54 protein-coding genes, 4 tRNA genes and 1 riboswitch (2 of these 59 running past the window's edge) are annotated in these 57671 nt (G+C 49.3%); of the genes, 36 read left to right on the forward strand and 22 right to left on the reverse strand.

Features of this window, described 5'->3' with window-relative positions; genetic code table 11:
- The 3 genes in view from ACZ48S_RS03305 to fabF are tightly spaced (at most 16 nt apart) and all read right to left on the reverse strand, a layout consistent with a single transcriptional unit that may run on beyond the window.
- On the reverse strand, positions 1 to 350 hold the 5' portion of the coding sequence (locus ACZ48S_RS03305) for a glycerol-3-phosphate acyltransferase (RefSeq protein ID WP_464214048.1). It extends 277 nt beyond the left edge of the window; only the first 350 of its 627 coding nucleotides appear in the window; its start codon is at positions 348 to 350; its stop codon lies beyond the left edge, outside the window.
- 16 nt (positions 351 to 366) lie between these two features.
- Complete coding sequence (gene recJ, locus ACZ48S_RS03310) at positions 367 to 2046, reverse strand: single-stranded-DNA-specific exonuclease RecJ (RefSeq protein ID WP_464214050.1); 1680 nt, start codon at positions 2044 to 2046, stop codon at positions 367 to 369.
- A gap of 3 nt (positions 2047 to 2049) precedes the next feature.
- Positions 2050 to 3318, reverse strand: coding sequence for a beta-ketoacyl-ACP synthase II (gene fabF / locus ACZ48S_RS03315; protein WP_464214052.1), 1269 nt, complete (start codon positions 3316 to 3318; stop codon positions 2050 to 2052).
- Positions 3319 to 4442: 1124 nt separating this feature from the next.
- Between fabF and ACZ48S_RS03320 the strand changes: the two genes are divergently transcribed.
- The 4 genes from ACZ48S_RS03320 (at position 4443) to ACZ48S_RS03335 (ending at position 8094) form a co-directional block, all read left to right on the forward strand.
- Entirely contained in the window at positions 4443 to 6620 is a 2178-nt protein-coding gene (locus ACZ48S_RS03320; protein ID WP_464214054.1) for an efflux RND transporter permease subunit, read from the forward strand.
- 54 nt (positions 6621 to 6674) lie between these two features.
- A tRNA-His gene (locus ACZ48S_RS03325) sits at positions 6675 to 6750 on the forward strand.
- 13 nt (positions 6751 to 6763) lie between these two features.
- Positions 6764 to 6839, forward strand: a tRNA-Arg gene (locus ACZ48S_RS03330).
- 133 nt (positions 6840 to 6972) lie between these two features.
- Positions 6973 to 8094: a CBS domain-containing protein gene (locus tag ACZ48S_RS03335; protein ID WP_464214056.1), complete on the forward strand. Its 1122-nt coding sequence runs from the start codon at positions 6973 to 6975 to the stop codon at positions 8092 to 8094.
- Between the two features lie 103 nt (positions 8095 to 8197).
- On the opposite strand, the gene ACZ48S_RS03340 is transcribed toward ACZ48S_RS03335, so the two are convergent.
- Positions 8198 to 9451: a DUF5667 domain-containing protein gene (locus tag ACZ48S_RS03340; RefSeq protein ID WP_464214058.1), complete on the reverse strand. Its 1254-nt coding sequence runs from the start codon at positions 9449 to 9451 to the stop codon at positions 8198 to 8200.
- Positions 9452 to 9453: 2 nt separating this feature from the next.
- Positions 9454 to 9999, reverse strand: coding sequence for an RNA polymerase sigma factor (locus ACZ48S_RS03345; RefSeq protein ID WP_464214060.1), 546 nt, complete (start codon positions 9997 to 9999; stop codon positions 9454 to 9456).
- Positions 10000 to 10512: 513 nt separating this feature from the next.
- Here ACZ48S_RS03345 and ACZ48S_RS03350 point away from each other — a divergent pair.
- From ACZ48S_RS03350 to ACZ48S_RS03370, 5 genes are all read left to right on the forward strand, one after another.
- The gene (locus ACZ48S_RS03350; RefSeq protein ID WP_464214062.1) at positions 10513 to 11946 is read left to right on the forward strand and encodes a reductive dehalogenase; all 1434 of its coding nucleotides are present in this window, start codon (positions 10513 to 10515) and stop codon (positions 11944 to 11946) included.
- The gene (locus ACZ48S_RS03355) at positions 11946 to 12197 is read left to right on the forward strand and encodes a hypothetical protein (protein ID WP_464214064.1); all 252 of its coding nucleotides are present in this window, start codon (positions 11946 to 11948) and stop codon (positions 12195 to 12197) included. The genes ACZ48S_RS03350 and ACZ48S_RS03355 overlap by 1 nt, the downstream gene beginning before the upstream one ends.
- Positions 12198 to 12328: 131 nt before the next feature.
- Entirely contained in the window at positions 12329 to 12793 is a 465-nt protein-coding gene (locus tag ACZ48S_RS03360) for a hypothetical protein (RefSeq protein WP_464214066.1), read from the forward strand.
- 167 nt (positions 12794 to 12960) lie between these two features.
- The gene (locus ACZ48S_RS03365) at positions 12961 to 16245 is read left to right on the forward strand and encodes a ligand-binding sensor domain-containing protein (protein WP_464214068.1); all 3285 of its coding nucleotides are present in this window, start codon (positions 12961 to 12963) and stop codon (positions 16243 to 16245) included.
- On the forward strand, positions 16242 to 16919 hold the full coding sequence (locus ACZ48S_RS03370) for a response regulator transcription factor (protein ID WP_464214070.1): 678 nt from the start codon (positions 16242 to 16244) through the stop codon (positions 16917 to 16919). The genes ACZ48S_RS03365 and ACZ48S_RS03370 overlap by 4 nt, the downstream gene beginning before the upstream one ends.
- Before the next feature lie 111 nt (positions 16920 to 17030).
- On the opposite strand, the gene clpB is transcribed toward ACZ48S_RS03370, so the two are convergent.
- Positions 17031 to 19604, reverse strand: coding sequence for an ATP-dependent chaperone ClpB (clpB, locus tag ACZ48S_RS03375; protein ID WP_464214072.1), 2574 nt, complete (start codon positions 19602 to 19604; stop codon positions 17031 to 17033).
- A 144-nt stretch (positions 19605 to 19748) separates the two neighbouring features.
- Between clpB and ACZ48S_RS03380 the strand changes: the two genes are divergently transcribed.
- A complete protein-coding gene (locus ACZ48S_RS03380; protein ID WP_464214074.1) occupies positions 19749 to 19940 on the forward strand; it encodes a hypothetical protein in 192 nt (63 codons plus the stop codon).
- Positions 19941 to 20012: 72 nt separating this feature from the next.
- Here the strand turns inward: ACZ48S_RS03380 and nrfD are convergent, their stop codons facing one another.
- The 5 genes from nrfD to ACZ48S_RS03405 are packed head-to-tail and all read right to left on the reverse strand — an operon-like array spanning position 20013 to position 25155.
- Positions 20013 to 21182 (reverse strand): NrfD/PsrC family molybdoenzyme membrane anchor subunit, encoded by a 1170-nt coding sequence (nrfD, locus tag ACZ48S_RS03385; RefSeq protein WP_464214076.1) that lies wholly within the window; start codon positions 21180 to 21182, stop codon positions 20013 to 20015.
- Positions 21179 to 21715 carry a hydrogenase maturation protease gene (locus ACZ48S_RS03390; protein WP_464214078.1) on the reverse strand — a complete coding sequence of 179 codons (537 nt, stop codon included), beginning with the start codon at positions 21713 to 21715 and terminating at the stop codon, positions 21179 to 21181. Before ACZ48S_RS03390 ends, nrfD begins: the two co-directional genes overlap by 4 nt.
- Complete coding sequence (locus ACZ48S_RS03395) at positions 21709 to 23280, reverse strand: nickel-dependent hydrogenase large subunit (protein WP_464214080.1); 1572 nt, start codon at positions 23278 to 23280, stop codon at positions 21709 to 21711. The genes ACZ48S_RS03390 and ACZ48S_RS03395 overlap by 7 nt, the downstream gene beginning before the upstream one ends.
- 32 nt (positions 23281 to 23312) lie before the next feature.
- The gene (locus tag ACZ48S_RS03400) at positions 23313 to 24362 is read right to left on the reverse strand and encodes a hydrogenase small subunit (RefSeq protein WP_464214082.1); all 1050 of its coding nucleotides are present in this window, start codon (positions 24360 to 24362) and stop codon (positions 23313 to 23315) included.
- Position 24363: 1 nt separating this feature from the next.
- On the reverse strand, positions 24364 to 25155 hold the full coding sequence (locus ACZ48S_RS03405) for a 4Fe-4S dicluster domain-containing protein (protein WP_464214084.1): 792 nt from the start codon (positions 25153 to 25155) through the stop codon (positions 24364 to 24366).
- A 246-nt stretch (positions 25156 to 25401) separates the two neighbouring features.
- A riboswitch (molybdenum cofactor riboswitch) is annotated at positions 25402 to 25538 on the reverse strand.
- Positions 25539 to 25743: 205 nt separating this feature from the next.
- Between ACZ48S_RS03405 and ACZ48S_RS03410 the strand changes: the two genes are divergently transcribed.
- From ACZ48S_RS03410 to ACZ48S_RS03425, 4 genes are all read left to right on the forward strand, one after another.
- Positions 25744 to 27684 carry an ABC transporter ATP-binding protein gene (locus tag ACZ48S_RS03410; RefSeq protein ID WP_464214086.1) on the forward strand — a complete coding sequence of 647 codons (1941 nt, stop codon included), beginning with the start codon at positions 25744 to 25746 and terminating at the stop codon, positions 27682 to 27684.
- Between the two features lie 97 nt (positions 27685 to 27781).
- Positions 27782 to 28564, forward strand: a complete 783-nt coding sequence (locus ACZ48S_RS03415; RefSeq protein WP_464214088.1) for a basic amino acid ABC transporter substrate-binding protein — start codon at positions 27782 to 27784, stop codon at positions 28562 to 28564.
- Positions 28565 to 28618: 54 nt separating this feature from the next.
- Positions 28619 to 29446: an amino acid ABC transporter permease gene (locus ACZ48S_RS03420; RefSeq protein WP_464214090.1), complete on the forward strand. Its 828-nt coding sequence runs from the start codon at positions 28619 to 28621 to the stop codon at positions 29444 to 29446.
- Positions 29447 to 29448: 2 nt separating this feature from the next.
- On the forward strand, positions 29449 to 30189 hold the full coding sequence (locus ACZ48S_RS03425) for an amino acid ABC transporter ATP-binding protein (RefSeq protein ID WP_464214092.1): 741 nt from the start codon (positions 29449 to 29451) through the stop codon (positions 30187 to 30189).
- 13 nt (positions 30190 to 30202) lie between these two features.
- On the opposite strand, the gene ACZ48S_RS03430 is transcribed toward ACZ48S_RS03425, so the two are convergent.
- On the reverse strand, positions 30203 to 30661 hold the full coding sequence (locus ACZ48S_RS03430) for a GNAT family N-acetyltransferase (protein WP_464214094.1): 459 nt from the start codon (positions 30659 to 30661) through the stop codon (positions 30203 to 30205).
- A 212-nt stretch (positions 30662 to 30873) separates the two neighbouring features.
- On the opposite strand from ACZ48S_RS03430, the gene ACZ48S_RS03435 reads away from it, so the two are divergent.
- Positions 30874 to 31173 carry a CxxC-x17-CxxC domain-containing protein gene (locus ACZ48S_RS03435; RefSeq protein WP_464214096.1) on the forward strand — a complete coding sequence of 100 codons (300 nt, stop codon included), beginning with the start codon at positions 30874 to 30876 and terminating at the stop codon, positions 31171 to 31173.
- A 74-nt stretch (positions 31174 to 31247) separates the two neighbouring features.
- Here ACZ48S_RS03435 and ACZ48S_RS03440 read toward each other — a convergent pair whose 3' ends face one another.
- Both ACZ48S_RS03440 and mtaB read right to left on the reverse strand, forming a co-directional pair.
- Complete coding sequence (locus ACZ48S_RS03440) at positions 31248 to 31556, reverse strand: hypothetical protein (RefSeq protein ID WP_464214098.1); 309 nt, start codon at positions 31554 to 31556, stop codon at positions 31248 to 31250.
- A gap of 106 nt (positions 31557 to 31662) precedes the next feature.
- Positions 31663 to 32862 carry a tRNA (N(6)-L-threonylcarbamoyladenosine(37)-C(2))-methylthiotransferase MtaB gene (mtaB, locus tag ACZ48S_RS03445; RefSeq protein ID WP_464214100.1) on the reverse strand — a complete coding sequence of 400 codons (1200 nt, stop codon included), beginning with the start codon at positions 32860 to 32862 and terminating at the stop codon, positions 31663 to 31665.
- A gap of 119 nt (positions 32863 to 32981) precedes the next feature.
- Here mtaB and ACZ48S_RS03450 point away from each other — a divergent pair, with 119 nt between their 5' ends.
- Positions 32982 to 33992 carry a DUF128 domain-containing protein gene (locus ACZ48S_RS03450; protein ID WP_464214103.1) on the forward strand — a complete coding sequence of 337 codons (1011 nt, stop codon included), beginning with the start codon at positions 32982 to 32984 and terminating at the stop codon, positions 33990 to 33992.
- Positions 33993 to 34055: 63 nt separating this feature from the next.
- Here the strand turns inward: ACZ48S_RS03450 and ACZ48S_RS03455 are convergent, their stop codons facing one another.
- Together ACZ48S_RS03455 and ACZ48S_RS03460 are read right to left on the reverse strand one after the other, a co-directional pair.
- Positions 34056 to 34532, reverse strand: coding sequence for a ferritin-like domain-containing protein (locus tag ACZ48S_RS03455; protein WP_464214105.1), 477 nt, complete (start codon positions 34530 to 34532; stop codon positions 34056 to 34058).
- A gap of 33 nt (positions 34533 to 34565) precedes the next feature.
- Positions 34566 to 35150, reverse strand: a complete 585-nt coding sequence (locus ACZ48S_RS03460; protein WP_464214107.1) for a superoxide dismutase — start codon at positions 35148 to 35150, stop codon at positions 34566 to 34568.
- A gap of 297 nt (positions 35151 to 35447) precedes the next feature.
- On the opposite strand from ACZ48S_RS03460, the gene ACZ48S_RS03465 reads away from it, so the two are divergent.
- Positions 35448 to 35939, forward strand: a complete 492-nt coding sequence (locus tag ACZ48S_RS03465; RefSeq protein WP_464214109.1) for a CBS domain-containing protein — start codon at positions 35448 to 35450, stop codon at positions 35937 to 35939.
- Positions 35940 to 35970: 31 nt separating this feature from the next.
- Here the strand turns inward: ACZ48S_RS03465 and ACZ48S_RS03470 are convergent, their stop codons facing one another.
- Both ACZ48S_RS03470 and iorA read right to left on the reverse strand, forming a co-directional pair.
- Positions 35971 to 36564, reverse strand: a complete 594-nt coding sequence (locus ACZ48S_RS03470; protein ID WP_464214111.1) for an indolepyruvate oxidoreductase subunit beta — start codon at positions 36562 to 36564, stop codon at positions 35971 to 35973.
- Positions 36561 to 38354, reverse strand: a complete 1794-nt coding sequence (gene iorA, locus ACZ48S_RS03475; protein WP_464214113.1) for an indolepyruvate ferredoxin oxidoreductase subunit alpha — start codon at positions 38352 to 38354, stop codon at positions 36561 to 36563. The genes ACZ48S_RS03470 and iorA overlap by 4 nt, the downstream gene beginning before the upstream one ends.
- Positions 38355 to 38518: 164 nt before the next feature.
- Between iorA and mobA the strand changes: the two genes are divergently transcribed.
- Together mobA and ACZ48S_RS03485 are read left to right on the forward strand one after the other, a co-directional pair.
- A complete protein-coding gene (gene mobA / locus ACZ48S_RS03480; RefSeq protein WP_464214115.1) occupies positions 38519 to 39163 on the forward strand; it encodes a molybdenum cofactor guanylyltransferase in 645 nt (214 codons plus the stop codon).
- Positions 39164 to 39231: 68 nt separating this feature from the next.
- A complete protein-coding gene (locus ACZ48S_RS03485; protein WP_464214117.1) occupies positions 39232 to 39960 on the forward strand; it encodes a DUF362 domain-containing protein in 729 nt (242 codons plus the stop codon).
- Between the two features lie 50 nt (positions 39961 to 40010).
- Here ACZ48S_RS03485 and ACZ48S_RS03490 read toward each other — a convergent pair whose 3' ends face one another.
- From ACZ48S_RS03490 to rnc, 3 genes are read right to left on the reverse strand one after another with little or no spacing between them, the layout of a single operon-like run.
- On the reverse strand, positions 40011 to 40298 hold the full coding sequence (locus tag ACZ48S_RS03490) for an acylphosphatase (protein ID WP_464214119.1): 288 nt from the start codon (positions 40296 to 40298) through the stop codon (positions 40011 to 40013).
- Between the two features lie 14 nt (positions 40299 to 40312).
- Positions 40313 to 40456, reverse strand: a complete 144-nt coding sequence (locus ACZ48S_RS03495; protein WP_464214121.1) for a hypothetical protein — start codon at positions 40454 to 40456, stop codon at positions 40313 to 40315.
- Positions 40457 to 40478: 22 nt separating this feature from the next.
- Positions 40479 to 41222, reverse strand: a complete 744-nt coding sequence (gene rnc / locus ACZ48S_RS03500) for a ribonuclease III (protein WP_464214123.1) — start codon at positions 41220 to 41222, stop codon at positions 40479 to 40481.
- A 340-nt stretch (positions 41223 to 41562) separates the two neighbouring features.
- On the opposite strand from rnc, the gene ACZ48S_RS03505 reads away from it, so the two are divergent.
- From ACZ48S_RS03505 to ACZ48S_RS03550, 10 genes are all read left to right on the forward strand, one after another.
- Positions 41563 to 41636, forward strand: a tRNA-Gln gene (locus ACZ48S_RS03505).
- A gap of 9 nt (positions 41637 to 41645) precedes the next feature.
- Positions 41646 to 41722, forward strand: a tRNA-Glu gene (locus tag ACZ48S_RS03510).
- Positions 41723 to 42369: 647 nt separating this feature from the next.
- On the forward strand, positions 42370 to 43878 hold the full coding sequence (locus tag ACZ48S_RS03515; RefSeq protein WP_464214125.1) for a sensor histidine kinase: 1509 nt from the start codon (positions 42370 to 42372) through the stop codon (positions 43876 to 43878).
- Positions 43878 to 44600 (forward strand): response regulator transcription factor, encoded by a 723-nt coding sequence (locus ACZ48S_RS03520; protein WP_464214127.1) that lies wholly within the window; start codon positions 43878 to 43880, stop codon positions 44598 to 44600. Before ACZ48S_RS03515 ends, ACZ48S_RS03520 begins: the two co-directional genes overlap by 1 nt.
- A gap of 309 nt (positions 44601 to 44909) precedes the next feature.
- The gene (locus ACZ48S_RS03525; RefSeq protein ID WP_464214129.1) at positions 44910 to 46364 is read left to right on the forward strand and encodes a reductive dehalogenase; all 1455 of its coding nucleotides are present in this window, start codon (positions 44910 to 44912) and stop codon (positions 46362 to 46364) included.
- Positions 46365 to 46627: 263 nt separating this feature from the next.
- Complete coding sequence (locus tag ACZ48S_RS03530) at positions 46628 to 47416, forward strand: radical SAM protein (protein WP_464214131.1); 789 nt, start codon at positions 46628 to 46630, stop codon at positions 47414 to 47416.
- A gap of 27 nt (positions 47417 to 47443) precedes the next feature.
- Positions 47444 to 48205 (forward strand): adenosylcobinamide amidohydrolase, encoded by a 762-nt coding sequence (locus ACZ48S_RS03535; protein WP_464214133.1) that lies wholly within the window; start codon positions 47444 to 47446, stop codon positions 48203 to 48205.
- 1 nt (position 48206) lies between these two features.
- On the forward strand, positions 48207 to 49136 hold the full coding sequence (gene cbiB / locus ACZ48S_RS03540; RefSeq protein ID WP_464214135.1) for an adenosylcobinamide-phosphate synthase CbiB: 930 nt from the start codon (positions 48207 to 48209) through the stop codon (positions 49134 to 49136).
- Between the two features lie 5 nt (positions 49137 to 49141).
- Positions 49142 to 49663 carry a cob(I)yrinic acid a,c-diamide adenosyltransferase gene (locus ACZ48S_RS03545; RefSeq protein WP_464214137.1) on the forward strand — a complete coding sequence of 174 codons (522 nt, stop codon included), beginning with the start codon at positions 49142 to 49144 and terminating at the stop codon, positions 49661 to 49663.
- The gene (locus ACZ48S_RS03550) at positions 49664 to 50449 is read left to right on the forward strand and encodes a carbon-nitrogen hydrolase family protein (protein WP_464214139.1); all 786 of its coding nucleotides are present in this window, start codon (positions 49664 to 49666) and stop codon (positions 50447 to 50449) included.
- 379 nt (positions 50450 to 50828) lie between these two features.
- Here the strand turns inward: ACZ48S_RS03550 and ACZ48S_RS03555 are convergent, their stop codons facing one another.
- Complete coding sequence (locus ACZ48S_RS03555; RefSeq protein WP_464214141.1) at positions 50829 to 51023, reverse strand: hypothetical protein; 195 nt, start codon at positions 51021 to 51023, stop codon at positions 50829 to 50831.
- A 381-nt stretch (positions 51024 to 51404) separates the two neighbouring features.
- Between ACZ48S_RS03555 and ACZ48S_RS03560 the strand changes: the two genes are divergently transcribed.
- The 7 genes from ACZ48S_RS03560 to ACZ48S_RS03590 all read left to right on the forward strand — a co-directional run.
- Entirely contained in the window at positions 51405 to 52316 is a 912-nt protein-coding gene (locus ACZ48S_RS03560) for a zinc ribbon domain-containing protein (protein ID WP_464214143.1), read from the forward strand.
- Positions 52317 to 52447: 131 nt separating this feature from the next.
- On the forward strand, positions 52448 to 53575 hold the full coding sequence (locus ACZ48S_RS03565) for a cytochrome c3 family protein (RefSeq protein WP_464214145.1): 1128 nt from the start codon (positions 52448 to 52450) through the stop codon (positions 53573 to 53575).
- Positions 53576 to 53577: 2 nt separating this feature from the next.
- On the forward strand, positions 53578 to 53970 hold the full coding sequence (locus ACZ48S_RS03570; RefSeq protein ID WP_464214147.1) for a hypothetical protein: 393 nt from the start codon (positions 53578 to 53580) through the stop codon (positions 53968 to 53970).
- Between the two features lie 29 nt (positions 53971 to 53999).
- The gene (locus ACZ48S_RS03575; RefSeq protein WP_464214149.1) at positions 54000 to 54401 is read left to right on the forward strand and encodes a cytochrome c maturation protein CcmE; all 402 of its coding nucleotides are present in this window, start codon (positions 54000 to 54002) and stop codon (positions 54399 to 54401) included.
- Positions 54402 to 54416: 15 nt separating this feature from the next.
- Entirely contained in the window at positions 54417 to 56363 is a 1947-nt protein-coding gene (locus ACZ48S_RS03580; RefSeq protein ID WP_464214151.1) for a heme lyase CcmF/NrfE family subunit, read from the forward strand.
- Between the two features lie 25 nt (positions 56364 to 56388).
- Entirely contained in the window at positions 56389 to 56817 is a 429-nt protein-coding gene (locus tag ACZ48S_RS03585) for a zinc ribbon domain-containing protein (protein ID WP_464214153.1), read from the forward strand.
- 9 nt (positions 56818 to 56826) lie between these two features.
- Positions 56827 to 57671, forward strand: the 5' portion of a protein-coding gene (locus tag ACZ48S_RS03590) for a hypothetical protein (protein ID WP_464214155.1). 301 nt of this gene lie beyond the right edge of the window; the window shows 845 of its 1146 coding nt (coding positions 1-845); its start codon is at positions 56827 to 56829; the stop codon falls past the right edge of the window.

The raw sequence follows: 57671 nt of genomic DNA on the forward strand, positions 1-57671 counted from the left end.
AGTACACCGATGCAGGTGGCACCGCCCTTGCCGCCTTTGAATTTGAGCCATACCGGCAGTACGTGGCCGACAACCGCAATCATACCGGCCGCCAGTTCCACCAGCTGCGGTGTTTCCAGCAGCCGGGCAATAGCCACGGCCAAAGCACCTTTGCCGATATCGACGGTCAGCACCAGCATCCCGGGCCAGAAACCCACCTGGTAGAAGGTATTCATGGTGCCCATGTTTTTGGTACCGACCTGGCGGATGTCAAAACCCTTGACCCATCTGCCCATCATATAAGCCAGGGGGACGCTGCCGACCAGATAGGCGGCCAGCAGGGCGATGATAACAGCTACCGTTTCGTTCATTTCAGCCTCTTATGTTTCAGACTGACGGCGCGAAGTCCACGATATTCAATCTCAGCGTTTCGCGGCCGTTGTAGCGATCCAGCTCCAGATTATACACTACATCAAGCGGGTCGGGCAGTATTTTTTTAATCTCCTCCGCCTGCCGGAAGGCGACCGCTTCCCAGACAGCGTCTCCCTGTGTCAGGCGCAGCTTCAGGTGGTCGCCGCCGGCTCCTATGGTTCGGTAGTCAGTCACGGTGACGCACCGGGAGACAAAAAGCGGCGGGCGGTTGCCTTCACCGAAAGGAGCCAGCTGCTGCAGCATACTGAACAGGTTTCCTCCGAGTTCCCTTAAATTAGCCTCAGCGTCAACTTTCAGTATCGGCTGCAAATCCAGTGATTCAAGTTCTTTGGCGGTGATTTCGTTAAGCATATCCGACAAACGCGGCAGGTCCGCTGGTCTTACGCTGAAACCGGCTGCCTGGGCATGGCCGCCGTAGTGACACAGCAGGTGGCCGCATTGATCGATGGCTTCGGTGATATTGAATCCCGGTATGGAGCGGCAGCTGGCGGTGGCCATATCTCCGGCGGAGCGAACCACGACGCTGGGTCGGAAGAACTCGTCGCTTAACCGTCCGGCTACCAGCCCCAGTATGCCCTGCGGGCATTCTTCGTCTTCAATAAAAAGGAGCGGTTTGAGCGGCTCCGAAAGCACTTTATCCCGGGCTTTACCCACATACAGCGCGGTCAGCCGCTGTCGCTCGGCGTTCTGGGCTTCCAGTTCAGCCGCCAGGCGGGCAGCCTCCTCTACGCCGGCGGCCATGAGCAGGTTGTAACCGGCGATGGCGTGGTCCAGACGTCCGGCAGCATTCAACCGGGGGGCTACCGTCCAAGAGATGCTTTCGGCTTCCAGCTGGCCGGGCTTGAGGCGTGAAAGGTTGATAATCTCCAGCAACCCCGGCGAAGGGTGGTCATTCAGGTGTTTCAGGCCTTCTTTGACCAGGTAGCGATTCTCGCCGGTAAGCGGCATGATGTCGGCGATGGTTCCCAGCGCGGCCAGTTCCAGGAAGTGCTCCCGGGGCAGAGGTTTGCCCATGCCCCGGAACAGGGCTTCGACCACCTTGAAAGCTACCCCGGCGCCGGACAGCTCGCTGAACGGATATCGGGAATCAGGGCGGCGGGGATTGACCACGGCGACCGCCGGCGGCAGTTCTCCGGTGGCCAGGTGATGGTCGGTAACAATAATGTCCAGTCCCAGCTTGCGGGCGGCTTTGACTTCCGCGACAGCGCTTACGCCGCAGTCCACGCTTATGACCAGCCGAACACCATCGGCGGCCATTTTTTTAAGGACTTCGCTTTTGAGGCCATAACCTTCGGTCATACGGTGCGGTATGTAGGGACTGACATCGGCTCCCAGGCATTTCAGGGCGGTGACCATCAGGGCGGTGGCGGTGATGCCGTCGGTATCGAAGTCACCGTAGACCACGACTAGCTCACTGGCCAGAACCGCCCGGTAAATGCGGGTCATGGCCGGTTCAATATCCGGCAGCAGCATGGGGTCAGCGGAAAGGCGGGCATCACCGGACAGGAAAAGCTCGGCCTCGGTCTCATCGTTGATACCGCGATTGGCCAGAATCCGGGCCATCAGGCCGGGGTAATGACGGCTGAGCGCTTCCGGAACAGCGCCGTCGGCTAGGTGCCAGCGGGCGCCGCGCACGGGCTACTCCTTTTTATACTGCCGCAATATGAGCACGGAATTATGACCGCCAAAGCCAAATGAATTGGACAGGGTGGTGCGGACATCAGCTTTTCTGGCAGTGTTGGGTACATAATCAAGGTCACAATCCGGGTCAGGCGTCGTGTAATTTATGGTCGGCGGAATTATACCATTTTTAATGGCCAGCGCACAGACAGCGGCCTCGGTAGCCCCGGCGGCGCCGATGAGATGGCCCAGCATTGACTTGGTGGAACTGACGGCGACCTTATAGGCGTAGTCGCCCAGGACGGTCTTGATGGCATTGGTTTCCATCTTGTCATTCAGCTGGGTGGAGGTGCCGTGGGCGTTGATGTAGTCAATTTCATCCGGTTTGATGCCGGCGCGGCTGATGGCCATTTTCATGGCCCGGGCAGCGCCTTCGCCGCTTTCAATTGGCTGCGTAATATGGAAGGCGTCGCCGCTGGCCCCGTAGCCGATAACCTCGGCGATAATGTCGGCATTCCGGGCCAGGGCAGTATCCAGTTCCTCCAGTATAACCACCGCCGCGCCTTCGCTCATGACGAATCCGGTGCGGCCGGCGTCAAAAGGTCGGGAAGCGTGGTGCGGGTCGTCATTGTCGGTGGACAGGGCGTTGAGGGCGTTGAAGGCGGCGAAAGCCAGCTGGTTCATACCGCACTCGGTGCCGCCGGCCAGCATGACATCGGCGCGGCCCTGTTTGACGCTCTCATAGGCGGTGCCGATGGCATCGGAGCCGGAAGAGCAGGCGGAGGTGGTGCAGAAATTAGGTCCTTTCAGCCCCAGGGCGATAGACACCTGAGCGGCGCCCATGTCGGCGATCATCATGGGGATAAGGAAAGGGGTTATTTTGTTGGGTCCTTTTTCAATGAAAATCTTGGTCTGTTCAAAAAGGGTTCCCAGGCCGCCGATGCCGGAGCCGATGATTACGCCGATTTCCTCGCCTTGTTTTTCAATATCCAGCCCGGCGTCATCGACCGCCTGGCGGGCGGCGGCCACTGCCAACTGGGCGAATCGGTCCATACGGCGGGCGTCCTTCCGGTTGATAAAATCCGTCGGCTCGAAGCCCTTGACCTCACCGCCGAAGCGGGTTTCCAGGGGCGAGGCGTCAAACAGAGTCAGGTAGTCTATGCCGTTGCGGCCGTTGATGAGTCCGTCCCAGGTGGTTTCGACGCTCAGCCCCAGCGGACTGACCATGCCCATGCCGGTGATGACTACCCGGCGGGAATTATCTGCGGGGATATTTATATTGGACATTTACACTTACCTCAAAGCAAAACTGGTTATTTATAGCACATTTTTGAATGATAGTTCAATGATGTTTTCGGGAGTTAGTAGTTCACAGTTGTCAGTATTCAGTTTTTAAGTTTACAGTTGCCAGTCGGAGAAGCGGGAATTGTTTTTGTTTCCGCACACCTGATGGTGCCTCACAGAAACGACTCCTCTTTTCCAGCTTTGAGATTTTTTCTTCCAATCGTGAGTCGTTTTGCCAATTCAAACATATTCAAATAATTCAAAGGGTTTGTTTATGGTTCTCAGTTTTCAGTTCTCAGTAGATAGCAGTTTTTAGTTTTCAGTTTATGGATTCCCGGCTTTCGCCGAGAATGACAAACTGAGGGGTACCGAGATTGCTTCGCCGTAGGCTCGCAATGACTGGTCCGCTACGCGGGAAGCACTAATATCTAAGCTCTAAATGCTAAACAAGATCTAATATCCAAACTCAAAGGACCGAAATGAAGCCAGGTGAAATCTAAAATCTCAAGCACCCAATAACAAACTATATTAAAGCTACAATGCTCAAACTCTAAACTGAAAGGAATGGGATTACTTGCTACCGTGGAAAAAGTAAAAAGATTCGTATAATCTTTTATAAAGACATTTAAATATTAGAACGCATGATAGCATAAGAACCGGATTTGCGCAAGGGGGAAAGATTACACTTTTAGCCTAAAGGAGAAGGGAAATTCAAAGGCTCAATGCCGTTTTAAGTGGTTAGTTTTTTCAGTTGAAAGTTTTGAGGGAACCGAGGTTGTTTCGGCGACACTCGCAATGACTATTGGAAGTGGATTACCTGTTATCATGGGTAATGTCAGGGAGGGACCGAGAGTGAAGGCTTTGGGAGTGCCAATGGAAATACTCTTTACGGCTTGTTCACTGGCAACGGCGCCGGCCTGGTGGTGGTTTTCCTGGGTTTCTTCCTGCTTCGGCGCAGGTACAACTGATATAATCAGAGTTCAATCCAGCCCAATGGCGACTGGCCGCATTACATAATGCGGCCAGTTTGCTGTTTTGTACCAGGTATATTACAAAAGATGATTGACACCGGCCGAAAGAAGTGGAAAGATAATTGGGACAAATCATGGTAAGAAAGCCAGTCTAATATGGAAAAAATCGCCGAATTTGTGATCAAACGCCGCAAGCTGATCATCGCCCTGGTGGTGATGACCAATATCCTGGCGCTCTTGTCTTTTTTCCGGTTCAGCCTGGATACTGATTTTCTGAACTTTTTTGCCGATGACAACGCCGAAGTAGCCGCCTATTTCCAACTCAACGAAAGATATGATACCGGCGAAGCGGTAACGGTGCTGGTAGAAGACGACCAGAGCCTGCTCAGCCAGCAAAATCTGCTGAACATTTATCAATTGCAAAGCGACATGACCGGGACGGATGACGTCAGCCAGGTGCAGAGTTTCCTGCCGCCGCAGATATCATTGGAAGGCCAGCCGGTGCCGATTACGGCGGAGTTTATCGGCCAGAACGCGGAGACGCTGGCCCGGTTCATTGACCAGCAGTACTTCATGACCGACCAGTTCCTGGCGGAAGGGCGTTCAAGCGGCATTATCGTGGTTGGCCTGGAAGTCGGCGCCGACTCCGAGCCGGTGGTGCAAGAACTGCGGGCGATTATTGCCGATTATCAGGAACTGGAACTGTCACTGGCCGGAAACCCGGTAATTGCCGAGACCATCATCGGTTACCTGGTTACCATACTGTTCATCCTGCTGCCGTTTGCCGTCGGCCTGATAATGATGGTGTTCTATTTCATCCTGCGCCACCGGCGGCTGACGCCGCTGGCCATGCTGCCGGCCGGGTTCGGCGCGCTGTGGACCTTCGGCACCATTTTCTACGGCGGCTACGAGCTTTCACTGGTTACGGTGATTACGCCGATATTCATTATCGTTATAGGTTCCGCCTACGGGCTGCATTACGTCAGCCATTTCCAGGAAGCCCTGGCCAAGCACGGAGATTCGGCCACCGCAACCCGGGAAACGCTGAAAATGGTGGGTACGCCGATTGTGCTGGCGACACTGACTACCATGGCCGGTTTTGCCTCGCTGATGTGGGGCGACGCCGCGCCGATGCGGCAGATGGGTCTCTTTGTAACCCTGGGCATCGGCTACGCCGGCCTGCTGGCTATTTTCCTGCTGCCGGCACTGCTGAGTCACATGAAAATAAAGGCCACGGCGCCGCCGGCGGAAGCGCACCGGCTGGGCACACTGGTCAGCCGCGCTTCCGGGCACCGAATGCCGATACTGGCGGTCTTTGCCGCCATAGCGGTGGCCGCCTTTGTGTATATTCCGCAGCTGGAAGTGGTTTCCAACCAGCTGATGTTTTTCAAGGAAAACTCGGAGATAAGGCAGGCTTCGGCGCAGATTGAAGAAAACTTCGGCAGCGCCCAGCCGCTTTTCGGCGAGATGGTTACCGACGCCGGCACGGAAGCGGTTTTTGACCCGGCGGAAGCCAGCCGACTGCTGGCGGTGGAACGGGAAATGGAAGAACAGCCGGGCATCAAGAGCGTTACATCGGTATTTGACTTGATAGCCGGCTTCAGCCGGATGAACACCGGCGCGGAAGGGTACCCGGCAAATCCGGCCATGGTGCAGGCTTTCCTGAATCAGCTGGGCGACGGCGCCGACAGCTGGATATCCCAGGAGGGATACCGAATGATGATCCGCCCGACGGGCATTGAAGCTGACGAGATAGAAAACATCAAGGAATGGACGGCAAATGAGCCTTCGGTGCGGGTAATCACCGGCATGCCGGTGCTGTTTGACGAGTTCAACCAGATAGTGGTCAACAGTCAGGTGCGCAGCCTGGGCCTGGCGCTGGCGCTGGTGTTTGTCATGCTCCTGATTACTTTAAGAAGCCTGAAAGCGGCCCTGGTGGGCTTACTGCCCATTGTCCTGACCATTGCCGCGGTGCTGACTTTCCTGGTTATCAGCCAGTTCCACCTCAATGTGCTGACGGCCAACCTCTCGGCCATTGTCATCGGCGTGGGAGTGGACTACTCCATCCATCTCATAACCGGCATATACTATTTCCGACGGCAGGGCCTGGAAGGGAGTGAGGCGGTGGACGCGGCTATAGGTTCGGTGTCCCGGCCGGTGCTGGCCAATGCCTACGGACTGAGCATCGGGCTTTCGGTGCTGCTGTTTTCGCCGCTTCTGATTCATATCCAGGCCTCGGCGGTAATGTGGGTGGCCATGGTTATCTCCTCTGCGGCGGCGCTGCTGATCATTCCCCAGTTCTACCGGGGCGGGAAACGTCCAAAAAGGGCATAAACCGGCCTGAATTGAAACCGGACGCCGGAAACGGCTATAATTACTGTCTGCGCGGTGGGTATAGCCGAGTGGTTAAGGCGTCAGGTTGTGGCCCTGAAGATCGTGGGTTCGATCCCCACTACCCACCCCAATAAGCTTTCCCCGCGCCTGTAGCTCAGTGGATAGAGCATTGGTCTTCGGAACCAAGGGTCGTGGGTTCGAATCCCTCCAGGCGCGCCATAGAAAAACATAAAAACACCGGGGCCAGGTCAGTTTTTATGTTTCAGCTTCTTGTTGCTATACTTTTATTAAAGAGCCTTTTCCTTAATTATCCAGTTAACACGCACGGGCGCTTGATGAAAGGCGGCGTTTTATGAAGTCTTCATTTCGTTTAGGTCGCATTCTGGGTTTTGAGATAGGTATTCATTTATCCTGGCTGTTTATCTTTATTTTTCTTACCTGGACTCTAGCGGTCGGTTATTTCCCGCTTGAGGGCATATTGCCCGGCCGCGATTCGGTGGTGTACTGGCTGCTGGGGGCGGCATCAAGCCTGAGCCTGTTCGCTTCAGTACTGGCGCATGAAATCGGGCACTCCATTGTAGCCCGGCGCAACGGAATCCCGGTTAAGAGCATCACCCTTTTCCTGTTCGGCGGGGTTTCCAACCTGACCAAGGAAGCGGATACTGCCGGCGCTGAATTCAAGATGGCTGTAACCGGCCCACTGGTAAGTTTCGGCTTGTCCGCTATCTTTTTTACCATGTACTTTGCCGGAGGGCAGGCGGCAACCGCGTTCAGCGCGGTGGTGGTTTACCTGGCGCAGATCAACCTGATACTGGGCGCGTTTAATCTGCTGCCGGGCTTTCCGCTGGACGGCGGCAGGGTTTTCCGCGCCATAATCTGGCATATCACCAAAGACTATTTGAAAGCCACCAAGATAGCTTCCAGCACCGGACAGATAATCGCCTACATATTTATTTTCGGCGGCATCGCTCTGGCGTTTGTTATCGGCATCGGCGGTTTATGGCTGGCGTTGGTCGGCTGGTTCCTGGCCTCGGCGGCCACGGCTTCTTACCAGCAAACGGTGCTTGGTCAAACGCTTAAAGGAGTCAAGGTCAGCGATGTCGCCCGCACCAATGTCATAACTATCAGTGATGACCTGACGGTGGAGCAGGCGATGTCCAAGATTCTCACCGCCAACCAGCGCGCATTGCCGATAATCAGGAATGACAGGCTGGAAGGCCTGGTTACAATAACAGACGTGAAAAAAGTCCCCCGGGAATCATGGGCAGCTGAGAGCGTGCGTCAAATCATGAGAACGGAAGACGAGGTACAGACTATCCGGGCTGACGAGGAGCTGAGCAAGGCCCTGGAGATAATGCAAAAAGATGATTACAACCAGCTGCCGGTCATGCAGGACGGTAAATTATACGGTTTGATATCACGCAGCGACGTATTGCAGTATATCCAGTTCAAACTTGAAGTGCCGCAGGGGTAAAAATCAAACTTTCCTTGGACAAGGTTACTAGAAGGAAAGACCCTGGTGGAAACAAATCCACCAGGGTCTTTTTCAATAGTTTCAAAAGTTTCAAATGCGTTATTTAAGCGGGCGTCGGTAAGGGGGTTTCTACCGGAGGGCCAGGCTGTGCTGTCACCGGCGGGTCTGTCGGGTCGGGGTTTCCGCCGTTATTGCCGTTGCCGGAATCACCGCTTTCCGTATTGCCCGGCGGATTTACCGGTAAGTCAGAAGGCGGACCGGGGTTTCCGTTGCCCGATCCCGGAATGTTTTGCCGCGCCCGGTCAATGGCCTCTTTAGCCTGTTCCGGAACCATATCATATACGCGGTTGAGAACTTCCAGGTGGATGGCATGGGCGGCCTCAAGCAGTTCGTCAACTGTTGATTCGCCGGTTCCCAATCCCTGGGCGATTTCCGAAATGGCAGCTCCGAAATTTTCCAGTTCTTCCAGCTCCCCAGCTACCTGGCTTACGGCCGGATTACCCTCTCCGGCCATGTTTTCCAGCTGGTTCAGCAGTTTATCCATATTGCCCAGGTAGCGCTCTGTCGAGCCTACCGGGTCAGCGGACGCCAGGGCTTCAAGAGCCCTGGTCTGGCCCTTGATTGAAGCATTTATGGCGTTTTCTATGCCTGATTTAGCTTCATCCGGTACTCGGCCCAGAATATCGTTAAGTTCCAGCAAGTGTTGTCCGGTAGCTTCAGCCACGCGATCTGAAATAGTAGTGTCAACACCTTCCGGACCGTTTCCCAGGATAACCTCCAGCCTTTCCATAGTGTTGCCGTATTGCCGGCCAGCCTCGGGGATATCGGAAGGCCGGTTCTGATTCATCAGGCTTTCAGCTTCTTGGATGCGCCGTTGAGCCAGAACCAGGTTTTGTTCGGCTTTAGCAGAGTCACCGAAGGTAAACGCAAGCCCTACTTCTTCTGTGGCCATTTTTACATTATAAAGGGCGTCTCCCGGCAGGCTGGACTGTGCGGCGTAAGCCGTGCCCCCGCCGGCCATGGATACAGCCAGTACGATACTGATAATAGCAGGTATCATTTTTAACCTCCTGAAGGGATGGAATCCCTGGTTCTGTTTATTTAGACGATGAGCCCGCGGTTTTGTTACAGGCGCCGGCAACTTGGTTATCCGGTTAATAAGCGCGGCCCGGGTATCTGCCCTGAATTCATTCGTCGGCTCCACCTCCGGCGGCTGAATATCGACCGCCAGCTTCAGCAATGGTTCCAGTTCCTCACGGAATGCCGGGTACCGCTCCAGGCACTCTTCAATTCCGGCGCGTCCTGATTTAATATCGTCCAGGCACTGGGCCAGTATTTCCGAAAACAGCTTGCTCATAATTAAAGTTCTCCTTTTAACTCCCGCCGCAGCCTGGCTAAACCCCGGTGCAGTATCACCCTAACAGCGCCCTCTCTCTTATCCATGGCCGCCGCAATTTCCCGGAAGCTGAGGTCATCAATCATCCTCATGATCACCACCTGTTGCTGAACAGGTTCCAGCGCGGATATCCCCCGCCTTATCCGTTCCTGGTTCAGTTTGTCATCCAGGACAATTTCCGGCTGCTCCAAACGGCTGGCCGGCAGGGAATCTTCCTCCAGCGATTTGGACTGCCTGCGGGTGCGGTAGAAATCAATCACCAGGTGCTGGGCAATGGTAAGCAGCCAGGAGATAAATGCGCAGCCCTTGTTACGGTATTTGCCCAGGGCCTGATAGGCTTTAATAAATACCTGCTGGGTTATATCCTCGGTGTCGGCTTGGTTGCCGACGCGGTAATAAACGTGCCGATAGACTTTATTGACATAACGGTCATAAAGCAAGGCAAAAGCCTGGGCATTACCGGCCTGCGCGCTCAACACTAGTTTAGCCTCTTCTTCGCTGTTCACCATTTAATTATCAGGCTGAATGGTTCCTTTAATCAAGAAACGAAGAAGAGGGTGGTTTGTTACAGGGGCAGAAAATTAGAGTTTCTTTTAATCAGGATTTGTGGATATGGGATTGGAATGGTGCATTATTCTGCATTGAATTTATCCGTGTTTAAAGAATTAAGGAACAGATCAATTATTCTCTGGTATCAAAAAGAGGGTAGAGTGTCTGATACGTCAAAAAAAACCATATTTTTATACAAACGGCAATTAATAGAAGGTTATCTTGCGAACGTTATTACCTAGAATTTTAAAAACTAAGGATTGGGAATAATTTAAATTAATTTTGATGTAAAGATATTAAGAAACTGTAATATATTTTATTGAATCTTAATGCTCTCCTTAATGTGAATCCACATAGAATACAGTTTAATAATTATACCTTGAATATTGAAGTGCGAAGTAAAGGAGGCGTTATGTGTTTGGCAACCATTTAATAAGCGTAATGACGAAAAAACAACAAGGAGAAAAAATGAGATGTCACAATTTCACTCAACAGTAAGCCGAAGAGATTTTATGAAAGGATTAGGCCTAGCAGGAGCTGGAATAGGCGGAGCCGGTTTGGCCGCTCCACATTTTCACGATTTGGATGAATTAGCTGCAGCCTCCGCGTCAGAAAACCAGTCAACAACATCAATGATGAAACGCCCTTGGTGGGTTAAGGAAGTAGACAAACCAACTGTTGAAATAGATTTAAATCTAAGGGAACCTTTCACCGGTGTGAATGGCGCATCAGGGGTTCTTGCAGGTGTTCATGTAACTCCTGAACGGAGAGCTGCCGTTTTTGCTGCTATGAATGATAATATGTATGAAGGAGCAAAGAATAATCGACCTGGATTTACATTGAGGGACCAATTATTGACACGGGCAGGCTACGACCGATCTCACTGGGCTACTAGTACGCATCCAATTCAGGGATTTCGCACAATAGCAACTTATGCAGATTTTGGTGTTCCTAAGTATCAAGGAACACCGGAAGAAAATGCTTTAATGATGCGAACCGTGTTGGCAGGATATGGATGGGTTGGTGTCGGTTACTCAGAGATAGATGATAACAGTGTAGGCCCTCGTCGTACCTTATTCAATCCGAACATATTAGCCTTTGATGATGTTGACGACTTTGTACAAGACAAAGGGAAAACAACAATCCCATATAGTTGTAATTACGTCATAACTCTGTATACAGACAGGCATGCTGGTAATCTTCGATTTGTCACTAATTCACCCACCCTGATGTCGCTCTATAGGGAAAGTTATGAGACTCTTCAGAAAATCCAAAATTTCCTTTGGGGACTAGGGTACCAAGCCTATATGGCCTCTGATCATGTTCATTCTGGTTCAACTGCCCCACCTTGGGGAATTCTATCAGGTCTAGGTGAATATAATCGTACACATAACCCTCCAGCAACACCCGAAGGAGTCGTAGGAAACGGGGGAGTATTACTAATAACAGATTTACCTTTATCCCCCACAAAACCAATCGATTTTGGTGTTCTCGAATTCTGTAAAACTTGTGGTATTTGTGCTGAAGTCTGCCCCGCAGGAGCGATACCTCATCCTGATGAAATGAAAGAACCCACATGGGAAAGAGCCACCGGACCATGGAGCTCTTCTAATGATCATAAAGGGTACCCAAATCAATCGGTAGATTGTGCAGAATGGGGTTTTAGCAATTCATCGGCCATGGTGTTTAATCGTCCAGTGGGTAACTGCGGTCGTTGCGCAAATTTCTGTGTATTTAATAAGCTAGACATTGCTCTCTCTCATGAACTGGTCAAAGCGACTGTGGCTACTACACCTGTTTTTAATAGCTTTTTTGCGCAGATGGATCGACGAGCAGGTTATGGAGAAGAGGCCACTGATGAGATCCGTCGGGGTTTCTGGACTAGATATCCCGATCAATGGAAGTAATGGATAAAAAAAATGAAAGGAATCAAAATATGAACATCAATTTGGATGTTAAATGGTATCAATGGTTATTTGGCTTAATTTCCGTTTTACTCATAATTTTTCTGGTCCACGAAGTTTCTGCGACTTATGCTGAACATCAACCACAAGCGGTTGGAACCTATACAATGTTAATAGGTATCCCTTTGTTAATCTCACTATATCTAACACTAGGATTGCGCTGGACTATTAACCGCATAAAGCAAAATCGGTGATAATACTAGTGGTTTTTATGTAGCATACAGCACCAAGAAAATACACCATCCAGAATCATTAGATTGAGTCAGTAAAATTATAGGGGGGCAACAAGTGCCCCCCTATAAATATAAATTAAGGATAGAAGTTAATGAGTAAAAAGAATTGGATAATAGGTATAGTGGTGGTATTGCTAGTTATTATAGCTATTAATGCACCAACGATAGTGGCTACTTTTTCCTATGTCAGTCAGGAACCAGAGCTTGCGGTGAGTGAATATTCTATATCAGGCAATAAGATTGTTATTAACCTTAGTGAGATAGATGATTTAGCCGAGGTGGGTAGTGCTGTAACCATTGTGGATGATTCATTACCAAGCTATTTACTGATTGCTAAGATAGGGAACGAGGATTACAGGGTTGTAGCCAGTGAGTGCCCACACAGAGGGCATGCTATTGCTTATATCCATGAAGATTCCCTTTTTAAATGCTCTAGTTTAGGCGGGGAATCCTTTGATATAGACGGGGACTATAAAAGCGGGTTAGCAGAGGAAAATTTGCCTAATTATAACTTTTCCATTAGCAATAATGTGATGACCATAGATCTAGCAAGTTAAATTACGCGATTTGGGGTAGTTACTGAAACTATAAGATAAAGTACTGTTAAAGTTGGAATTGAGTGAGATTGAACTAACATAAATACAATAAGGTGTCATTCCAGTATCTTGTTAGACTATTATTCAAAATTGACATATTCTAGCAACTGTACAGTACAATACTTGAAATGAATAACTTAAGTTTAATATTAGTTTTTCCTATGTTACTGGCTTTGTTAAATGGGCCCGTAGATAGAGTGATTATTGATCCAGAATTTGATTTTCGCTTTGAGCAGATATCAAAAAAGCAAGGTTTGCCCAGTAACGCAGTATTTTCGATTATTCAAGATACCCAAGGCTTTCTATGGGTAGCTACAGATAGTGGACTAGCGCGATACGATGGAATAAATTTTAAGACTTTTGTTTATCAAGCTAATGATAGTGGTTCACTCTCCAGTAATCTAGTTAATGTAGTTTACGAAGACAGTCATGGTGGGCTCTGGGTAGGAACCGAAGATGGTTTGAACAAACTAAATAAAGCTAATGGTACGTTTACAAGATACTTGGGTTCTTCTTTCAATAATCGAGTCAGAGATATCCAGGAAGACCGACAAGGATTTCTCTGGATTGCTACCGCAGGTGGATTATATAAATACGATAAAGATAATGACACTTTTTTCGGATATCATCATGACCCAGACGATGAAAGTAGTCTGATTAACGATAATGTATGGACTATTTATGTTGATAGTTATGGAAAAGTGTGGGCAGGTACCGCCGGTGGGTTACATAGGTACGACCCGACCAGGGACAATTTTATGAGATATCCTTGTGGGACAGATTCAAAAGGTGAATTATGTGGAGATGTTGTCTTTTCGATATATGAAGATACAATAGGCAATTTTTGGATAGGCACCAATTATGGCGGTTTAAATCTAATGAACAGGGATACAGGGTATTTCACTAAAGAACACAATGTTTGTAAAATGAACGATTCTCTAAAAACAGCAACTGTATGGTCCATTTTTGAAGACCATACTGGCAATTTTTGGATAGGCACTACAGGCGGTTTATATATTGTGGATTGGTCTAGTGATGATTGTAAGTTGTATCAAAATATTCAGGGAAATAATAATAGTTTAAGTAATAATATTATTCGTACTATTCTAAAAGACAATAGTGGCATTCTTTGGATTGGTACAAATGGCGGTGGAATCAATAAACTAGATTCACGGCAAGCTCCTTTTAAGATATTAGGACATAGCATTAATGATTCCAATTCTTTGAGTAGTGAAAATGTGTATTCAATAATTCAAGATAAATATGGCGGTATTTATGCTGGGACACGCGTTGGATTAGATTATATTACCAACAATTCAAGGGATGAAGATGAGATATCAATAAAAGAAAATTCTAATTTCGCGGAAAAGGGAACAATTAGGGCGCTATTAGAAACACAGGATGGGAATTTGTGGATAGGAACTTCTTTTGGATTACAGTTCTTCAATCCAGACACGGGAGAAGTCAGGGTTTATTCGCATAATACTAATGACCAAAACAGCCTCAGTCACAATGCAGTCTTTTCGCTATGTGAAAATGCTAACGGGAATATATGGGTCGGAACTTATATTGCGGGTTTAAATGTATTTGATGCTGAGACGGAACAATTTGTCAGGTACAATTATCAGAAAGATAACCCAAGAAGCCTTAGCAGTGATGGGGTGATTTCTATATACAGAGATAACGAAAATACTATTTGGATTGGCACGACTAATGGTTTGAATAAATATAATGCCTTAACAGATGATTTCACCAGGTTCGAGCATGATATTGATGATCCCAATAGCCTGAGCAATAACTACATAAACACCATTCTGGAAGACAGTAGTGGTATTCTCTGGGTTGGCACAAATGGGGGAGGCCTAAATGCCTTCGATAGGCAGATGGGTAAATTCACTAATATTACTATTGATGATGGTTTACCTAGCAATAACATCAGAAGTATTATTGAAGATGAGTCAGAGAGGCTTTGGTTAGGTACCGATCAAGGTTTGGCGAGTTATGATCTTTTAAATCAAAAAGTAGTTAACTACGGGTCATTAATACAATCCTCAGCTTTATTAGAATTTAACAGAAACGCAACTCTAAAGGATAATAATGGGCAATTACTGTTTGGGACAAACGAAGGGTTGTTGATTTTTCACCCTAACTCAGTTTTGAAAAACGAGTATATCCCTCCGGTAATAATAACCAATTTTACTGCATCATCCGATAGTGAAAGCCATGTCATTAGTGAATTGGCCATTACTATTAATACAACAGAGGCACCATTAATAATAGACTATAACCAGAATTCAGTTTATTTTGAATTTGTGGCACTAGATTACACAGCCCCTTTACAAAATCAATATGCTTACATGCTTGAAGGGTTTGATAAAGACTGGCACTTAACTGATGCAAATTTACGGGTAGCAAATTATACAAACCTCAATAGTGGCGATTACGTATTCCGTGTTAAGGCCAGTAATAGTGATGGAAATTGGAACGAAACAGGCGCCTCTTTGTATTTTACGATTACACCTCCTTATTGGCAAACTTGGTGGTTTATTACACTAATGGTTCTCGGTGTGATGGGGTTAATTTATAGTGGTTATCGTTGGCGCCTAGCTAGTATTACAGTTCAAAAGCGCAAACTTGAAGCAGAGGTAATTTCAAGAACTGCCGAATTAGCTAGTCTTTATAATAAAGAGCGTGACCTGCATATTCAGCTCGAAAAGGAGATCAAGGAGAGGTCGGACTTTACCAGGGCTCTCGTTCATGAGCTTAAAACGCCATTAACACCTTTGGTTACAACAGTGGACCTATTAGAAGAAAGCACAAATACAAAGCTGGATAAAAGTTATATTCGTAACATCAAGCAGGGTATTGACAATCTTAGTAATCGGGTAAACGAATTACTGGATGCGGCAAAAGCCGAAGTAGGCTTGCTAGCTATAAAACCAAGACTGGTTGATTTAAACGCACTTTTGAAAAGTGTTATCGAATATGTAAAACCTGAAGTTGAGCTTTTTCAGCAGAAACTTATTGCAGAAATACCTGAACAGCTCCCCAAAGCCTGGATTGATAGTGAACGTCTGCGTCAGGTGATCCTGAATCTCTTGATTAACGCAATGAAGTTTACCAAATATGGTGGCTTAATTACCTTAACTGCTACGGTCAAAGATAGTCTGGTGTTTATAGTAGTTAAAGATGATGGCCCCGGGATTTCATCAAATGATTTAGAAAGTATTTTTAAACCATACTATAGGGGTAAAAGAAACTCTGACAACTATGGTGGATTGGGAATTGGCCTTGCTCTGAGCAAAACTATTGTGGAGCTACATGGGGGTAAGATCAGCGTAACAAGTGAAATAGGGAAAGGAAGTACATTTACTTTGGCTCTCCCAATCACTAAAAAGGAAGATGTTGAGTGAGAATAGTAATTATTGAAGATGATAGAGCCGTAGTTGAAACCATAATGCTCGCTTTTCAAGTGGGTTGGCCTGGATCCGAGATTATTCCGAGCCGCCTTGGGTTGGCAGGAGTTGAACTAATTGAAATCAAGCAGCCGGATATTGTTATTCTTGACTTGGGTCTTCCTGATATTAGCGGGTTTGAAGTATTAAAACAAACAAGGCTTTTTTCATCAGTTCCGGTAATCATACTATCAGTTAGAGGTGAAGAAGAGGATATAATCAAGGGTCTAGAACTTGGAGCTGATGAGTATATCACCAAACCTTTTCGTCAATTTGAGCTGATAGCTCGAGTGAGAGCCTTGCTCAGACGCCAAAATACACCTATCGGTGATGTCCCGTTTGTTTTTACTAATCATAGTTTTTATCCTTGTCTAAGAAAGATAGTTAGCTCAAATAAAACGCTATTTCTTACGAGTATTGAAAACCAAATACTTTGGCATCTTTTAAATCATAAAGGGCAAATAGTTACGCACCAAAGTTTAGCACGTCATGTATGGGGGGATGATTTTACTGCCTCACTGGATGTGCTCAGAGTGCATATCCGGCATCTGCGTGAAAAGATTGAAGAGAACCCCTCTGCTCCGGAGCATATTCTTACTATCACGGGTATTGGTTACAAATTTGTTTCTTAGGACTTGAAAAATATTTCGGTTTTTCTCATTCCTATCTAAGTATGTTGTATTTTCTCTTAGCCAAATAGGCTGGCGCCATTATTTGGCTACCGGCCCTAAAAATTCATCACTCTAATTAAAAACCACCTGACCTTCTTTAGCATCAACAGTAACGGTATCTCCGTCCTTAAACCGCCCCTCAAGTACGGCAACAGCCAATGGATCCAGGACATCCCGCTGGATGGCTCTCTTCAGCGGCCGAGCGCCGTAGGCCGGGTCATAGCCATGTTCAATAAGCAGTTCCTTGGCGGCATCGGTCAGGCTTACTTCTATATGCCGGTCAGCCAGGCGTTTCTTAAGCTGGGCGAACTGGATACCGACAATCTCTTTTATCTGCTCCCGGCTGAGCTGCTGGAAGATGACGATTTCATCAACGCGGTTGAGGAACTCCGGCCGGAAGCTGCTCTTCAACGCTTCCATAACCTTCTCTTTAATCCGGCTCTCATCCCCGGCACCCATTTCATAGATGAACTGGCTGCCGAGATTGCTGGTCATGATGATGACGGTGTTTTTGAAGTCAACGGTGCGTCCCTGGCCGTCAGTCAGCCGCCCGTCATCCAGTATCTGCAGGAGGGTATTGAAGACGTCAGGGTGGGCTTTTTCTATCTCATCCAGCAGGATAACCGAATAGGGGCGGCGGCGCACCGCTTCCGTCAGCTGGCCGCCTTCCTCATAACCGACGTAGCCGGGAGGCGCTCCGACCAGGCGGGAGACGGTGTGCTTTTCCATGTACTCCGACATATCCAGCCGCACCATGGCCCGCTCATTATCAAAGAGGAATTCAGCCAGGGCTCGGGCCAGTTCCGTCTTGCCGACCCCGGTGGGACCCAGGAAGATGAAACTGCCCATGGGCCGGTTGGGGTCCTGGAGGCCGGCTTTGGCCCGCCGGATGGAGTTGGTGACCGCCCGGACCGCTTCATCCTGGCCGACGACGCGGCTGTGAAGCCGTTCATCCATGCGCAGCAGCTTCTGGATTTCGCCTTCCATCAGGCGGCTGATGGGAACACCGGTCCAGCGGCTGACCACCTCGGCTATATCTTCATCATCAACTTCTTCTTTAAGCAGCTGGTTTTCCTTCTTGTCCGAAGCTGATTCTTCATACTGCTTCAACTTGTTGTCCAGTTCAATAAGGGTGGTGTACTTGAGCTGGGCGGCTCTTTCCAGGTTTCCCAGGCGTTCCGCCTGGTCAATCTCGTGCAGTGTCTGCTCCCGCTGCTCCTTGATCTGCTGCAGCTGCTGGATGCCTTCCTTTTCCTGCTGCCAGCGCAGCCGGAGCTGGTCGGAATTCTCTTTCAGATCCGAAAGCTCCTTTTCCAGGTTTGCCAGCCGTTCCCTGGACGCCGTGTCCTTCTCTTTTTTCAGGGCCTGGCGTTCAATTTCCAGCTGCATGGTACGCCGCTGCACTTCGTCAATTTCCGAGGGAACCGAGTCTATTTCGGTACGCAGCTTGGCGGCTGACTCATCGACCAGGTCAATGGCCTTGTCCGGCAGGAAGCGGTCACGGATATAGCGGTCCGAAAGCACGGCGGCGGCCACCAGCGCGGTATCCTTGATGCGGACACCGTGGTGCACCTCGTAGCGTTCCCGCAGGCCGCGCAGGATGGAGATGGTGTCTTCCACGCTAGGCTCGCTGACCATGACTGGCTGGAAGCGCCGCTCCAGGGCGGCATCTTTCTCAATATACTTGCGGTATTCGGCCAGGGTGGTGGCGCCGATGGCGTGGAGTTCACCACGGGCCAGCATGGGCTTGAGCATATTGGAGGCGTCCATGGCCCCCTCGGCGGCGCCGGCGCCGACCACGGTGTGCAGCTCGTCAATGAAAAGAATGAACTCGCCGGAGGACTCCTGTATTTCTTTCAATACAGCCTTCAGGCGCTCCTCAAATTCGCCGCGATACTTGGCCCCGGCGACCAGCGAGCCCATGTCCAGGGCGACCAGTCGCTTGTTTTTGAGGCCTTCCGGGACGTCGCCGCGGACGATGCGCTGGGCCAGGCCTTCCGCGATGGCTGTTTTACCGACGCCGGGTTCGCCGATAAGTACCGGGTTGTTCTTGGTGCGGCGCGACAATACCTGGATTACGCGGCGGATTTCCTCGTCACGGCCGATGACCGGGTCCAGCTTGCCGCGCCGGGCGACTTCGGTCAGGTCCCGGCCGTATTTTTCCAGTGCCTGGTACTTGCCTTCCGGATTGGGGTCAACCACCCGCTGGCTGCCCCTGATGGATTCCAGGACTTTATAGACGGCGTCTTTGGTAACGTTATTATTCCTGAGCAGCCGGGCGGCGGCCCCGGTGTCTTTTTCCAGGATGGCTATCAGGAGATGCTCGGTGCTGGTGTATTCATCCTTGAAACTTTCCGCCTCTTTTTCCGCCGCCTCCAGTACTTGCTTCAGGCGGGAGGAAAGATAGACCTCGGCGGAGCCGTGAACTTTAGGCATTTTTCCGAGTTCCGCCTCAATCTGACCGGCCAGGGATGACTGGCTGAGACCGAGTTTTGCCATAATCTGCGATACCACGCCGTCCGGCTGTTTCAGCAGCACCGACAGCAGGTGCTCCGGTTCTATCTGGGAATGACTGCTGTCCTGGGCCAGCTTCTGGGCGGCGAAGACCGCTTCCTGGCTTTTTTCGGTGAATTTGTTGATGTTCATATTGCCTCCTTTCAGCCGCACAATCCCGGTGCCGAGCGGACAGTCAATAATGTCCAATATTTTTATAACAAAAATTATGCTTAACGGCAAGCAGGTATATTTGTATTATAATATATACAGCTACATAAACAGGGAGGCGCCGAGATGACTACTTACGGACACCCGCAGAGCACCCGCGAGCTGAGAGACCAAATTGACCTGGTGAGCAAGGATATTGAAGCCCTGCTGGCGGAACTGCCCAGCAGTGAAACAGCAGACGAAATTTCCCGCCACTTCTATTTCCTGAAAAACCGGCTGGAACTGGCCGATATCCGGCTGAAGCCTGAAATGAGGTAATTTTTACCAGGATAATGACGAAAAAAGACCCTGCCCGAAGGCAGGGTCTTTTTTGATTGCTGTTTTTAAGCTCTAGCTGGCTGCCGGTACCACTTCCGGGTCCGAGTCAGCCACTGACTGCGGCAGCCCGGCTTTCTGTTCTGAAAGGAGCGGCAGGTACTTGGCGGCCAGGCGGAAGACGTACATGGCGCCGGCGATAAGCCCCAGGGTGAACAGGAATTCCCACACGGTGGGGAAATATTCACCGGTGCGCGCCGGGGCGTGGGAAACCACCAGGGTGCTGACGCGGTTGAGCATGATGCCCAGGATAATAAGCCCGGAACTCCACATCAGGCCGGCCCGCGACTGGCGAACCTTCTTTATGGCGATGAGGATAACCGGGATAACCATGCCCAGGCCGATTTCCGCGGCGAACAGGGCGCCGAATTCATCCATGGCGAAGGCCGAGAGATTGTTGCCCTGGAAAAGGTCGAAGAAGCGCAAACCGAGGTAGATGACCAGTATCCAGGCGGCTATGGGCATGACCTTGGACAGCACGTCAATACGGGCGGTCAGTTTCCAGGACTTGGCGATGATGAGGCTGAAGAAGGTCAGTACCGCCAGGCCAAGAGCCATGGCCGAGATAACAAAGAGGTAGCCCATAAGCGGCTGATGCCACAGCGGGTGCTGGTCAGGGGTGATCAGGAACAGCGCGCCCAGAGAAGACTGGTGCAGGAAGGAAAGGATGATGCCGAAGCTGACTAGCGGGATAGCCAGGGCGTGCTGGATCTTGCCGGCCTTATTCAGGCCGAAGCGATCAAAGATGTTGGGGCTGAACTCCAGGTAGAGTACGGTGAGGTACATCATGACGCACCAGCCCACCTCGAACATGATGGAGCCGGGCTGCCACATCCACAGCGGATGAACGATGAGCGGGGTGCGGCCGAGGTCAACGGCGATGCCGATAGCGCCGATGGTGTAGCACAGGGCGGCGATCAGGATGGCCGGTTTGACCAGGGGGCGGAAGGTTTCAATGCGGAAGATGTAGACCAGGGCTGCCAGGACAAAGCCACCCGCGGCGGAGGCAATATAGACGCCGATGTCAAAGGCGACCCAAAGGCCCCACGGCCAGCTGTCCGACAGGTTGGTTATAGCTCCGAGACCCAGTACCAGCTTGGCCACGATGACGCCGATGGCGCCGAGACCGAGCAGTATCTGGACAACGCCCCAGAAGCTGAACAGAGGAATGTTTCGGTTATTCACTGCGCATCTCCTTGATGTGTTTGTATGCCTTTATTATTAATACCAATTTCTTGCAACACCAGCTCGGTCAGCCGCGGCAGGGCAGCGGCGACGTCCGGTGTCAGTTCCAGTGACGGTTCAAAGCTCTGCGGCTCTACTCCATAAAACACGAAATCAGCCGGCAATTCCTGCATCAGGTCCAGGAAGAATACCGCCTCAACCACGCCCAGGTCATGCACCGTGCCGATTTGCTGACTGGCTTCCTGCAGGTCACCGGCCTCGAAACGGTAGATGGAGCCGGGCGGTTCACCGCCGTTGACGGCATCCACCACGATGACCTTCTTGCGGCCGCGGATGATGTCTATCAGCACCAACTGCAGGGTGCCGCCGTCAACCACTTCCACGTCTTCCGGGAGTTCACGCTTGCGAATCTCCTCAATAACGCGGACGCCGGCGCCTTCATCACCCAGGAGGATATTGCCTACTCCCAAAACCAGGGTGGGGGCAAGACGGGTGCTTTCAGCGTGACCGGTATCGGCGGACATACTTAGCATATACGGAAGCGGCCTTTCTCCTCGCCCCTGGGGCTGACCACATGGACAGCGCAGGCGAGACAGGGGTCATAAGCGCGGACGATGCGCACAACTTCAAACGGATTAGCTTCATCTTTTACCTTGGCGCCGATCAGGGCTTGCTCGATAGCGCCGGGCTGGTCATTATTGTCGCGCGGCGAACAGTTCCAGGTGGACGGCACCACGCACTGGTAGCGTTCAATCTTCTGGTCCTTGATGCTGATCCAGTGTCCCAGGGCGCCGCGGGGAGCTTCCCAGAGGCCCATGCCCTGGGCGTTATCCGGGATTTCAGTTTTAACATTGACCGGTTCACCCGGTTTAAGCTCATCCAGCCACTTGTCCATGGCGTCGGCGACCATCTTGGTTTCCAGTGCCCGTGCGGCGTGGCGGCCGAGAGTGCTGAACAGAACGGTGGGCGGCGCGCCGAAATGGGCCAGGGTGTCATTGACCAGTTTTTGGGCGGTTGCGTCTCCGGAGAGATAGGCTACCAGTACCCGCGGCAGCGGACCGACTTCATAGACGTCGCCGTCATAGCGCGGCGCCTTCAGCCAGCTGTAAGCGCCGGACTTGCTGGGGTCATCCACGGTGTCGGTGTCGCCGGGATATCCGGAACCGCTGGAGAACCAGCCGTATTTGACGTCTTCAGTTATTTTCTGCGGGTCAAAGGTTCCCGCGGACAGACCGGATGCGATGCCCTGGGGCATGAAGCGAGCGCGCTTGGCCAGGTCTTTTTCCGTGCCGTCCAGGTCAAATACGCCGTAGGAGAGAACGTTGCCGCAGCCGAAGCCCTGTTCAAAATGGTCCGAATAGGCTTCGGCAACAGCGATAACGTCCGGAATATATACATTATCGGTGAAATTGCGTAATTGAGTCAGTTTTTCGCGGAAGGCATTGATGTTTTCATCGGTAGGGCCCTGGGTGGCGCCGCCGACTACCAGTCCCGGTGAATGGGGGATGCGGCCGGAGAAAATGGCGCTCATCTCGTGGGCCACGCGGCGCATATTAAGGGCTTCCACGTAATCCTGTACCGCTTTCTGGTTGACTGCCTTGGACAGGCGATAGTCACCTTCATAACGGGGGAAGAACGGGCCCAGCATGGAGGTGTCGCCGGCGCTCAGGGCGCGTTCAATGAACTGCTTGACCTTGAGCAGGCCGGGGTCGGAACCGGTGTAGTCAGCCACGGCGGTAACGTCCACATAGTCCAGCGCCGCCAGGTGATAGAAGTGCAGGATGTGTGACTGGATGTAGTTGGCGCCCTGGATCAGGTTGCGCACGATGCGGCCGTTGTCCGGAATGCTGCCGTCAACGCCGAAGGCGCTGTCAAGGTTGAGCACCGCGGTCATGCCGTGTGAAGTGGGGCAGACACCGCAGATGCGCTGGGTATAATGCTGCGCGTCGGTGGGGTTATGACCCTTCAGGAAAATTTCGAAGCCGCGGAACATGGTGCCGGTGGAATGGGCATCCTTGACCACGCCGTTCTCAACCATAACTTCAATTTTAAGATGGCCCTCGATTCGGGTAATCGGGTCAATTACTATTTTTGCCATATATATCTGTTCTCCCTGTTATTACGTAAATACTAGTGGGCTGAATACCCGGACTTGTTCTTGGTCAGGGCGATGGCGCCGAGGGTGGCCGCGGTGGCGCCGGCCAGGCCGAAGGCTACTTTATCCAGGGGGTGTTTTTCCGTCAGGTCCATGGGTTCGTGGATGGGACCAAGTCCGGCCGGGAAGGCCAGTTCGGCACAGCCGATACACGGGGCGCCGGCTTCAATGCACCAGCGGGTTTTGGAGTTCCACAGCCGGTCATTGCAGTCCGCGTGGGTGATGGGCCCCTTGCAGCCCAGCAGGTAGAGACAGTCCGGGTCACCGAATTTCTCGGCGAAGTGACCGGCTTCAAACTGGCCGCGGCGGGGACACTGGTCATGGATGGTCTTGCTGTAATAGGCGGTGGGTCTGAGGTCTTCATCAACCTTAACCGATTCCGGGCTGTCCATGATAACCTGGGCCAGGGTGCCGACAAACCAGTCCGGATGGGGCGGGCAGCCGGGCACGTTGATGACCGGGGTGGTGATGCCCTTCTGTTGGTAAAATTCACGGATGCCGACTACTTCCCCGGGATTTGGAGGAGAAGCGGAAATACCGCCGGAAGCGGCGCAGGTCCCCAGGGCGATAGTGGCGATGGCCTTTTTGCCCAGCCGTTCAATGGTTTCAGTCATGGGTATGCCGTGGCCGTCCTTTTCACCAACCTCGCAGTAAAAACCGTCGGCCTTCAGCGGGACGCCGCCTTCCACCACCAGGGCGAAGGGACCGGTTTCAGTATCATAAAGAGCGCTCATGGCCAGGTCTCCCTGGGCGGCCATGACGGTATTGTGGAAGCGCAGGCTGATATGATTGCCGCTGACGACTTCCGAGAGAAGTATGTCCTGGATGCTTACCGGGAATGAATTAAGCACGGAAACCGAGCAGCCGTTGCAGCCGGAGCCCTGGAACCAGATAACCGGAACTTCATTCAAAGCCTGGGCGAAAAGTCGTTCAAATTCCGGATTCTTCATCATCGACAGACCAAGGGCGGCCGATGAACCGGCGCATAATTCCAAGAAACGGCGTCGGGTCAGTCTGGTAGTCATATTAACTCTTGTCCTCCTTGGTGGCAGTTTCCGCCGCTTTCACCCCGGCGCTGCGGCGGGTGCGGAATAGATAAGTACCGGCCAGGAAAAGAGCTATGGCTCCTATCTCAAAAGGAATCTTGCTCAGGAATTCGTAGGTATATTCCGGGTACATTTCCTTTTCCACTTCCGGGAAGCCGAGTTCATGGGGATCAACGGAACTGATGTACATTACAGCGGTACCGCCGACCTCATGTTCACCATAGATGTAGTCAAAATATTTGCCGGGGTCATTCTGGATGCGTTCGTGAGCCAGGGCGATCATGTCAGCCCGTTCGCCGAAGCGGATGGCCTTGGTGGGGCAGACATCAAAGCAGACCGGTACGTCTCCGGCTTCAAGCTTCCGGTCATTACAGAAGATGCACTTGGAAATCTTTGGCCAGGGTACGTCCCATTCAAACTTGGGAATATCGAAGGGGCAGGCGTTCTGGCAGTAGCGGCAGCCGATGCACTTGTGCTCGTCCCAGACGACGGCGCCGTTGGCTTCCTTGTTAAGCGCGCCAACAGGACAGACGGAAACACAGGCGGGGTTGAAACAGTGCAGGCACCGTTTGCTTAGACCGATCACCTGGGTGCGGTTGTCACGCTGAACCTCTTTGGCCTGCAGGACGACATAATGATAAGCGTCCAGTTCCGGGGCGGTATCCGTGCCTTCCAAACGAAGGTCCTTAAGTCCGTAGAACTTATGACATTCGGTTTCGCACAGCTTGCACAGGATACAGCGGGTAGTATCGATGAGCATACCTACGGGCATATTGTTACTCCTTTCACGGATGTGGTGTTTCTGTCCGATACCCTGATATTAAAAACAAAAGGCCGCTGTCTGCTGCCGGTATGATCGGCGGGGACAGGGCCATTCTCAACAATTGAAATATTATTCCGGGTAATCATAGCTGCGTGTTGTCCAGTTGATAATCCGGTGATGCCTGGTTAACGGTTAATATGAAACGGGGATGAGTGAATTTTCTGAGCCAGTAACAAGAAGAAATATCAGCTGGCATATTTCAGTATCCTCTCTCCTTTCCAATCAGGGAGGCGCGGGTGTTTCCGCCCGAACCCTCGGAACCTTGCGGTTCACCGTTCCGGATGCCATAAAACAGGGCTTAAGGCCACCCGGACTCGAAGAGCGCCGCGTGTTCAAGCACGACGATGGAAACTTTAGCACCTGAAGTGCCCGGTGTCAACTTAATACCACCCGAAAAGACTAATACTTTTTTTATGGATATACAACTGCCCTATAATTCAGCAGCACCGGGCATTTTGTGATAGCATATAACATTAAAACCCAGTAATTATTAGTTATCCGGTATAGACGCTGTGCCGGTTCCGGGAGCACACCGCCATGATGGGGCACGGTTTTCCGTATTTCAACGCCAATATTGAAGGCAAAGCGAGGGTTACCCGCGGCCTGATAAGACGCATCCTGGCTTACGCGCGGCCTTACCGCCGGCTGATAATAGCCATGGTGGCAGTTACCCTGGCTACTACCGGACTTTCTTTGCTGACGCCGCTGATACTGCGGCAATTGATAGACGTAACGCTGCCGGACAAAAACCTGGAGCAGCTCAGCTGGCTGATTGCCGCCCTGGTGGCGGTTCCCATAGCTACCAGCGGGCTGAACGTAATGCAGCGGCGCCTGAACGCCATGGTGGGCGAGGGTGTGGTATATGATCTGCGTGTAGCGCTGTTTTCTCATCTTCAAAGAATGGCGCTCAACTTTTTTACCAATACTAAGGTAGGCGAGCTGATGAGCCGCCTCAACAATGACGTGGTGGGTGCCCAGAAAGCCATCAGCGATACCTTTGTAAGTATTTTTACCAGCCTGGTGCAGGCGGTGGTGCTGCTCTCAGTGATGATGCTGCTGGAATGGCGGCTGACGCTGGTCAGCGTGGCGGTGATGCCCTTTTTCTTAGTGGCCGGACGCAAACTGGGGCGGCGGCTGCAGACTATTGCCCGGGAGCAGATGGAGCTGAATGCCAGGATGAATGCGGTGATGCATGAGCTGCTGAATATTTCCGGGGCTTTGCTGGTCAAACTGTTCGGCCGTACTTCCGTTGAAGATCGCCGCTTTGAGGAGAGGTCACGCCTGGTGCGTGACGCCGGGGTGCGCCGGGCGGTAACCGGCATGGTGTTTTTTGTCAGCATCGGCTTGCTGAGCGCGCTGGGGGTAGCGCTGGTGTACGGCGTCGGGGGTTACATGGTCATACAGGACGCGCTGACCATAGGTACCATTGTAGCCCTGGCGGCTTACCTGAGCAGCCTGTATACAGCGCTGCAGACGCTGACCAACGCGCCGGTGGATTTCGCCACTTCCATGGTCAGCTTTGACCGCGTGTTTGAGGTGCTGGATCTGCCGCACGAAATCACCGAGAAGCCCGACGCCACCGTGCTGCGGGACGTTCGCGGCGAGCTTGAATTTGAAAATGTCAGTTTTCGTTATGCGGTGAACGAGCGAATGCTGCTGAAGGATGTTAAACGCTTCGACAAGGAACAGAACGTTACGGCTGTTCTATCCGGCGGTGAGACTACCAACGGTTGGAATGAGATCGGCGGCGGACCAAAGAACCAGGCTCGCGAAATGGCCCTGAAAAATGTGTCTTTCCGCGCTCGACCCGGGCAGCTGGTAGCGCTGGTCGGTCCCAGCGGGGCCGGCAAGACTACCATGACTTACCTGATTCCCCGGTTATATGACCCGACTTCCGGACGGCTGTTGATTGACGGAATAGACCTGAGAGATGTTACCCTGACTTCACTGACCAACCAGATAGGTATGGTGACCCAGGAAACCTACCTTTTCCACGACACCATCTGGGTAAACATGCTTTACGCCCGACCGGAAGCGACGCGGGAACAGATTGAGCACGCGACCCGGGCGGCCAATATCCATGACTTCATCATGGGGCTGCCGGCCGGCTATGACACGGTAGTAGGCGAAAGGGGTTATCGCTTGTCCGGCGGCGAAAAGCAGCGACTGGCGCTGGCTCGGGTTATTCTCAAGGACCCGCGGATTTTAGTGCTGGACGAGGCTACCAGTTCCCTGGACTCCGAATCAGAAGCCCTCATCCAGGACGCGCTGCGCCGGGTGATGACCGGACGCACCAGCATTGTCATCGCCCATCGGCTGTCCACAATATTGGCGGCGGACCTGATACTGGTGATGGACCGCGGTGAGATAATAGAGCGCGGCACTCATGGAGAACTGCTGCAGGCCGGCGGTATGTATGCCCGGCTGTATGAAACCCAATTCCGGGGGCGGCCCGGTGAGCGGCCGGAACAGTTGTGAAAACCGCCGGTCATCCATTGGCCGATAAAATAGACACAAGTACGCGCCATATTGTAAACTTGGCGAATTAAATTTACTTTTATTAAGGAGGAACTACGTGAAGAAAAAGCTTTCTGTTTTGCTGCTCGCCCTGACCCTGACCGCAGCGATGGTGCTGCCCGGATGCAGCAATGACACGGATGACCCGGATCCGACCAATACCACCGACCCGGTTACCAGTATTACGGTAGCCACTGATGCGACCTGGCCGCCATTTGAATACATTGATACCGATTCCAACCAGATTGTCGGTTTTGATATCGACCTGATGAACGCCATTGCCGAGAAGGCTGGCATTGAAATCGAATTCGTCAATGTGGAATGGGACCCGCTGCTGGCTGGTGTGGCCCAGGGTACCTATGACGCGGCCATTTCTTCTATTACTATCAAGCCGGACCGCCTTGAGTCCATGGATTTTTCTGACCCCTATTTTGTTGCCGGCCAGATAATAGTGGTTCCCGCTGACAACACCACCATAACCGGCCCTGATAATCTCAGTGGATCTGTTGGGGTACAGTCCGGAACTACCGGTGATGATGAAGTCACCGCGCTGGATACGGTTGACGAAGTGGTGCGCTATGACGAAATCGGCCTGGCATTCGCCGCTCTGCTGAACGGTCAGCTTGACGCGGTGGTCTGCGATACTCCGGTGGCCGAAGGTTACGTTTCTACATATTCCGATGACTTGAAGACAGTGGGTGAAGTGCTTACAACCGAGGAATACGGCATCGCTTTCCCCAAGGGCAACGATGCCCTGGTAGCCAAGATCAACCAGGCTCTGGCCGAGGTGAAAGCCGACGGCGTTATTGAAGATCTGGTTCTTGAATGGTTGGTAGACTAAGAAAGTAATTATGAGGGGGGCTTTTTCAGCCCCCCTCATTGGTTTTAGCAAAAAATGAAAAACCAGGAAAAAGCGGCAAAACCCGAAGAAGAGCTGAGTTACGTTACCGGCGGTGAGGTGAACGTACGCCACGACACCTGGTGGTGGCTGGTAGCCGCGGTAGTTGGCCTGGTGATACTGCTGGTGGTGGTCCAGCCGGACCCCTTCCGCGACCTGGTGGTTTTTGCCCGTGACGGCATCGCCGTTACCATGCTGGTGACCATTACATCTTTTATCCTGATGCTCATTGTTGGGCTGTTCGGCGGCCTGGGTCGCCTGTCGAAGAATAAAATTGTATATTTCATCTCCACGCTTTACGTGGAGATAATACGGGGAATACCGCTGCTGGTGCAGCTTATCGGCTGGTATTTCGCTTCTCCGGTAGCTATTAAACGCATCGGTGAGTGGATCAATTTCGCGCCGATGGCGGAATACCGGGCCGACCCGATTGTGACCGCCATTATCGCCATTACCGTATGCTACGGCGCCTACATGAGTGAAATTGTCCGGGCCGGTATTCAAAGTGTTCCCAAGGGACAGATGGAGGCGGCCCGCAGCCTGGGCATGAGTCATTTCCAGGCGATGCGCTTTATAGTGCTGCCGCAGGCTTTCCGGGTTATTCTGCCGCCGATAGGTAATGAACTTATCATGCTGCTTAAGGATTCATCTCTGGTCAGCGTGGTAGCGGTGGCTGACCTGACGCGCCGAGGCCGGGAATTCATGTCCGCCCACTTCAACCCCATTGAGACCTGGACGATGGTGGCGCTGCTGTACCTGGTAATGACGCTGCTGGCTACGAGGCTGGTTTCTTACATAGAGAAGAAAACCAAGTATGAGAGATAGTCATGCCTGAACCGATCATTCAGATAAAGGATATTCATAAAAACTTCGGCCGGGTGCAGGCGCTGCGGGGAGTCAGCCTGGACGTCAATCCGGGTGAGGTTATGGTTATTATCGGTCCTTCCGGTTCCGGTAAATCTACTTTGCTGCGCTGCATCAACCGCCTGGAAGAGTACAATTCGGGCCAAATTATTGTGGACGGCCTGCCGCTGGATACCAACGCGAACATCAACGCTGTCCGGCAGGAAGTGGGCATGGTGTTTCAGTCTTTCAATCTTTTTTCCCATCTTTCGGTGCTGGATAACCTGACGCTGGCCCAGCAAACAGTGCGCAAAAGAGGCAAGGCAGAGTCCGAGCAGACGGCGCGGCAACTGCTCAAAAAGGTAGGCATTCCGGAAAAAGAACAGGCTTATCCTTCACAACTCAGCGGTGGACAGCAGCAGCGAGTAGCCATTGCCCGGGCGCTGGCCATGAATCCCAAGGTGATGCTTTTTGACGAGCCGACCTCCGCGCTGGACCCGGAGATGATAAAGGAAGTACTGGATGTGATGACCGATCTGGCCAAAGAAGGCATGACCATGGTGGTGGTTTCTCACGAAATGGGTTTTGCCCGGGGTGTGGCTCATCGCATGATATTTATGGATGAAGGTCAGATTGTAGAGGCTGCTACGCCGCATGACTTCTTTAACAACCCGCAGCAGGAAAGATCGCGGGAGTTTTTATCCAAGGTGCTGCATATTCATTAGGTATTGTCCTCTATTAAACATCCGCCTCGTAGAGCAGGTAATGGCTCCGCCGCATTCCCAAGGCTTGATAGGTTCTCTGGGCTGTTTTATTGTGCTGGTCCACGTATAACCGTAGCTCTGGAACGCTGCCGTCTTCACGGGCGGCTTGTCTGACGTACTCATAAAGCCGCCGATAGAGGCCGCGGCGGCGATATTCCGGGGCCACGTAGACGCTTTGTATCCACCAGATAACGCCGGCGCGCCAGTCACTCCACTCATAGGTTATCATGGTCTGGGCCGCCGGTTGACCGTCAACCTGGGCGATGATGTAAAAGCCGAATTCAGGATGTTCCATGAAGTGCCTGACGCCGGCACTTACGGTGGCCTCATCCAGGTGCCGGTTTTCAGTTTCCGCCGCCAGAGATAGGTTATGGCTGACAATTACCGGGATGTCATCGGCGGTGGCGCGGCGGATCAGTGGCGGAACGGTCATAGCTATACCTCGCAAGTAAATGTAAGGTGATTTTAACGGAAATACCTGCCGCGACGCCAGAAAACTTCAGTCATGGTTTCTATTGACAAATACCAATTAGATAATATATGCTAAAACCAGTTGTTCGGTTCGCGTCATTAGTACCGCGCCCAAAGCCCAAGTATGGATGACCGCAACTCTCACAACGAGTATTAAGAGAGGAGGTCATTCACATGGCATTTGAAGACAAGCAGATCCAGTGCACGGACTGTGGAACAACCTTCACCTTCAGCGCCGCTGACCAGGAATTTTTCCAGTCAAAGGGTTACACCAATGAACCCAAACGCTGTGCCCCCTGTCGGGCAGCCCGCAAGGCTGAACGCGGCGGTGGATTCGGCGGCGGCCGTCCGACCCAGATGTATCCGGCAGTTTGTGCCGCCTGCGGTCAGGACACCCAGGTTCCCTTCCAGCCGCGCGGCGACAAACCGGTCTATTGCAGTGATTGTTTCCGTAAAGTCGGTACTGACAGATAGAATCAACATAACTGTAAAACATAAGGGCGGCTCTAAAAAGAGCCGCCCTTACTATATATCAGTTCTGAAGGACTTTATTTTTTTGTTTTGGCCGGTGGTTCCAGTCTTTCCTGCATCAAGCTTGATGTTTCCAGCAGGGCGGCTCGTATCTGCTTGACCATAGCCAGTGCTTCATCAGCGACAGCCTCAACCTTGGCAATATGTTCCGCGGCCACCCTGGCGGCTTCGCCGGCGGCCTTTTCGCCCGCTTTTTGCGCTTCCAACGCGGCATCACGGGCGGTTTTGGCGGCGGCGTCCGCCAGCCGGATGCTGTCGTCAATCTCATCAAGTATCTGCGGCAGCGGTTTGGACATAATTCTGCTGGTAATTGGTTGTTCAGCCATTTGTTTCCTCCAGAAAAATTCTATTTCTTATATTATAGACCTATTTAACCGTGTTGATAAGCCTTTTTCGGCTTAAATCAAAAGACATAATAAAATTAAACTGAGGTTACAGGGTTATAGCGGCTATATGGTTAACCCGGTGATTTCCGGAAGATGTTACCCGGATGTAGTTATCGGTGTAGCCAACCCAGCGGCCGTGACGGCGCTCCTCAAAAAGGACATCCAACTCTTGCCCGATAAACCGCTTTCTGAAGGATGCTTGATGGTCTCTGGCCAGTTTCAGTAATTGACGGACTCTTGACTGGATTACCCGGCTGTCAATTTGGTCCGGCAAGGCAGCGGCTTCGGTGCCGGGGCGGGCGGAAAAGGGAAAAACATGGAGGCGGGCGAAGTTCTGCTCTTTTATGAAGTCATAACTTTCCTGGAATTCCCCGTCTGTTTCGCCCGGGAAGCCGCAGATGATGTCGGTGCTGACAGCGGCACCCGGAACCTCGGTATGGACAAGATCCATGGCCTGGCGGTATCCGGCGGAATCATAGCGGCGGCGCATACGGCGCAGTACCGCGTCAGCGCCGCTCTGCAGGGAAAGGTGAAAATGACGGCACAACCGGCGATTGTGCCATAGCCGCAGCAATTGGGGCGTTATTTCACTGGGCTGCAGTGAAGAGACGCGGATGCGCTCTATGGAAGTCCGTTCCAGAACCAGCCTCAGCAGACCGGTGAAATCAATTCCATCAGCGTTGTAAGCGCCGATCTCGGTGCCGGTCAGCACCACTTCGCGAAAGCCTTCCAGCTGACGTTTGTTTATTTCCGTGATAATAGACTCGGGTGAAACACATTTTTTCACCGGTCTGACCAACGGTACGACGCAGTAGGCACAACGGGCATCGCAGCCGTCCTGTATTTTGATAAATGACCGGGTGCGTGAAACTGCCCAGTCATCTTCAAAGGATTGTCCGGGCTTTATGCCCCAGTGATCAAGCCGGGCTGCCAGGCTTTCCTTGTCGGCGTTACCGGCAACCGCGATGACACCGGGCAGGTCAAAAAGCGAGTCGGCTTGTCTTTCAGCATAGCAGCCGGTAATTATTATTTTTATGCCGGGATTTACCCTGGTGGCGGCGCGCGCAGCCTGGCGCGCCTTGCGGTCGGCAATGTGGGTAACGGTGCAGGTATTGATAATCAACACATCCGCCGATTCCATCGCGGCAGCCGGCCGGTAACCGGCGGATATCAGGTTCCGCTGTAAAGATTCAGATTCTGCCTGGTTCAGTTTGCAGCCGAAAGTTTCTATATGAAAGCGGGTCATACGGCATATTATAACAGAAATTATTTGCTCGCTTCCGCTGTCAGATGTATTGACCACCGGCAGCTACTTTATTATAATGGCAAATAAAATTATTATATTGCCGTATTAAGGAGAAACGATTGGCTAAAATAGACAGCCGGGAAGTTGAAAGGGAAAAGCTAGCTATACTGCGGATACTGGGCAACGCTACCGGAGCCATGGGCAGCCAGGTAATTGCCAGGCGGCTGCGGGAGGAATACGGCATCGTGCTGTCTGAGCGGGCGGTACGCTACCACCTGGGACTGCTGGATGACCAGGGATTGACGGACAAAGTTTCACGACGCAGCGGTCGGGAAGTTACCCAGGCAGGATTGGAAGAGCTGGCCAATGCCATGGTGACCGAAAAGGTTGGTTTTGTTTCCGATAAAATAGAATTGCTGGCTTATCAAAGTACTTTCGATGTTAACCGACAGGAAGGTTTGATACCGGTGAACATTTCCTTTTTTCCCGAGGATAAGTTTACCGAAGCACTCAAGATAATGGCCCCGGTTTTCAACGCTGGTATCTGCGTGTCGGATAAAGTAGCCATCGCCGGACACGGCGGTAACCTCGGCGTTTTGCCGGTACCGGAAGGCTATATGGGTTTGGCTACTGTCTGCAGCATCACCATTAACAGCACTCTGCTTAAAGCCGGGGTTCCCATGGATTCCAGGTTCGGCGGGACCATGCAATACCGGCAGAACCGGCCATGGCGTTTTAATGACATTATCTATTATTCGGGTTCCTCACTTGATCCTTCGGAGATATTTATATCCAGCCGCATGACCGGAGTGACTGAGACTGCTCGGCGGGGCGCCGGGAAAATACTGGCCAACTTTCGCGAAGTTCCGGCTATGAGCCTGCCCCTGGTAAAGGAGCTGATGGCCCGACTGGAAAAAGCAGGGATCCGGGGATTGGTTGCCGCTGGTGAAAGCGGCAAACCGGTTTGCGAGGTGCCGGTTGGTCTGAATAAAGTAGGGGTGGTGCTCTGCGGCGGGTTGAACCCGGTAGCCGCCGCAGCGGAGGCCGGTATAAGCACCCGAAACCGGGCTATGAGTGGTTTGATGGACTTCAAACTGCTGCGGAGTTTTAGCGAAATAAGCAAAAAATAGACCGGAAAACGAGGATAACTCGCCTCCCGGTCTATTTTAGTATTCAGCTAATTTCAGGTCAGGTTACAACTGGGCCTTGATTTCCGCCAGCTGGCGCAGGTGGGCCTTTTCTTCCCTGATGACTCCGGCGATGTCAGCGGCTGCGTCTCCAGCGACGATATCCCGCATTTGCTCGTAAAAAAGAATAGAGTCCTTTTCCGCTTCAATGCCGACCTCAATGGCTTCCTTGTCGGTATCGGCCTGGGTTACCAGTTCCGAAGTAGCCAGGTCATCATTAAATATGGCGGAATCTATCAACGCCCGGAAATAGTCTGCGTATTCCTCAGCATCGGTGCCTTCACTGACCGATTTCGGCGCTTCACTGAGAAGTTTCTGGAAAGTTTCGATATGCTGATGTTCCATGGCGGCCAGGGATAGAAAGACTTGTTTCATCTCTTCACTGCCGCAGGTGCGCGCAAGAGTATCGTAAAAGGCGGCTCCGCGACGCTCCACTTCGATAGCGACATTGTAAAGCTCGGACGGACTGAAACCTATAGTCATTGGCTTATCTCCTTTCCGGATTTATGTTTGGCTTTAGGTCAGTTTAAATCGGTTTTCACAGGTTTGCCAGTCAATATTATTGAAAAAGGCGTTTATATAGTCCGCCCGCTTCAGGCCGTAATCAATCATGAAAGAGTGTTCCCATACATCCATGACCAGGATCGGCTGGCATCCGGCGAGGTGGCCGGTTTCATGCAGGTTAATCCAGGTGTTGAACAGGCGACCGGTCTGGGTATCCTGGTAAAGTACTGCCCAACCGACGCCCCGCAAAGCTCCGACTGCCTTGAAGTCAGCCTCCCAGGCAGTATAACTGCCCCAGGATTCAACCATTTTTTGAACCAGCGCTCCATCGTCGTCCGGACTGCCGGTGCCGCCGAGGTTGCTGAAATAATACTCGTGAAGCCTCAGTCCGTTCCATTCGAAAGCAAATCGACGCTGCAATTCCGCATACTCCGGTGTGGCGCTCTGGCCGTTTTTGGTCAGTTCGGCAAGCAGTTCAATGAGTTTATTGGTGTTTTTAACATAACCCTGGTATAGGTTGAAATGGTTATTCAGCAGAGTATCGGAAAACCCGGGCATACCCAGTAATTTACCGAAGTCAGTGGCGTTGTAAGTCATAAATCCTCCTTGAATTTACCTTATTATATAGCAGTTGACGGCGGAGACAAACAAATCCGGGTGATACACAGCGGCCGCGCTTACTTCCGGGACAGGTTGTTGCTGATTTTTTGTTCCATCACCCTCAGATGAAGACTGACCTATTGGTTAACTTAATACTGGATGATTTTAACATATATTGTTTCCGGCTTTAAGGAGCGTTAACGGCTCAATCAAGTTATGCTACAATATTGACCAGGCGGACCCGTATATTCTTAATTACGGGCGCGAACCAGCCAGACCCGGCAGGAGAAAAATATGGATAAGATACTGGTAAGTTCAATATGCGTGCCCTGTTCCCGCACCCTCGCGGTGAGGGAAGATGAGTCCCTGGAAACGGCCATAAAACAGTTTGTGAAACAGCCGGATGTGCATAACCTTTTCATTGTTGATGAACGCCAGAAACTCAAGGGGCTGGTAAAGCTGCACTATATCCTTAACTGGGTGAAACTGAAACTGGGTATTGATATCTCTAAGCGTCCCAATACTCGCCTGTCCGGAACTTCCCAGGCATTTGAAATCATGAAGTTGTGCCAGTCACAGACTATCGGTGATATCATATCAGAGGCAATTTCCGTCAAGGAAAACGACACCCTGGAGCAAGCTCTGCACCTGATGGTGCATAATGAACTGGTGGAGCTGCCGGTAGTAGATAAAGCAGGCAAACTGGTTGGTGAGGTTAAGCTTACCCAGCTTCTTTCACAGATGCTGGAAAACACCGACAACCGTGAATCAATATGCCAACTTTAGCCAAAGCTTCCTGAACCTTTGAGTCAGCCCGCTATATTCCCAGCGGGCTGAGGTTTTTTCCGGCGGTAAAAGCCTCAGCGTTGGGTTGTCTAAGTTTAGCGGGCAAGGCGTCGGCAATGGTTTTTTCGAGGATTTCCGGCTCAATTTCGAGGAATCCGGCAGCGTAGCCCAGCAGGACGGTGTTGACCATTTTGCTGTTGCCCAATTTTTCGGCCGCGGCGGTGGCCGGTACCAGGTAAATGGAATCGGTGAATTTTCGGAAAATAGCAATAAGTTCATTATCAGCGGGGTATTCCCCGTTTCCCAGGGTTACGGCCAGCGGCGGCAATTCCAGGTCATTGATGACGGCTACACCGGTCGGCTTGAGGTAATGCGCCCACCGGGCAGCTTCCAGTTTTTCAAAGGCCAGCAGCAGGTCCGCTTCTCCGGCCGGTATCAACGGTGAGTCGATCTTTTGACCGTATCTCAAGTGGCTGATTACACTGCCGCCCCGCTGTGCCATGCCGAGGGTGTCGGTTTTTTTGACGTCAAATCCGGCATTCAGGGCAGCCCCGGCTACCATGTTTGATGCCAGCACCACCCCCTGTCCGCCGACACCGACGATTAAAATGTTTTTGCCCTTCATGCTGACGGCTCCGTTTCTACAATAGCCCCGCGGGGGCAGACCTGAGCACATATTGTACAGTACTGACCAACACAGGCATCGGGGTCAATTTCAACCGCGCCTTTGTCATTCCGGATAGCCGAGCACCCGATGAGCAGACAGGCTCCGCAGTTGTCACATTTTTCGGTTATCCGCAGTGGCCGGCCGCACTTCCTGGTCAGCGTCGGGCAGTCACCCCTGACGATAATTACCTCCAGTCCTTCAGCTTCCAGTCCCTGTTTTACGGCTTTGCGGATTGATTTCAGGTCAAAGGCATCCACGATAACCGGGTCGTTTACCCCGGCGCCACGAACCAGGTCTTCAATGATGACCTTTTTGCGGGGTTTCCCTCCAGGAGGCAGTCCTGAGCCTGGATGCCCCTGGTGACCGGTCATGGCGGTGGTGCCGTTGTCCAGGATTAACAAGCAGATATCGGATTCATTGTATACGGCGTTAAGCAAGCCGTTGATGCCGGAATGCATAAAGGTAGAGTCGCCAATGACCGCCAGTGGTTTTTCATCTACGCCAGCCTTGGCCATACCGGCAGCCTGTGAAATACCAGCGCCCATGCAGCCGCAGGTGTCCAGGGCTGAAAGGGGAGGATAAGCGCCCAGGGTGTAGCAGCCGATATCGCCGCAGATGGTCAGTTTAGGCGCCCGAGGTTGCTTGCCGGGCAGAACCGAGCGGTGCCCCAGGCTGCTCAGGGTGAAGTATATTCCAGAATGCGGGCATCCGGCGCACAGCAGGGGAGGACGTTTTACCAGCTCTGCGGCGTCAGGGCGGTTGCCGTGATTGTCCTGTACCAGTCCGGCCCGGGCAGCAGCGGCGCGTATAATATCGGGCGAATATTCCCCACCAACAGGGAAAACACTCTTGCCGATGGGTTTGATGCCCATTGACCTGACCTGCTGTTCCAGGAAATCATCATTTTCTTCTATAACCATAACCGATTTGACGGAATCGGCAAAACACTGAATCTTATTCTCAGGCAGGGGATAAGACATTCCCAGTTTAAGAAAGGATGCGTCCGGCATTATTTCTCGGGCGTAATGGAAGGCGATGCCGCTGGAAATAATGCCCAGTTCCCCGGAACCGCCGGTTGAATGGTTGAAGGGAGCGTTTTCCGCGTATTCGGCGAGCCTGGACATTCTTTGGTTTACGGCCGGTTTTCGCCCCCGAGCGGCGCCCGGCAGCATGACTAGTTTAGATGGTTCATGAACGAACTTAGGGGTACGCTCAGCGGGGGTGTTATCCGCGAGGGTAACGATGCTTTTGGCATGACATACGCGCGTAGTGGGGCGAAGCAGTACCGGGGTATCGAACTCCTCGCTTAAGGCAAACGCCAGCCTGGTGAAGTCATAGGCTTCCTGTGAATCTGAAGGGTCCAGGCAGGGAACTTTACCCAACCGAGCGTAATTCCGGCTGTCCTGTTCATTCTGGGAACTATGGATACCGGGGTCATCGGCGGCTACGATAACCAGCCCGCCACGGATGCCGGTAGTGGCGGCAGCCATAAAGGCGTCAGCGGCTACATTCAAGCCGACGTGCTTCATGCAGGCTAAAGCTCGGACACCGGTATAACTTGCCCCGAGGGCAACTTCAACGGCCACAGCCTCATTTGATGACCATTCGCTGTAGATGTCCGGGAATTGGGCGACGGCTTCCAGGATTTCGGTGCTGGGAGTACCGGGATAGGCCGCGGCGACTTTCACCGCTGAATGCGCAGCCGCTAAGGCTATGGCTTCATTACCGGAGAGAAGTTTTTGTTTCAATACAGCCTCTCTAAGGTGGATAACCAAGAATAAATTAAGGCCCGCTCCGTGTCAAACCAGTCGATTATAGCTGGCGGAATACCTCAGGTAATTTTCGGTGACCGGCAACAAAAACTGGGAACTATTGACTTTTATGGTAAAATTAATTATAGGAGTGGCTCTAGTTGAGCCTGAACCATAATTTGGATTTAAGTGGAATTGTTTTGGCCGGCGGCAGGGGCCTGCGCCTCGGTCGTAATAAAGCGCTTGAGAAGATAGGGCAGCAGACACTTATTCAACGTGCCGTCTCAAGGCTTTTGTTTTTGGACACTGAAATAATTATTGTAACCGGTCCGCATAATACGGAACTGGGGCTTGATGATTTCGGTGGTGTCCGTTTGGTGATTGACGCTTATCCCGGCCGCGGACCATTGGTGGGTATTTATACCGGTTTGCTAAATTCACGCTCGGAGAAGAACCTGGTGACGGCTTGTGATATGCCGTTTTTAAACGCCGGATTGTTGAAATACATGAAAGAGGTTTCAACCGGTTATGACGCGGTAGTGCCGCGTTTAGGCAGTGAAGTGGAGCCGCTCCACGCCATATATGGCAAAAAGTGCCTGATTGAAGCCAAGTATTTGTTGGATGAAGGAGTGTACAGCGTCAGCCGGTTATTTGAGAAAGTCAGGGTGCGCTACGTAGAAGCTGACGAAATTAACCGTTTTGATCCGGGGCATACATCGTTTTTCAATATTAACAATGAAGGTGACCTGGCCAAGGCCAGGGAAACCGTAGAAAAAGAACGGCTGGCTTTAAGTTTAAATAAGTAAAATTAGCCGTAAGGGCGATATTCATTCATACATTGCCAGGACAGTACAAACAAGAAAAGGAAAGCAAATTGATACACAACGCCGCCCATTTCGATTTTAAAGCCCCCGAGTCCATATCACGGGCCCGGCGGGTGCTGATAAAACCATCCGCCCATTACAGCGCCGGATATCCGGTATCAACCAGCCGTGATTTACTGGCACGGATAATCAAAGGCATCCGTTGGATAAGTGATGCCGATATAGTTATTTTAGACGGTACACCGAACGGCGCCCCAATACAGCCGGTGTACCAGTCCCTGGGTTATGATTTCCCACGGGTACTTACCCTGGATGTGAAGGATTCCAACTGGGTTGAGGTAGACAACCCGCTTACCAAGCCATTTATTATCCCTACTTTTTGGGTGCCGAATATCATATTATCAAGTGATTACTTGATAAGTGTATCACCCCTAAAAGTGGTTAAAGGGCAGGGGCATATGAGTATTGCCAATCTGATGTCTCTGCTGCCGGTAGTAAAATACGGCGGGGCTAAAGACGGCTGGAGAAATCTGCACGCACTGGGGCTGGATAAAGTCCTGGCAGACCTGTATTTTACACTTCCTTTTGATATGGGAATTGTGGAAGCGAAGCAAAAATTTGTTACTGACGATGACCCGGTTCATGGTACCGCGGATGAAGTTGGGAAGATATTCATGGGCAAACCTTTTGAGGTCGACCTGGAAGTTTCTGAGTCCCTGGGTATCAGGGCTGATTACATGGAGAACATCAAACTGGGTCGTGAGGAAGTTGAGATCTAGCGGAAATAGGACGCACTGGGATATTTCCCCTAGGTTTTTCGGACAAAAAATTACTGCTGGATGATCTTGAAATCCGTATAGCCAGCTGGAGGCAGGTAATCGGCTTCCAACGATTTTACGCTGGCCAACGCCGGGCCTTTTCTCAATATCCCCTGATATTTTGATAACGCGTGAAGCGGGCCCTCTGCGAATACCACAACCGAACCGTCGGTCTGATTATTTACATAACCATTCAGGTTCAATTTCAGGGCTTCATTAAGAGCAAAATCACGGAAACCCACTCCCTGAACCCTGCCATATAGAACTACGCGTACTGCCTGGGAGTTCGTTTGGACCATCGGGTGAGCCGCCTTTATTCGCCCTTGGCTTTTTTACCCTTGGCCTTGATGACCTCAACCGCCGCGGGGGGAGCGACGAACTCACCGGTTACCGCCGGTTTTTTGGAATCTTTCTTAGACTTTTTTTGTTCTCTTCCGCTCTTGTCTCGTTGTCCCATTTCAGTATCCTCTATAAGATATTTATTTCATTCGGTCTAATGGTAACAAAGGTTCGGCAGGGTGTAAAGGGGGCGGCAATCGTGATAAAGCATCACGGGCAGCTAGCGACTCCGCTTCTTTTTTACTGCCGCCCCGACCGGTGCCAAGCGTCTGCCCGTCGAGCCGGACTTCAACGGTAAAAGACTTTTTATGGGCCTTCCCGATACTGGTGATGGTGACATACTCAGGCGAGGTGTGGCGGATGGACTGTATCAGCTCCTGAAGGCGACTCTTGTAATTGGTATCACGGCTCAGCCCATCCAGTTGTTCAAAGGAGTCATGAAAAATACGGTCAATAAACTCACCGGCGGCAGCATAGCCCTGGTCAAGATAAACCGCGGCGATCAATGCCTCCAGCGCGCAGGCCAAATTACCCGGTTTTTGGCGTCCGCCGGAAGAAGATTCGCCACGTCCCATAAACAGATAATCACCAAGGTTGATAGCCGCAGCCAGGCCGGCCAGCGTTTCCCGTTTTACTAGAATAGACCTATAGTTGGTCAGGATTCCTTCCGGGGCTGTCGGATAGACTTTGAAGAGACGCTCGGTAATCCAAAGCCCCAGTACCGCATCGCCTAAAAACTCGAGACGCTCGTTGGGCACCAGGGTATTATCGGGGGCTTCATTGACGTAAGAGCTATGGATAAGCGCCTGTTCCAAAATAGCCGGACTATTAAATTTGAAACCGATAGTCGATTCCAGTTGTTTGTGATCATATCGAGCGTTCATTTGGATTAAGAATAATTCTTTAACCGCCGGAGTGTCAATAAACAAAGGTACTAATACTTTAGAGATAAAACCTTGACTTGACCATCGGCAGGCGGTATTATTAAGAAAATGTTTACTGGAGGGGCTTAAATTGAAGGGATTGCTCGATAATCTGGTAGGTTTAGCTGTTATTGCCGGTACCGCGTTTGTTACCTTTGGAATTGCCTATGTCCTTTTCTGGGGTTTTATGACCCACAACCCGGCCTAAGCAGTAATTATAATAAGCGACAATTTTCAGCCTGACTCTCGCGCAATGTTGCGGGGGTTGGGCTGATTTCGTTATAATGTTCGTCGTTCGCGCTGGGGATTCGTCTAGCGGTAGGACAGCAGACTCTGAATCTGCATAGCCAGGTTCGAATCCTGGATCCCCAGCCAGTTTCTTTCGGCGCATTCGTCTAGCGGCCTAGGACGCTGCCCTCTCAAGGCAGAAATCACGGGTTCGAATCCCGTATGCGCTACCAATTCTCGGCGTTTTCATGGAGTTGTTACGTCGGTTTTATGGCAAAGACTCACGCTAAATGGCTGTTAATGAGTTTTTCCTGAGAAAGTACTAAATCGCTTTGATGACAATTTTCCGCTATCATCAAAGCTTTTCTACTTTCCGTCTCCTTTTATTTTCCAATAGATAGCATTGTTTTTAAATAACCAAAAGAACGATTCACGACATAACAGAACGTTACCAATCATATGGCCTTAAGCTAAGAAAGGCTCAATAAAGGACCAAAAATGATCCTCTATAATGGTGGTGGCGGGTAGATTTGAACTACCGACCAAGGGCTTATGAGTTGAGACGTCTGTTGCGTAGGATAACGACTAGCAATAATCCACTTCACATAATACAGACACGATAGTTCGAAACCGTATTGTGTATGAATTGTTCAGAGAAAAGGTAGAGGTTTGAAGGGTTTCATTAACATCGCCTAATTGAGCAATCAGCCTTAGTTAATAAAAACAGTCCTATTTCGCTTATTGACGAAAAGCTGGGTTCACCTCAAATTTATCGTAACGACTTTAAATTTGTGCCGTCCAGGGATGGTCATGTCAGTAACAATTGTTAAGAATCTTTACCAATGCGTGTTTATTGGTTTATTATAACGTTATGGTGGAAATGAACGACAATAAAGCATCAAGTGCTTTAGAAAAAAAATATGAAATAATATTTCATGAAGCTAGAGATGGTATTGTATTAGCTGATTGTGATACAGGAAAAATTTTAGAATGTAACCCAGAATTCGAACGACAAACGGGAAGACCAATTAATCTACTTAAGGAGATGAAAATATGGGAATTAAGGCCCAGAAATAAAGTCGAAGAGGCTAAACAAAAATATGAGGAGATATGTTTAATCGGTTATGGGGAGTCAGATGGTTTGGAATACCAAATGCCTGATGGTGGGATTACCCCTGTTGAATTCCATGCAAAAAAGGTGAAAATTAGCGATAGATATTTTATCCTCAGTATTACTAGAGATATCACCAAACACCATATGATGGAAAAAGAGTTACGTGAATCTGAAAAACTCTATCGTACTATCTTTGAAACCTCTGGTACGGCAATGGCAATTGATGATGAAAATTGCGTTCTTAAGTTAGTCAATAATCGCTTTGCCAAGTTAGCTGGTTGTGAAAAATGGGAGCTAGAAGGCAAGCGTAGTTGGATGGAGTTTATTGATCCTAAATACCTAGAGCAAATGAAGCGAATATCTGATAAGAGAAAAGCTGATCCACACCACAAACACCCTGCTACATATGAATTTGAATGGATAGATAACTTTAATCAGAAGCATGATATTTTAATAAATTCTGATACGCTAGTTGATACAAAAATGACTGTTGCTTCTTTACTAGATATTACAGAATATAAAAAAGCACAATCAGAAATTGAGGCAGCAAAAATTCAAGCATTTAATGCACGTGAATCAGAAAGGTTAAAGTCCGAATTACTTTCTATGGTGTCTCACGAACTAAAAACTCCGCTAACTTCAATAAAAGGCCAAGTCACTTCATTACTTCGTGCTAACGTAGATTGGACTGAAAAGGAAAAGAAAGAATTTCTGGAAAGTATCAACAGGGAAACTGATCGATTAAATCGGTTAATAAATGACTTATTGGATATGACTAGGCTCGAGTCAGGAACGATGGGTTTTGAATTCGATTATTTTCATCCTTCTGAAATAATCGATTCTATATTAGGGGAACTTAAACACATATTGTCCGAGCATGAAATATCAATTGTGATAGAAACAGGAGTGCCCAAGATTTATGTCGATATAACTAGAATCGGGCAGGTAATCGTAAATCTTGTAGAGAATGCCTCGAAATTTTCTCCACCTGGCACCTGTGTTTCGATAGAAGCCAAATCAAATAAAGATGGAAGATTGATATTTTCTGTTCAAGATAGTGGTACAGGAATTCGTCCAGATGAACAAATTCATATTTTTGACCGTTTTTTTCAAGTAAAATCTAGTAGAAAGTCAAGTGTTAAAGGGACTGGTTTGGGACTAGCTATATGTCGTGCTATTGTTGAAGCCCACAATGGTGTTATATATTTCGATTCCACTCTGGAAAAAGGTAGCACTTTCTATGTTGAAATTCCTTTTGATGAGAAACTACGATAATGTTGAATTCAAAAATATTAATTGTTGACGATGATTTGACAATATCAAAGTTTATAACTGCAAATTTGCGAGCTGAGGGTTATGAAATCTTTGTTGCGAATAGTGGTCATGAAGCGATTGAAATAACAGAAAAAGAACAGCCAGACCTTATTATTTTAGATATTATGTTACCGGAAATTGATGGATATGAAATAATTCGCCTTCTGAGAGAATGGACAAATGTAGCAATTCTTGTTGTAAGTGCAAAAGGTGAAATTGGGGATCGAGTAAAGTGTCTTAAATTAGGGGCTGATGATTACCTAGTAAAGCCTTTTGGGATTGAAGAACTTTTAGCGAGAGTGAGTGCAATTCTGAGGAGAATCAATCTAATAGATAACTACAATAATAATCAACAACCGATTATTTCCGGATTAATTAGGATTGATCTGGTTAGCCGAAAAGTAATTGTAGATGAAAAAGAAATCAATTTTACGCCAACAGAGTTTATTCTTCTAAAGGAATTCTTGTTAAATCCAAACAAGATCTTAACTCACGAGCACCTTTTAGCAAAAATATGGGGTACTGAGTATATAAATGACCGACAATATTTACACGTTTTCGTAGGTAAAATAAGACGAAAAATTGAGAGAGACCAGGATATGCCCACTAGTTCTGTTGAGACCGTATCAGGTATTGGTTATATATACCATCCCGAATCTATTAATACTATTGATACTGGCTAAGTATTGCCATTTTTATATTGAATTTTATTTGCGTTGCTAAATGTTTGGGTTTATTAATCATTTACCTCCAACAATTTAGTGGTATTCAATTCACCTTTTAGTTATTCTAGATTACTCATAACCTATCCTCCTTCGAGCTTATAACACCTCGGTTCATAAATGAATGTGTCGGGTGAATCCCTATTTAAGGGTTATTTAGAAAATATTTAGAAAATTTAACGCCAATTTAGGACATTTAAAGAATTAATATCATATACTTCCTCAATAGTATGCTTGTTTAGCATAGTGTTTATTTGAAAGGAGTATACCATGAGCAAATTCCATTCGATGATGAGTAGAAGAGATTTTATGAAAACTCTTGGCTTATCGGGAGCAGGCCTCGGTACTGCGGCACTGTTATCACCACAATTCAAAGATGTTGATGAGTTGTTGTCAGATGCAAAACAGTCGTTGTATAAGCGTCCATGGTGGGTTAAGGAGGTAGATGAGCCTACAGTTGAGATTGACTGGAATACAATGCAGAGATTTCAAAAAGCTAAATATAATAACTTCAATGCGCACTTGACGCAAGAAGAAGCTCAAGAAATAAGAGCCAAAGCTCGAGAAGAAACCACAGCTTATATGACCAACTCAAGTAAAGAAGGCTGGTATTTGAGAGACCAAGCCATCAAGCTTGGTGGTTGGGCGGGTGTTCGATACCGCATGCAACAACCATCGGCAGCAAAGGAATATGTCGAAGGTTGGTCAATGATGCCCACTCCAGAAGTGCTTGGTGTACCAAAATGGCAAGGCACTCCGGAAGAAGCTTCGCTAATGATAAGCCAAGCTTTACGGTTATTCGGAGCATCTAGCATATCTTTTGGGGAAATTTTGCCTCAGAACACAGAGAAATTGATATGGACCCACATGCCTCAACCACCCTATCCTACTCTCAATTTTGAAGATGGGCCTGAAAAACCTGTATTTGATGCTGCAGCTAATAAGGTAATTATTCCAAATTCATCTAGATTTGCTGTCGTCCACACGGTTCGTCAATCACTTAATGCTTCGGCACGTCCAGGTTATCTTTCAGATGGTGGAGCAGGACAGGCATATGATAATTGTGATATTGCTCAATACCGCCTCCAATGCTTTTTGAGGGTATTGGGTTACTCGTCAATAACTCAAAATATTCAAGGTAACAGTCCGATTGTTGGGTGGGGTGTTATGACCGGTTTAGGAGAGCAGGGTAGATTACAGCATCTTGTGACGCCTGAATGGGGACCGATGATAAGACAATCCACAATGAATATAGTTGATATTCCGGTTGCGCCCGGTAAACCAATTGATTTTGGAGCAAGAAAATTCTGTCATACTTGTACTAAATGTGCTGATACCTGCCCCTCTGGCGCACTTCAAGCTGTCAGGGACCCAAGTTGGGAGATAACTCCAGATTATGACTTGGTTAAACCAGAACTTTTCAATAATCCTGGCTTAAAAACTTGGTACTTTAACCATTTCAAGTGTAATAAGTATTGGAAAGAGAGTGACACTTATTGTGGTATGTGTCAAGCTGTCTGCGTATTCAGCAAAGAAGATTTTGCATCTATACATGAAGTTATTAAGGCTACCATAGGTACAACATCTGGGCTCAACTCCTTTTTCACAAATATGGATGATGCGTTTGGTTATGGTCTAACTCCTGAGGAAAAGGTTGAGCAATGGTGGGACAAGCCCATCCCCGTAAACGGCATTCATTATCTGCATGATCCTTATTACAAATAAAATGAGGTGTGACAAAAAATCCAACTCAGGCCGTACCTTAATAACAAAACAAACCTAAAACCCCTCTAAGGGTCTAACGGAATGGAAAGCCGGTGAGAATCCGGCGCAGTACCGCCTACTGTGTGCAGTGAAATCTGCGAGTCAGCAAAGCGCCGTGTTTTAGGTTGTTCCCCTTCTGGTGGTAACGGAAGGTGGGAATGGTGCTAGAGAGATTTAGCCCCTCCTGCATTCCGGAGGGGCTAAATTTATTATAGGAGGAAAAATTGAAGACACTCATAGCGACCCAAACAACCGTCTATCATGTAGCTTATGCTCCAGAGATAGCCAAAGCCTATCTTTTTCACTGGGGATGTAATCTGCGGTGCCGCGGTTGTCTATGTCTTAAGGAGATAAACTGCTTAGCGCTTGAAGAGAATCTCGATGTGGTAATGCGTGATCCCTATTTACCGGCACCGAAAAGCCCGAAGAATTTTCTTCTCTTGGACAAACTAATATCAATATTAAGCCAAGTACCAGTTAAAGAGGTACTCTTTGAAGGCCAAGAGGCATCTATTGACCCGGCTTATGGGGTAATCACTCAAGAGCTTAAAGAGAATTTTGGCTGCTATATCACCCTCAATACAAATGGAGTTAAGCTGCCAGACTTATCTCATACTGATGAGGTTGTGATGAGTCTAAAAGCTGTTACACCTGAGATCTATCACAGCTATACACTGCGTTCAAATGAAACGGTACTGCAAAACTTTGCTGAAGTTTATGACATGGGAATCAAGTTAAGAGCGGAAAGTGTGTTTATCCCCGGGCTTATCGACATTAAAGAGACGGAGAAAATAGCTCAGTATGTTGCTTCTATTGATAAGAACATTCCCTACCGAATCGATGCTTACTTTGAATCAGGTGGGAATAATCCTTGGCGAAGAGCAACTCCTGAAGAGATGAAATCAGCCGTGGAGGTGGCAAAAAAGCACCTAAACCACGTTAGTTGCACCCAACAAACAGTAGCCAAACTTGAAAAGAAAGACTTGATGTATGAGGTAATCAGGCTCTACTAATTGAAAAATGGAAGGGGATTGAATCTAATGATTGAACTAACCGCACTAAAACGACGAAACTTATGCTGCTTTAATGGTGATACGGTAGATATAGTCTATCATGATGCAATAGGAGTAAGGACAAATACGCTAGCGGTCACACTGCCACAGAAGCGCCTGATGCTGAGTACCAGGCATGGTTTTAAGGAGACCAATCTCATCTGTAATTGCCATGTACCCCGTGATTTATGGGACTACATGCATGATGAAACCAGACGCTGGCAAGATACATACGGGCAGATAATGAAGGAAGTTCTTGATGAGTTCGAGACCAATATAGAAGATATCACTTTTCTATCCACTGGTATGGACCAAGAACATGCGGCATGGGCACTGGAAGAATATGAGGAGTTCTGGGTATTGGCTTTAGCAACAGCTGGCGTTAAGACTAATGCGATGCGTATTGGAAAGGACAAAGCCTCCGGTATCGAACGTAATGGTAAGTTTGAAAAGATTGGTACCATTAACAATATAGTATTAACCAACGCACTACTGGAAACCCCGACCTTAGCGTCCTCTTTTATCACTGTCACTGAAGCTAAAAACGTAGCTCTTCAAGAACTAGACATACATAGTGCCTATAATCCTGAATGGCTGGCAACTGGTACTGGTACGGACCAAATAGTAGTGGTCTCAGGTCTTGAACACAAATACACTTATGTTGGGGGGCACACCAAGCTAGGGGAAATGATGGCCAAAGCGGTAACAGCGTCTACTATCAAGGCGATTCAAAATTCTAGAGGATTCTAGATTGGACTTTTTACTTATTTTGTTAGGGGCTTTGGTAATAGATTTAATAATTGGGGAGTATCCGGAACGAGTGCATCCAACGGTTTGGGCAGGCAAACTATTGGATCTAATGATTAAACGCGGTTTGAATCTCAAATCCAAAGCTCAATTTTTATATGGGTCGTTGGTTCACATAATTCTTCTTGGATTATTTGTATCTATCACTTGGTTTCTGCTTTCTTTTTTAGAAGGGCTCAACTATTGGTTGTATATTGGCGTTAGTGCCTTAATATTGAAATCCACTTTTTGCTTAAAACAACAATGGCAGGTAGCACGAAAAACAATAAATATCCTCGAAGCTAAGGAAGCCGTACCGGCTTCAATGAAAGGGCTTTTTACTTCAATGGGTAAAAAGGATGAAGCATCCAAATCAGCTATCATTTCATCCAGTATTCGGTCGATTGCCGAAAATGCTTCGGATTTTGTTACTGGGCCTCTGTTTTACTACCTCATCTTGGGTGTGCCCGGGGCAATCGCCTATCGAGTGACCAATACGACTGATAACATGATTGGTTATCATGGGCAATATGAATATCTGGGCAAATTCTCTGCTCGATTTGATGATGTAGCTAGTTACATTCCAGCTAGAATAACGGCTTTATTAATTGTGATTGGAGCGATATTGACGAAATACAATGCCAAAATGGCATGGAAAAAGATGCTTGTTGACCACAATAAACCACCGGGACTTAACGGTGGCTGGCCGATGGCAACCATGGCTGGGGCGTTAAACGTGAAACTCCACAAAACAAACTGCTATGAAATCGGGAGTCCTATAGATAAACTAACCAGTGATAAAATCGGTGGGGCAATCACGATATATCGCGCGAGCATGGCAATTTGGATGGTAGTATGCTTTACGATACTAACCCTAATTAAAATTGAAGGATAGAAGATATGGACAAAACCGGAATGGTGCAGGTATTCACTGGAAACGGCCGAGGTAAGACTTCGGCAGCGCTTGGAACGGTAATGAGGGCAGCGGGCTATGGGCTCAAGGTGTATATGATTTTCTTCATGAAGGGAATTCACGATCTGGGGGAATATGAGTCTTTGAAACGTCTTGGGGTAGAATTCGAGATTTTTGGGCGCCCGGGTCTATTTGGACCAAAGGATATCTGTGAAGAGGACCATCTGAAAGCGCTTCATCTTCTTCAGCATCTACAACAAAAAATCTATACCGAAGAATATGATTTGGTAGTGCTTGATGAAGCCAATACCGCAGCAGCGTGGGAATTGATTCCACAGTCAGAGATTTTGAAGTTGATAAAGCATAAACCCAAAAAGTTAGAGCTTATATTAACTGGTCGTTATGCTAGCAAGGAAATACTGGATGCAGCTGATTTGGTAACGGAATTAGATAATATTAAACACCCATACGATAAAGGAATTCCTGCGAGGAAAGGATTGGATTACTAATTGAAAGTAGCTTTGCTGCACATTAAACCATACCCAGCTCAAGTAGATGCTAATCGAAGATATATTGAAAAGCTTATTTTAACAGCATCAGATAACGGTGCACGTTGGATAGTAACCCCTGAACTGTGTATCTCAGGTTATTATTTCTCAGATGTTATAGGCACTAGTTGGATTCAGCCACAACCGGATGAATGGATGAAGGAACTGATGAACTTAACCTATTGTCTAGGTTTAACCGTATTTTTATCATACCCAGAAAGGGATGTAACTACAAATAAACTTTATAATAGTCTCTTTGTCATTCAGTGTGGCAGGATAATCGGTCGCCATCGTAAGATAGAAGTCCATCCGGGACTTGAGGAGGGCTGGGCGTCACCCGGCGATTCTTTGGAGCCAATTTTAGTCGGAGGCACACAGATAGGACTTTTAGTATGTGCTGATACTTGGGAGACAAAATATGGCAGAATATTGGCGGGTAAAGAATCTCAATTGATAATTGAAAGCGCTGCTTGGGGGCACAAATATCCGCCGATGGAACATTGGACAAGTTTGTCTGCTGAAACAAAGCTCCCGTTATGGGTTTGTAACAGGACAGGGGGTGAAAGAAATGTTGATTGGACAAGAGCGGAAAGCACGGTCATCCAAAACGGTGAACCTGTTTTAAGATATCATGGAGAAGGGGCAATTCTGCTCTTCAACTGGAATATTATAGACATGAAATTGGAGTCTCGGGAATTTGAAGTTTTAGAGTGTAGTAGTGTATCCACTTTACACGCTCCCCGATGACATTACTCGTTTGTTAACTCGTTCCCCTTATATAATATAGTCTCCGTTGCTGAACCCGTATTTAGCACGATAGCTGGATATAACATTGCTACTCTAATATAGTAAGCAGCTTTTTTTATGTGTTGTTAATCAGGGATATGGGGTATGTTTACCACTACGAAAATGCGTTAAGAATGGTACTTTTATCGGATTGACCTCAAGTGAAGGTTAACAAAAGGAACTTGGATTCGGTTTTGGGCGTCAGGTCACCACTTGAATGAGTACAAACCATCTAGATAGCCAAGTTAAAATCTATCCTGAAAGTTTTATTTTTTTAAACAGACTCGGTCGCCACTTTATGGCGGTTTGGTGGAGCTTTGACCATTCTGCCTGGATTATACTAGCAGACGTCCACTCCTCTCTCATGTTCAAATAGATCATAGGTTAAAATAACTTCAGCCTGATGTCTGATATCGTTAAAATCATTGGCTGAAATATGATTCCGTTCTTTAAAAAATTCCAAAACCTCGTCAAACCTGTATTTGTTACTGCCTTCAAAAAACTCAACCACTTCTTCAGCTGTTTCCTGGACCACTTTAGAACTCCTTGTATTTATTTTTGTTACTCATATTATATCACTATTTTAGCAAAGGTTGTAGTAAATAACCAAAAAGTTAATTTAATCCGAATGCTCCGCAGGGGAGCATTCTAAGAGTTAATCTATGCTTAATGAAAATATGATAAATGAAACCAATGGTTCATTTGATAACTTCAGCCCAAGCCGGAAACAATGCACACCTCCTGGGTTTAGGTAATGATAAAAACGAATTTAAAAATTAGAATTACTATCCCCTTCTAATTCAAACGAGTGTCACAGGAAAACGTTCTTGAATTAGAATTCCCCGAAATAAGCCGATATAATGGTTTAAATAATTTTTTTGAGAAACCTCGAATACTGCTATCGGAGGTTCTGTTTTTGAAAAGCTTCAGCAGGGTGTTATCAGCTATTGTTCTTTTGGCATGTTTTCATTTATGGCCACTACAAAGTACTGAAATTATATTTGCCGAGAACGATGGAGAAATAACCGGTTATGAAAACGTCACCCTCTGGATCTATCCGGAATACGATGATCCTCGTCTGCTGGTCATGCTGGAAGGTGAAATAACAGGGACTGATTTTCCGGCTGAAGTCACTTTTCTGGTGCCCCAGGCGGCACAGATGTACTCCGCCGGCTCAATTGATGCCCAGGGAGTGTATTCCGGAGGGCCGCCGGACCGCAAGCCTTCTTCCATATCCGGCTGGGATGAGATAAGCTACGAAGTTACCGCCGATACTTTTCGAGTGGAATACTATGATCCGATTATTCCGGGTAGCGCCGAAAAAACGATTGATATTGAATTCCTTTCCTTATATCCAATTACTAATATTGAAGTAATTATCCAGGAGCCGCGCAAATCATCCGAGTTCACAGTTTCTCCCGCAGGCAGTCCTTTCCGGGATGCTGAAGGTTTTGATTCTCATCATTACAGTTTATCCCAACTGCCTGCGGGAGAACCGCTGCAATTTGAAGTAAGTTACTACCGCACCGAAACACTACCTTCCCTGCAGGTAAACGAAGATGACGGTTCCGATATTATAATTTCGGTGGTTATTGGACTGGTAATCGTTGCCGTTATCGGGGGTGGGCTATTATGGCTGAAGAAAACAGGAAGCAAACCGGACAACCGGGCTGCCCGGCGGCGAGCCGGTAAACGGGGAGTTGCTCCGGAAGTTAAAAAAACTGGTAACAAAAGTGGCTCGCCAAAATATTGTCGTCACTGCGGTCAGCCGCTCAAGGGCAGCGGCGCTTTCTGCGCCTATTGCGGCGAGCCTACGACCGGAGATTAAACCACGCGAGGTTGACAACCGTAAAATTTCTAATGTACTATATCCAAAGGACTAGTGCTTAAGACCTAAACGAAATTGCATATTTATCCGTTGACGGATAAATGTTTGATTACTGCAAAGCGGGGTAACGGATGACAAAGGCTTCAACAAGAAGATGGCTCATCACCGGGATAACCGCGGTGTTTATGTCTATGTTAGTTTTACTGGCGGCCTGTGACAAGGCGGATGAAGAAGAGTCCGCGGATAACGCCAATGGAGACCAACAGGTTTCTGACCTCCACGCCGCTGGTTATGCCGGTTCCGATGTGTGCTTTGATTGCCATCCGGATATCCACAATGATTTTGTGACATCCGGCAACCCGTGGAAATTGAAAACAGCCGATGTTGCCCGTAAAAACCCCATACCGGTTCCCCAGGGTTATGCCTGGGAGCTTATCAGTTATGTGATTGGCGGCAATACATGGAAGACGTTATATGTAGATAATAACGGCTACCTGATAACCTCAGCCGGAGGTCAGCCCGGCAATAACCAGTATAACCTTCTTACCGGGACATGGTCTGATTATGCTCCGGACGAATTGGTACCCTTTACCTGCGGTGAGTGTCACGCCACCGGGTACTCACCTGAAGGCCACCAGGATGGTCTGCCGGGGATCGTGGGTACCTGGGTGTTGGAAGGGGTCCAATGCGAAGCCTGTCACGGTTCGGCGCTGGAGCATGTTCAGGGCGAGGGAGAGAAGAAAGAAACCATCAGCATTGATTCCAGCGCTGAGTTCTGCGGCCAGTGCCATATCAGCGGCACTGATATCAATACCATCCCAGCGGAAAACGGCTTTATACTGAAGAATGGTCAGTATAATGAGCATCAGGCCTCGCCGCATCAGTACACGGATTGTGTCAAGTGCCATGACCCGCATGAACGAGGCAAGTTCTCCGTAAAAATCGAATGTGAGAGCTGCCATTTGCAGATAGGTGATGATTATGCCGGCAGCACCATGGATATTGTCGGCGTTGAGTGTGAAGACTGTCACATGCCGCGGGCGACTCTCTCAGGCCAGGTCCTCGGACCTTACCAGGGGGATGTGCGAACTCATCTTTTCCGAATTAACACCGATCCCGAGGCAAGTATGTTCAGTGAAGACGGGACAACAGCCAAAGATTTTGTAACTCTTGATTTTGCCTGCCTGTCCTGCCATCTGCAGCGTGACATGGAATGGGCGGCCGAGAATGCTGAAGGCATCCATACAGCAGGTAAATAATTATGAGAAGACCGATAAGCGAAGCCACTAAAAGACAGATCAAGCGATGGGGATTAGCCCTGCTGGCTTTTATGGTGGTCATGGGGCCGATTACCGCGTGGGTACTCCCTAATATTCAAAGCATTATAACCTTCAATGACTTTGACTATACGCTGGATTCCGGCATCGTTTCTTTGGCACCTCCGGGTCTGGTACCCGAACCGCCATCAATGCTACAATATACCGGAGAGTCTGATTATGTGAAGACGCCGCATGCGTTGGAAGGCCGGATAGGCTATTGTTTTGATTGTCACAGCCTTGACGGCAAGCTTCCATCACCTCCCAGTCACCTGGGTCGACCGCAGGATGACTGCATTGTGTGTCATACTACAGCCTGGGAAGTTATCAAGGAATAGCTGAAAGATAATTATAGAGGCAGAACCTGATGGGTAAAAAGAAATTCATTATCGGTGGAATTGTCCTTTTCCTGGCGATCGGGTCTTTAGCCTGGCTCGGCTTTATGAATTCAGCCACCTATTATTACGAAGTAAATGACTTTTTGGAACGGATAGAGATTCTTAAAGACGAGAGTGTGCGCATTAATGGCACAGTAATACCTGATACGGTAGAGACGGATAGCGGTGGAACCGGGATTAAGTTTGTCATTCGTGACATCGAGGTTGCTTCCTCAACCATTACAGTGGTGTACCATGGAGCAGTACCGGATACTTTCCAGGCCGACAGTGATGTGGTTGTGGAGGGGCGCTACTCGTCAGAAGGTGTTTTCGAAGCTTCTTCCATTCTCACCAAGTGCGCGTCGAAATATGAACCGGCTCCCGCTGAGTAACGTAGAAAGATTGTAATGGCTGATATAGGATACATCGCACTTCTTTTAGCTCTTTTAACCTCCGTATATTCTGTCGTGGCTTTTGTTTATGGATCCCGGAAACGGCATCCGGTGTTTCTGGCCAGTGCCCGAAATAGTCTGCTGGCAACGTGTGGCCTGGTGACCGTAGCGGTAGGGGTGCTGCTGGCTGCCATCCTGACGCATAATTTTAATATAGAATACGTGGCGCAATATACCTCAACTGACATGGAACTGCCTTATTTGATAAGCGCTCTCTGGGCAGGAAATGACGGTTCCTTGCTTTTCTGGGCCTGGCTGCTGGCTATCTTTGCCTCAATAGTTGTGCTGACCAAACGCAGCATAGGCCGGGAACTGGTGCCTTACGCTTCCGCAGTGAATATGTTCACCCTGGGTTTTTTCCTTATTCTGCTGCTATTGATATCCAACCCTTTTGCCACCCTTTCCTTTACACCGTCCGAAGGTACCGGGTTGAATCCCCTGCTGGAAAACATCGGCATGATTGTACATCCGCCGACCTTGCTGGCCGGCTATGTAGGTTTCACAATTCCTTTCGGATTTGCCGTAGCCGCCCTGGCTAAAGGTCGGCTGGGAGATGAATGGCTGACCGTGGTCCGCAGGTGGGCCGTGTTTACCTGGCTGATACTGGGTATAGGGCTTATTATTGGTATGTGGTGGGCATACGTGGAGCTCGGCTGGGGCGGATACTGGGCCTGGGACCCGGTGGAGAATGCCGGCCTGATGCCGTGGCTGCTGGCTACCGCGTTTTTACATTCCATAAAAATGCAGAAACGCCGGGGTATGTTCAAGATGTGGAATATGCTGCTGATTATATTTACCTTCGGGTTGAGTATTTTCGGTACTTTCCTGACCAGAAGCGGTATTCTATCTTCGGTGCATACTTTCAGTGAAACGCAGTTAGGCCCGCTGTTCCTGGGCTTCCTGGGAATTATCATGGCTGGAGCGCTGGGTTTACTGGCTTATCGCAGCCGTCAGCTTAAAAGCGAGACCGAGATGGAGTCTTTGGTTTCCCGGGAGAGCACTTTTCTACTTAATAACCTGTTATTCGTAGGTGCTACCGTAACCGTATTCATTGGTACCATGTTTCCAGCCATATCCGAACTATTCGGCGGTTCCGAGGTCAGCCTGGGCGCTGATTTTTTCAATCAGGTGAACGGTCCCATTTTCCTGACCATTATTCTGCTTGCCGGTATCTGCACTATCATCGGCTGGCGTAAAGCTACCAACAAGAATTTGATACGAAATTTCCTTCGCCCTCTGATAGCGGCTTTGGGTCTGGCAGTTTTACTTTTTGCCATGGGAATGAGGGAAATTACCGGTTTGGTAGCGTACCCGCTGCTTTTCTTTGTGCTGGTGACTATTTTTACCGAGTGGTTCCGTGGCGCAAGCTCCCGCAGGCGGGTTAAGGGCGAGGATTTCTTCACCGCTTTTTTCCGGCTGATATGGTCAAACAAGCCGCGTTATGGTGGATATATCATACACCTGGGTATTTTGGTTATGACGCTGGGTATTATTGGCTCCTCCGCTTTTGACGCCAAGACCACCGCCACTTTGGATGAAGGCGGTTCAGTGGAAATCAATCAGTATGTTCTGACTTATGAAAAACTGGACTATTATACTACCCCCAGCAGGGAAGTAGTCACCGCCGAAATCTCCGTGAGCAAGAACGGGAATGAGACCGGAGCTCTCGTCGCAGAGAAAATATTTCATTACAGCTATCAACAACCGGTAACTGAAGTAGCTATTCAAAGCAACGCTATAGAAGATCTTTACATTATCCTGCTTGGCTGGGATGAATCCGGTTCAGCTTCATTTGAAATAAGGGTAAATCCGCTGGTACTGTGGGTCTGGATCGGGGGTATAATTGTTATTGTCGGCGGATTGGTTTCTTTTTGGCCGGACAGGCGGCAGTCAATAACCTGACCGACGGGTGAATCGGGGTGAATGAATGACCATAGCAGCAGCGATACTATTAACGGCAGCCGCCTTCGCAGCGGTGGTGTATCCTTTTTTTCGCAGCCGGAATGCTGAATTACTGGCCAATGATAACGGGGATTTAAAAGAAATCCAGCACCGCCGAGATCATACTTACGCGCTGCTGAAAGAGGCCGAAAACGATTATAAATCAGGCACTCTAAGTGAAGAAGATTATTTAACCCTGGAGAATCGTTACAAAAATCGGGCGGTATCTATCCTTAAAGAGCTGGATGAATTACAACGTCAACAGGCGGTAAGCGATACTTCGGGTGATGATATTGAAAGTCAGGTGAGTAGATTGCGGCGCAGTAAGAAGGGACGGTTCTGTCCGTATTGCGGCAGTCCACAGATACCCGATGCCCGGTTTTGTCCCGACTGCGGTAAACGAGTGAGTAGCTAGGAGAAGATATTGCTGAAACACTTGATTACAGGTTTGGTACCGGTATTACTGTTGGCGCTGTCTTCAGTTTATCCGGTCGCCGCGGAGAATGATGGTACAATTTCCGGGCAACTGAGCAATGCCTCACCAGGTGGAGAAACCCCGGATATCGCCGAGGTCTTTTTAGAGCTGTATACACCGGAGAGCGATGAACCAGAGACCCAGACTAGTCCGGTGGATGATGAAGCGGGATTTGTATTTCATAACCTGGATACCAATTCCTCCTATACTTACTATGTCGGTGTTGAATATCTCGGTATAACCTATTACAGCGAGGCTCTCAGCTTTACCGAAGAAAATTTGGAGCTCTCAGCCGAAGTCAATGTGTATGAAACAACAGATGACGCATCAGAAATAAGCATCGCTTTATCACACACCATTATCACCATTGACGCGGAAGGCCTGAGCGTTACCGAGTTTTTCATTTTGAATAACAGCGGTGAATACACCTATACCGGCTCCGATTCAGTTCCGGTACTGGGTGATGAAAAAGTAACGGCATTATTGCCCATACCGGCTGAAGCGGAGCATCTGCAGCTGGGGCCGGAGATGGGGGACAACGCCCTTTTTACTGATTCGGGACTTGCTTATTCGGCCCCTATTATTCCCGGTTATACCCCGGTTACATATTCCTATCATATTCACACTTCGGAATCCCGTTATTCATTTAAACGTGAAGTAGAATTCCCGCAGGATAAATACGAGTTTTTAGTGCAGGGAGCCAAGGATATCGACGCTCCCCAACTGAATCAGAATGAACCATTGGTAATTGAAGAGGCTTCTTACGATTATTTTACCGGGAGCGGCATTGCCGC

This window comes from Dehalogenimonas sp. NIT-SK1 (assembly GCF_055384165.1).

Excerpts from the sequence above, each read along its gene's own strand:
- fabF (WP_464214052.1), bottom strand. The coding sequence starts at position 3,318 with ATGTCCAATATAAATATCCCCGCAGATAATTCCCGCCGGGTAGTCATC.
- ACZ48S_RS03320 (WP_464214054.1), top strand. The coding sequence starts at position 4,443 with ATGGAAAAAATCGCCGAATTTGTGATCAAACGCCGCAAGCTGATCATC.
- ACZ48S_RS03335 (WP_464214056.1), top strand. The coding sequence starts at position 6,973 with ATGAAGTCTTCATTTCGTTTAGGTCGCATTCTGGGTTTTGAGATAGGT.
- ACZ48S_RS03340 (WP_464214058.1), bottom strand. The coding sequence starts at position 9,451 with ATGAGCAAGCTGTTTTCGGAAATACTGGCCCAGTGCCTGGACGATATT.
- ACZ48S_RS03345 (WP_464214060.1), bottom strand. The coding sequence starts at position 9,999 with ATGGTGAACAGCGAAGAAGAGGCTAAACTAGTGTTGAGCGCGCAGGCC.
- ACZ48S_RS03350 (WP_464214062.1), top strand. The coding sequence starts at position 10,513 with ATGTCACAATTTCACTCAACAGTAAGCCGAAGAGATTTTATGAAAGGA.
- ACZ48S_RS03355 (WP_464214064.1), top strand. The coding sequence starts at position 11,946 with ATGGATAAAAAAAATGAAAGGAATCAAAATATGAACATCAATTTGGAT.
- ACZ48S_RS03360 (WP_464214066.1), top strand. The coding sequence starts at position 12,329 with ATGAGTAAAAAGAATTGGATAATAGGTATAGTGGTGGTATTGCTAGTT.
- ACZ48S_RS03365 (WP_464214068.1), top strand. The coding sequence starts at position 12,961 with ATGAATAACTTAAGTTTAATATTAGTTTTTCCTATGTTACTGGCTTTG.
- clpB (WP_464214072.1), bottom strand. The coding sequence starts at position 19,604 with ATGAACATCAACAAATTCACCGAAAAAAGCCAGGAAGCGGTCTTCGCC.
- ACZ48S_RS03380 (WP_464214074.1), top strand. The coding sequence starts at position 19,749 with ATGACTACTTACGGACACCCGCAGAGCACCCGCGAGCTGAGAGACCAA.
- ACZ48S_RS03390 (WP_464214078.1), bottom strand. The coding sequence starts at position 21,715 with ATGCTAAGTATGTCCGCCGATACCGGTCACGCTGAAAGCACCCGTCTT.
- ACZ48S_RS03395 (WP_464214080.1), bottom strand. The coding sequence starts at position 23,280 with ATGGCAAAAATAGTAATTGACCCGATTACCCGAATCGAGGGCCATCTT.
- ACZ48S_RS03400 (WP_464214082.1), bottom strand. The coding sequence starts at position 24,362 with ATGACTACCAGACTGACCCGACGCCGTTTCTTGGAATTATGCGCCGGT.
- ACZ48S_RS03405 (WP_464214084.1), bottom strand. The coding sequence starts at position 25,155 with ATGCCCGTAGGTATGCTCATCGATACTACCCGCTGTATCCTGTGCAAG.
- ACZ48S_RS03410 (WP_464214086.1), top strand. The coding sequence starts at position 25,744 with ATGATGGGGCACGGTTTTCCGTATTTCAACGCCAATATTGAAGGCAAA.
- ACZ48S_RS03420 (WP_464214090.1), top strand. The coding sequence starts at position 28,619 with ATGAAAAACCAGGAAAAAGCGGCAAAACCCGAAGAAGAGCTGAGTTAC.
- ACZ48S_RS03425 (WP_464214092.1), top strand. The coding sequence starts at position 29,449 with ATGCCTGAACCGATCATTCAGATAAAGGATATTCATAAAAACTTCGGC.
- ACZ48S_RS03430 (WP_464214094.1), bottom strand. The coding sequence starts at position 30,661 with ATGACCGTTCCGCCACTGATCCGCCGCGCCACCGCCGATGACATCCCG.
- ACZ48S_RS03435 (WP_464214096.1), top strand. The coding sequence starts at position 30,874 with ATGGCATTTGAAGACAAGCAGATCCAGTGCACGGACTGTGGAACAACC.
- ACZ48S_RS03440 (WP_464214098.1), bottom strand. The coding sequence starts at position 31,556 with ATGGCTGAACAACCAATTACCAGCAGAATTATGTCCAAACCGCTGCCG.
- mtaB (WP_464214100.1), bottom strand. The coding sequence starts at position 32,862 with ATGACCCGCTTTCATATAGAAACTTTCGGCTGCAAACTGAACCAGGCA.
- ACZ48S_RS03455 (WP_464214105.1), bottom strand. The coding sequence starts at position 34,532 with ATGACTATAGGTTTCAGTCCGTCCGAGCTTTACAATGTCGCTATCGAA.
- ACZ48S_RS03460 (WP_464214107.1), bottom strand. The coding sequence starts at position 35,150 with ATGACTTACAACGCCACTGACTTCGGTAAATTACTGGGTATGCCCGGG.
- ACZ48S_RS03465 (WP_464214109.1), top strand. The coding sequence starts at position 35,448 with ATGGATAAGATACTGGTAAGTTCAATATGCGTGCCCTGTTCCCGCACC.
- ACZ48S_RS03470 (WP_464214111.1), bottom strand. The coding sequence starts at position 36,564 with ATGAAGGGCAAAAACATTTTAATCGTCGGTGTCGGCGGACAGGGGGTG.
- ACZ48S_RS03490 (WP_464214119.1), bottom strand. The coding sequence starts at position 40,298 with ATGGTCCAAACGAACTCCCAGGCAGTACGCGTAGTTCTATATGGCAGG.
- ACZ48S_RS03495 (WP_464214121.1), bottom strand. The coding sequence starts at position 40,456 with ATGGGACAACGAGACAAGAGCGGAAGAGAACAAAAAAAGTCTAAGAAA.
- rnc (WP_464214123.1), bottom strand. The coding sequence starts at position 41,222 with ATGAACGCTCGATATGATCACAAACAACTGGAATCGACTATCGGTTTC.
- ACZ48S_RS03515 (WP_464214125.1), top strand. The coding sequence starts at position 42,370 with ATGAACGACAATAAAGCATCAAGTGCTTTAGAAAAAAAATATGAAATA.
- ACZ48S_RS03520 (WP_464214127.1), top strand. The coding sequence starts at position 43,878 with ATGTTGAATTCAAAAATATTAATTGTTGACGATGATTTGACAATATCA.
- ACZ48S_RS03525 (WP_464214129.1), top strand. The coding sequence starts at position 44,910 with ATGAGCAAATTCCATTCGATGATGAGTAGAAGAGATTTTATGAAAACT.
- ACZ48S_RS03535 (WP_464214133.1), top strand. The coding sequence starts at position 47,444 with ATGATTGAACTAACCGCACTAAAACGACGAAACTTATGCTGCTTTAAT.
- ACZ48S_RS03545 (WP_464214137.1), top strand. The coding sequence starts at position 49,142 with ATGGACAAAACCGGAATGGTGCAGGTATTCACTGGAAACGGCCGAGGT.
- ACZ48S_RS03565 (WP_464214145.1), top strand. The coding sequence starts at position 52,448 with ATGACAAAGGCTTCAACAAGAAGATGGCTCATCACCGGGATAACCGCG.
- ACZ48S_RS03570 (WP_464214147.1), top strand. The coding sequence starts at position 53,578 with ATGAGAAGACCGATAAGCGAAGCCACTAAAAGACAGATCAAGCGATGG.
- ACZ48S_RS03575 (WP_464214149.1), top strand. The coding sequence starts at position 54,000 with ATGGGTAAAAAGAAATTCATTATCGGTGGAATTGTCCTTTTCCTGGCG.
- ACZ48S_RS03580 (WP_464214151.1), top strand. The coding sequence starts at position 54,417 with ATGGCTGATATAGGATACATCGCACTTCTTTTAGCTCTTTTAACCTCC.
- ACZ48S_RS03585 (WP_464214153.1), top strand. The coding sequence starts at position 56,389 with ATGACCATAGCAGCAGCGATACTATTAACGGCAGCCGCCTTCGCAGCG.